Raw genomic sequence first — 55431 nt, forward strand, 5'->3', positions numbered from 1 at the left:
GAACAGGCATCTCCCAACCCGCAAAATCAACCATCTTGCCGCCAAGCTCGACGTGAAGGTCATACAAGGGCGTGCGCTTCGGTGTGGTCATGATCCGGTCAACTTCCGATTATCCAAAGGTCAAAATGCATAACCGTCAGTCTGCCCCAAGCCGCATAGAATGCAATGATTCCACCCGGTTTTTAGTGAAACACCGATCCGTAGAAGAGGCGGTATACAGACGCATGCACCATGAATGTTCCTATAGGAAACTTTTTTCCGTTAGGCAACAATCCTTGTTTCCATCGCGTGAATTCCCTGGCGTCCGACCGGATACCAGAGGGAAGGATTTCACCGTCGATACATACCTTCTTCGGGATTTCTCGGCGCAAAGTGACGTTCAGACAGAGAGGGACCGCACCGCACGCACCAGACCTTCGAGCCCGGCAATCAAATCGACCTCTGCCGTATCTTCTGCAAAATCATGGCTGATACCGTCGATCGAGGGCGTGAACAGCATCGCGACCGGCATCAGGCGAGACACATTGGTGGCATCGTGCAAGGCCCCCGAGGGCATCCTGCGCCACCGACCCGGTGCGACCTGTTCTGCACCGCGTTCAAGAGCGCAGCGCAAGGTCGGATCCATGGCAACGGGATCCAGCCCCAGCATGGGGCCGTAATCCAAGCTCATCCCCATTTGCTCAGCGGTTTCTTGTGCTGTCGCCCGAATGATCTCCTCCATCCGGGCCAAACGGTCTGCATCAGCATCGCGCCATTGCATCGAGAACCGAACCCGTCCCGGCACGATGGACGAAGCGTTTGGATGCAGGTTGACCCGCCCGATGGTCCAGACCGTCTGCGGCGTGACGACATTGCGAAACCTCTCATTGAGCCGGGTGTTGAACAGGGACAGGGCCTGAAAGGCGTCGCGGCGCAGGTGCATGGGGGTGGTGCCGGCGTGGTTCTGCTGACCTTCGAATGTGATCGACATATCGCGGATGCCAACGATATCGGTGACGACTCCGATTTGGTCTCCGGACGCGTCCAGTGAGGGGCCCTGTTCGATATGCATCTCTATGAAGCCATTGAAACGGGACGGGTCCACGAATCCCTGGGACAGATCTGCCATAGACGATCGGGCCTGGCCAAAGCTGACGCCCGCCCCATCGGTCAACACATCGGCTTTTTCCAGAGACAACCCGCCCGACCAGACAGCAGAACCTGTGGTCACGCCAAACCGCCCCTCTTCGTCCTGAAAGCTGACAACTGAAATGGGACGGTCGACGGAACGTGCAACTTCCAGTGCGGCGATGACGCCAAGGGCGCCGTCCAGCCAGCCGCCTTCGGGCTGACTGTCGGAATGTGATCCCATCAACAGCGAAGGGCCGGACGCCAATCCGAACAGGTTTCCCACCGGGTCAAACTGCGGAGTCAGGCCCGCTTCACGCATACGTCCGGCAAGCCACTGGCGCGCAGCGATATCCGCGTCGGAATAGGCAGGGCGGACAACCCCCTTGCCCACTCCCGCGGCACCGAATGTACGCAACTTATGCAGGTCGGTCAGAAAACGCGTGTGATCGACGGTCATATACCCCTCCGAAGGTTTGTTCGGGGCGAACCATAGCCAGAAACAGAAAAGGAGCGAGGTTTTTTTCGACAGGCGTGAAACCCCTCTGGCACCAGAGGGGAACCTGCCCTAAGACTTCGGCGCAAGAGGGACCGACATGTCACATATCACATTGGTGCGTCACGGGCAGGCAAACACAACGGCGCGGGACGAGGCAAGTTATGACAGGCTCAGCGACTTGGGGCATCAGCAGGCGCGTTGGCTGGGGGCGCATCTGCGCGACACCCGCAGCCACTATGCCCGGGTCTATTGCGGCACCCTGACCCGTCACGCCGAGACAGCGGACAGCATGGGATTGCACGATCCAATCCGTGACGCGCGACTGAACGAGATCGAGTATTTCACGCTGGCGCAACTGTTCGAGGACCAACACGGCGTCGCGATCCCCACCGACCGCGAAGGTTTCGTCGAACACCTGCCCAGAACATTTGCGGCCTGGGCCAATGGCGAAATCACGAACCCGCCGGAAACCTTCGAAGAATTCGAGACGCGCGTGCGCGACGCGCTGCACGAGATCGGGACCGAGGGCGGACCGGCCATCGTCGTGACCTCGGGCGGGTTGATTTCGATGGTGGTGCGGCAGGCGATGGGGTTGGATATCCCGTCAATGGCACGGGTGGCCCTTGCCATCATGAACACGTCGATGCATCGTCTGCATCCGATTGGCGCTCAGCTGAGCCCGGTTCTTTTCAATGCCGTTCCGCATCTGGAAGCCCCTGATCGGCAGTTCGCGCAGACCCACCTGTAACCAGATCGGAGACGCCTGATGCAGCTCTACTATGCACCCCGAACCATCTCGGTCGCTGTCGCGATCGCACTGGAAGAGGCCGGGCTGGAATACGAAGCGATCAAACTCGACTTCGCCGGGGGCGAACAGACGAAACCAGCTTACAAGCAAATAAACCCCAAAGGCCGCGTTCCGGCGCTGGTGGTGGATGGCGGCATCCTGACTGAAACCGGAGCCCTGCTGGAATTCGTTGCGGCCAAGGCCCCCGAGGCCGGGCTGGTGCTGGCTGATCCGGTGATGGCTGCCCGGATGCGCGAAGTGATGTTCTACCTTGCCTCGACCATGCATGTGAACCACGCGCACAAGCTGCGCGGGCACCGCTGGGCCGACAAGAAATCCAGCTGGAAAGACATGAAAGACAAGGTCGCGCAGACGATGACCGCGTCCTGCGATTATATCTCGTCGAACGGCCTGCGTGGTCCATTTGTGCTGGGCGAGGCGTTCTCGCTGGCCGATGCCTATCTGTATGTGGTGTGCAGCTGGCTGGAAGGCGATGGTGTGGACGTTTCGGCCTTTCCCAAAATCGTCGCCTTCCGTGAGGCGATGGAGGCACGCCCTTCGGTTCAGGCAGTGCGTGCTGCCGGAATGCTCTGACAAAAGGAAATAAGATGACACATCTCTGGGTCCGGGCAGAACAGCGCCCGAACGAAGAACGGGTTGGGCTGACGCCGGAAGGTGCCGCCGCGCTGATCGCGGCCGGCATCCGCGTGACGGTCGAGGAAAGCCATGCCCGCGCCATTCCACTGGACGGCTACAAGGAAGCAGGCTGCGAGATCGCGCCCGAGAATTCCTGGCCCGAGGCCCCGCTGGACGCGATCATCTTCGGCCTCAAGGAACTGCCCGAAGACGGTACACCCCTGCCCCACCGCCACATCATGTTCGGCCATGCCTTCAAGGGCCAGCATTCGGGCCGGGCTCTGCTGGAACGGTTCAAGGCGGGCGGCGGCACGCTATATGATCTGGAATACCTTGTGGATGAAGATGGTCGCCGGGTCGCCGCATTCGGCTATTGGGCAGGCTACGCGGGCGCGGCGGTGACGCTCAAGACCTGGGCGGCGCAGCAACGGGGCGAGATCTGCGGCCCTGTCGGCGTCTATCCCGGCAAGGACGCGCTGAACGCCGAACTTCTGGCAGAATTGGACGCCACAGGCGCGCCCCGGCCCCGCGCCATCGTCATCGGAGCTTTGGGCCGTGTAGGCACCGGCGCCGCAGACCTGTGTGAGGCGATGGGCGTCGCGGTCACCAAGTGGGACATGGCCGAAACCGCGCGCGGTGGGCCTTTCCCGGAAATCCTCGACCTTGATCTGTTCCTGAACTGCATCTTCGCGCGCCCCGGAACGCCTGTCTTCGTCCCGCGCGAGGCATTGACCGCCCCGCGCAAGCTGACCGCCATCGGTGACGTGGCCTGCGACCCGGACAGCGATTACAACCCGGTGCCCGTCTATGACCGCGCCACCACGTGGCAAGAACCCGCCCTGCGCGTGGCCACCGACCCGGTGATGGACGTGATGGCGATCGACAACCTGCCGTCGATGCTGCCGGTCGAAAGCTCGGAAGACTATGCCGCGCAACTGCTGCCGTCCTTGCTGACTCTGACCGATCTGGACAGTAGTGTCTGGGGTCGGGCAGAAGCAACTTACAAAACGCATATTGAAGGACTCTGAACGATGACCATTCATTGGTGTGGCACCGGCCTCTCGGCCATTCCCGGCCTGCGTCGCCTGATCGAAGGCGGCCACAAGGTCACCGTGTGGAACCGGACCGTCGACAAGGCCAGGGCCGAGGTCGGAGACCTGACCGACGACATCCGCGCCTTCGACATCGACGCGCTTGGCGCCGTACTGGAGAAGGGCGATGTGATCGTCTCGATGCTGCCGGGCGACTGGCATGTACCGCTTGCGGACCTGGCAATTTCGAAACAGGCCAATTTCGTCTCGTCCTCGTATATCGCGCCCGAGATGCGCGCGCTGGACGACAAGGCGCGCGACGCCGGCGTCGCACTGGTCAACGAGGTCGGGCTGGACCCGGGCATCGATCACCTGATGGCGCATGCGCTGGTGGACGACTACCGCGCCTCCGACGCCTTCGACCCGAAAAACCACCTGAGCTTCATTTCCTATTGCGGCGGCATTCCCAAGAACCCCAACCCGTTCCGCTATAAATTCAGCTGGTCGCCGCTGGGCGTGTTGAAAGCGCTGCGGTCGCCGTCGAAATCGATCCGCGATTACGCGCCGCTGGACGTTGCCCGCCCCTGGGATGCGATCAGCAGCTATATCGCGCCGCTGCCCACACCGGAGAGCTTCGAGGTCTACCCGAACCGCGATTCGATACCCTTCATGGCGCAATACCATTTCGAGGATCACTGGCCGGTCAAGGAATTCGTCCGCGGCACGCTGCGTCTGAACGGCTGGGCCGACGCGTGGTCGGATGTGTTCACCGAGATCGAAACCCTGTCCGGCCCGGAAGGGGATGCGCGTCTGAAAGAGATGTCGGACCAGTTCTGGGAGGAAAACGCCTATGACGAAGGCGAGCCTGATCGTGTTGTGTTGTGCGTGGGATTGAAGGCCGAGAAAGACGGCGTCGAAGTCTGGCACAAGACCTATGTCATGGATGCCTGGGGCGACGAGCGTGGCACGGCGATGGCGCGTCTGGTGTCGATTCCGGTCTCACTTGCGGTCGAGGCCGTATTGAACCGCGCCATCCCGGCCGGTGTTCACGCGGCCCCCAGCGATCCAAAGCTGGTGCAGGGATGGATGGGTGAAATCGAAAAGCTGGCCCAACATCTGCAAATCGTCGATCACACGGCCTGAATGCAAAAAAGCCATTCCAGACTGCCTGGAATGGCTTTCATTGTTCCACTTTACGCATGTTGTCCTCGTTCGGGTTTCCCTCACCCGGACTTCAGATATACCGCTGGATGGTATCTTCGATATCACTGCGGTTGATGCCCAGCTCGGACAACTGATGATCGGTCAAAGCATTCAGATGCTGGGCTGCGCGGACAATATCAGGGCTGATCGAACGGATTCGCATGGCACGATCGAACAGCAAAAGCGCAGTGGCGGCCGGAGCCGGTTGATTGGTGGGCGGTACGACGTCGAACATTCTGGTAACCTCGCTAACATGCTTTTGGGTATTGTCTCAGTTCACGCTGAATGCTTGATCACTGCCGGTATGGCTTGTTGTGATACACACTTTCATATGCGCGTCTTTTGATCTGATCCCGCTGGATGCCGATGTCGGCCAGTTGTACGTCATCAAGCTTTTCCAGATCCCGCACGGTTTTCGAAAAAATCCGGCGGCGGAAATGCTCGACCTTTGCTTCCGCATAGTTTGAAAACAGACCGTCAAGCAGGCCACCCCGGCCTTCGAATGTTTGTGTATGTGCCATGTCTTTCTCCTCCTGAACTCAATGTCTTTGTCTTCCTGACATCAGATTTGGGAAGGCTGCCTTAACGTTGCCAAACCGGTTCATTAAGGTTTGTTAAGACTGTATTGGAGGGAAAGTTCGGGCTGGACCGGCGCGTTGATTACAGTCTTCGATCCAGGCCCGCGACATGTCTTTTCAGTGGCGGATCAAGATAACGCGAATGTCGATCCGTCGCAGAAACCGCCCCTTTGCAGGCAGGTCACATCAGATCGTTTTCAACGTCCTCGGCTGATATCCCCAGCGCGTCCAGACCGTTCTCAAGGTGGTCTGACATGTGCGGAGTGCCGATCAGGTAGTCGGCACAGGGGGTCGAGGCCTCGGCCTTGGCAGTGGCAATCGCTTCAGCCAGATCCTCGGCGAAAAAGCTTTCGCGGCCGATCCACATGATGGCAACCAGTTCGGCTTGCTCGTCTTCGCTCATACGTTCGATGAAGGCGCGCATTTCACCTTCTGCCCGGTTCAGCTCGCGCCCCATCATGGCAATCTGAGCGACCTTTCTTGCCGATATTTCCAACATGCATCAGCTCCTCGTGTTCGCGGTTGTTGTGCCATCACAATCACCGAACGGGGGGCGAGTCTTTGATCTTACGCAAACAACGGCCCTCGTTCCGCGCACGCGAAATCGGCCGGTCCGGTACCGGTTGCCTACGAAACGGGCGAAAGGTGGCTTTTTTCAACCACAGCCTGAAAGCCTGCCAGACGATCAGTGCAAAGGTTCTCCGGGCGCCGAATGGCCGCCGCAGCAAGGACCACAGAATCACGCGGTTCGTCAGGGGTTGCCGCGGGCCGGTCAGCGTCGCGATCAGCCCACCATCAGCGCGCCCGTAATCAATCCAGACACCGACGCGATCCGCGCGATAGTCGAAGCGGAACGTGTAGCTGCCTTCGATTTTCTGAAACGGTGAAACATGCATCAGCTTGTCCGCCACCACCCTGTCAGTCGGTTCGATGACCGAGAAATCGGGTTTGTGACACAGGTAACTGTGACGGGTGCCATAGGTATTGGTGACCTCGGCCACCACCGCATAAAGGTGATCGCTGTCGTCAAAACAGAACCAAAAACTGACGGGATTAAAAACGTGCCCCAAAACGCGCGGTTGCGTCAGCAACTTGAAACGCGCCGGTTGTTGCACCGACATTTCATCAAATCGCGCGCGGAGCCACTGGGCCCCTTCCCCGTGACCCGGCTCTCCCCCATGGTCGGTGGTGCGCCAGTTCGTGACATTCGCGCGATCAACCGAAAACAGCAAAGGGGTGTCCAGCTCTGCTTCGGGGTCCAACAGGATGTAATCGACCGAGTATCGGAATGCGTTTTCAATCGCACCCTTGCGCCCGTGATAGGTATGACCCGCGATATGGTCTATTTCCTGCGTCATCCGCTGCTTTCTGGCCTTCCCGTAAACGCCTTGAACTGCACTGATTTCCCTCAGATGCTGGCAATTCTGATACGGCAACTTGCACAATTTGGATCATAATGTCCCGATAAAGTGATCCGGCTTGGGGAACGCGCCGTAATGAGGTTATGTTTACCGAGATCGATACCGTGACCTTGGACGAACCTGCGGCTGAACCGGCCGCCCTTCAGCCTCGGCGCGAAAAGAAACGCATCAAGGGTAGACGGGTGAACGGAAATAACGGCGGGCGCGAGACCAGAACCGAATGGGTGGATCACGTCAGGCGCATCCGCGACGCGCAGGACCAGGCGGCATTTGCCGAACTGTTCCAGCACTTCGCGCCACGGATCAAGGCGTTCCTGATGAAGTCAGGATCAGACGCCACGATGGCCGAGGAGTGTGCGCAGGAGGTGATGGCGACCTTGTGGCACAAAGCCCATCTGTTCGACCCGGCGCGGGCAACTGTGGCTACTTGGGTATTCACGATTGCTCGGAACAAGCGCATTGACGTTCTGCGAAAGCAACGCCGCCCCGAACCCGAAGAATTGTGGTGGGGTCCCGAGGCCGAGCCTGAGCAGGACGATGTCATCGCGCTGCAACAGGAAACCGCGCAGCTTCGCACCGCTTTGACAGCGTTGCCAGACGCGCAGAGAGAGCTGATCGAAAAGGCGTATTTCGGTGATCTGAGTCACCGCGAAATTGCGTCTCAGACCGGGTTGCCCCTGGGAACGATCAAATCACGAATCAGGCTGGCGCTGGACCGCTTGCGCCATGCAATGAACTGAGATGAGTATGATGAGTAAGTCGATCAAACATCACCTGACAGATGACCTGCTGATGGCATACGCAGCAGGCAGTCTGCCCGAGGCATTCGACCTGATGGTCGCGACGCATCTGTCGCTCTGCGACCATTGCCGTGCGCGGGCGGAAAGTTACGATGCCGTAGGTGGGCATGTTCTGGAGGAACAGACTGTATCCATCGCCATGAGTGATACATCTCTGGCCGCGACTATGGCGTTGATCTCCAAAGGTGCGCCAGCGGCCAAACCGGCGCGTCCGAACTGTCCGGTATTGCCGGCCCCGTTGCAGGATTATGTCGGCGGTACGGTTTCGGATATCCGATGGAAACCGATCGGCATGGGTGTGAAACAGGCCATTCTTCCAACCACAAGCGAGGCCTCGGCCCGGTTGCTGTTCATTCCAGCCGGAACGGCTGTACCAGATCATAGCCACAACGGTATAGAATTGACGATGGTGCTTCAGGGCGCATTCTCGGACGAAGTGGATCGCTTCGCCCGTGGCGATGTCGAGATCGCGGACGAGGATTTGGAACACACGCCTGTGGCGGACATTTCGGAAGATTGCATTTGTCTGGCGGTTACGGATGCACCGTTGAAATTCACCAAGCTGATGCCGCGCCTGTTCCAACCCTTCCTGCGCATCTGAAATTGCCCGCGAGGGCCGCGAGCGGCGTGTTTGAAAGGAATGATCATGTTCGCAAGACTTGCTGTGTGCGCCCTTCTCGTTGCTGTCGCGCCCGTCGTATCGGCCCAAATGTCGGCCGAGGTTCAGTTTCAGCCCGGCAATTTTGGCACCATGGTCAGCGGAACCATCTCAGGAGATGAGTACTTCGACTATTCGCTGGGCGCCAAAGCCGGGCAGGAGATGTTTGCCGATCTTCAGGTCAGCGACACCAATGGTAACGGCGTGATCTATTTCAACATCCTGCCGCCGGGCAGTGACGGTGTGGCGATTTATAACGGGTCGATTGACGGCAATACGGCTCGGATCACCCTGCCCGACGATGGAGACTATACGATCCGCGTCTATCTGATGGGCAATGACAGGGATACCGGAAAAACCGTGGGGTACAATCTGGACCTGTCCATCCAGTAGATTTCAACCTTCGTGACGAGCAAGGGGCACAACGCCGTTTTCGGCCTTGGTCTCGATTTCTTCAAAGTCGAAATTGTCCAAACGCTGCGCGCGGCGGCCAGCCTTTTCGGCGCTGATCTTGATTTCCGAGATATCCTTGGCCGCCTGCCCGAAATGACGATCCAGGTTCGAGACGCGATCACCCAGGCGGTCCACATCCTTATGCAGCAACCCCAGCTCTTTGCGGATCGCGCCGGCCTGTTCGCGCATACGCGCGTCTTTCAGGATCGCCCGCATGGTATTCAGCGTGGCCATGCACGTCGTCGGGGACACGATCCAGACCCGCGCGGCGAACCCTTCACGCACGACATCAGGCAGACGCGCGTGCAGTTCGGCGTAAATCGCCTCGGAAGGTACGAACATCAAGGCGCCGTCCGCGGTTTCCCCGTCCAGGATGTATTTTTCGGAAATCGCCTTGATATGCACTTTCACCGCAGCGCCGAAGGCCCGCAGGCATCTCTCGACATCCGCCTTCGTCTGCGCAGCGGCCAACGCCTCGAAATCCTCCAACGGGAACTTTGCGTCGATCACGATCGGTCCCGGCGGGTTCGGCAAGTGAATCAGGCAATCCGCCCGCCTGCCGTTCGACAAAGTGGCTTGCAACGAATAACTGTCAGCGGGCAGCGCCTTGGACACGATATCGTTCAGCTGGATTTCCCCGAACATCCCGCGCCTCTGCTTGTTTGACAGGATATCCTGCAAAGACAGCACATCGCCTGACAGTTTGGTGATATTGTCCTGTGCCTTGTCGATGGCGGCCAGACGTTCCTGCAATTGGGTCAGCGAGGTCGCCGTCTGTTTCGACGAGCCATGCAACGTTTCTTTCATCCGTTCCTGCATCTCGGCCAGCGCACGCGCCGATTTCATCGCATTATCCGCCAACCGGTCATTCATCTGTTGCTGGACCGAAGCCAAACGCGCCTCGACCGTCTGAATCACCTGCATCTGCGCGTTGGCCTGAGTGTCTGAGACATGCTGAAGCCCGCCGCGCAACTGTTCTTGCCCCTGGCCCAGTTGCTGAACATGCTGACCCAGATGCGCCATCTGCCGCGCCAGAGGTTCCGCCATCCGGGCCGAGCGGTTGGCCGCCCGCAACGAAAGGAACAGCAGCAGCAGAATCAACGCCACCACGCCACCCACGGTCAGTATCACGGGATCATTCAACGCCATCTCAGTGCCTGCAATCTGGATCATGGGGGTCAGTTTGTTCTCGTTTTGTTTCTATCTTGTTAAACCGTGTTTGAAACCAGATCAACTGCGTCCGAACAGGCGTTCGATATCGCTGAGTTTAAGTTCCACATAGGTTGGTCGCCCATGGTTGCACTGGCCGGAATGCGGCGTCGCCTCCATCTCGCGCAGCAGGGCATTCATTTCCTCGGCCCGCATTCGACGGCCGGATCGGATCGACCCATGGCAGGCCACCCGGCTGAGGATCGCCTCGATCCTTGCCTGCACCATCTGGCTTTCACCCTGATCGGCGAGTTCATCCAGGATGTCGAGGATCATGGCGCGCGCATCGACTTCGCCCAGAATGGCGGGGGTTTCGCGTACGGCAATGGCGCTTCCGCCGAAGGGCTCGATGGTCAGGCCAAGGCGCGTCAAGTCATCTGCGACGGCCATCAGGCGGGCGCAATCCCCTTCCGACAATTCCACGATTTCCGGAATCAGCAGGGCCTGCGCCGCGACGCCATTCTCGGCCATCTGCGTTTTCAGCTTTTCATAAACCAGCCGTTCATGTGCAGCATGCTGATCTACGATCACCATGCCATCGGCGGTCTGGGCTATGATGTAATTCTCGTGCACCTGCCCGCGGGCAGCACCAAGCGGCAGATCCTGCGCCTGAGGCTGCTCCTGCATCTCGGCGACCTGCGCAACCGGGGTCGGCTCGACAATGCTGCCGCTATAGTCATTGGCCAGCTCGGCAAAACCCGGAGCCTGCGCACGATACGCCGCCGTGCGCGCGGCAGGCGACGGACGATCCATCTGGTAAACCCGCGCCGGAGCAGGCTGTGCAGGTTCTGGCCGCATCGCGCCCAGCGTCGCATTCGCCACGGTCGAGGATGCCCTGTGCCCGGCTTCCGCCAAAGCATGACGCAGACTGGACACGATCAGCCCCCGCGCGACGCCGGGATCCCGGAACCGAACCTCGGATTTCGCGGGGTGGACGTTCACGTCAACCAGCGTGGGGTCGCAGTCGATGAACAACGCCGCAGCCGGGTGGCGGTCGCGGCTCAGGAAATCGAAATAGGCCGCCCGCAGCGCGCCGGTCAGCATCTTGTCGCGCACGGGGCGTCCATTGACGAAAAGATACTGTGTTACGGCAGCCCCACGCGAGTAGGTCGGCAGGGCGGCATAGCCGTACAGCCGGATGCCATCACGCGAGGCATCAATCTGCAAAGCGTTTTCTGCGAATTCGCGCCCGATCACGCGGGCCAGTCGGGCGTGGAGCGCATCAAACAGATCTCCGTTCTCGCGATCCGCGCGGAAGGTCACGCGACCCTCTCCGCCGCCGGATACATCCCGCAGAGCGAATGTCACGGAAGGTTCGGCCATGGCCAGCCGTTTCACAATATCGGTGATCGCCTGCCCCTCGGCCCGGTCCGTGCGCATAAATTTCAGGCGGGCCGGTGTGGCGTAGAACAGATCGCGCAGCTCGACCACAGTCCCCGCGCGCAGGGCGGCGGGTTTGACCGCATCCATCTTGCCACCCGCGACGTGCACCTGCGCCGCATCCGCGCCGGGAACACGGCTGGTGATGGTCAGACGCCCAACAGCACCCAAGGATGGCAGCGCCTCGCCCCGAAAGCCGAAAGTGTGGATGTTCAGCAGGTCCGAACCGTCAATCTTTGACGTGGCATGGCGGGACAAGGCCAGCGGCAGATCTTCCGCCGCGATACCGCAGCCATCATCCGTGACCCGGATCAGGGTCTTGCCGCCATCCGCGATATCGATGGCGATCCGCGTGGCCCCGGCATCGATTGCATTCTCGACCAGTTCCTTGACCGCCGAGGCCGGTCGTTCCACCACCTCACCAGCCGCGATGCGGTTGATTGCGGCATCGTCGAGCTGCCTAATTACGGGGCGTTTTTCGCCGATATTGGGGTTTGCCTGCGCCATACCCCTACACCTAGCATAGTCGCGCACGATTCTGCCACCGGTTTGAACCGCAGATTCTAAAAGAGAGGGGGCGCCCGGGTATCCGCGAACGAGAACTCATTCCGGATCACCCGGACGTGCCAAGTGAGTGGTGTGTTTCAGCTAATTTATGAGACCGCATGTATCACGCACCTGTCGGAAAATCTGCTTAAGATTCTCGGGCTCAGTTTCTTGGCAGAGATTGGCCGATGACGTGTGGGCCTGTGTGGCGGGAAGATGCCTGATCAGGCAGATATGCGCGCACCGATCCTGCCCCGGCAGGGTCCGAACATCGCTGCCGCCGCAAGAATCAGGCCTGACATCGTGGCGATCATACCCGCCGCGCTGACGGCATCCGCGCCGCCCAGCCACAGCGGGCCATAACCTGCCAGCACATAGCCCGACACCGCCGAGGCAATGGCGAACACAACGCTCCAGGCGATCTGCGCTTCCAGCCGGTTGGTCAACATCCGCGCCGCGGCAGGCGGGCAGATGAACATGGCGATCACGATGATCGAGCCCACCGCGTCAAAGGCCGCCACCGCCGCGATGGCCGCGGTGATGACCAATGCCATGCCCAGAACGCCGGTGCGAATGCCAATGGTCCGGGCAAAGCCTTCGTCGAAGGTAGAGATCTTCAGCGGCCGCCAGAACAGCCAGGTGAACAAAGACACACCGAGCAGTGTCAGCGCTATGCGGGGTAATTCCGGGGGCAGCCCGGACAGCGCCTCTGTGTCCAGCAAGGACGACCATCCGGTGGCGTCCAGCCAGATCAGGCTTTCGAGATTGCCGTAAAGCGCATGTTCCACATCCAGATGCACCGTCGACGTATCCGTCTGCTCAAGCAGCAGGACGCCCGCGGCGAACATGGTGGTAAAGACCACGCCCATGGCGGCCCCCGGTTCGATCTGACCCAATCGGCGAATGGCTTCGATCAGCACCACGGCCACAACGGCAGCGCCCGCCGCGCCCAGCATCATCGGCCAGGTCGATATCGCCCCTGTGATCAGAAACGCCACGACGATCCCCGGCAGCACCACATGGCTGATAGCGTCTCCGATCAATGCCTGTTTGCGCAACACCAGAAAATTGCCGGGCAACGCGCAGGCAATGGCCGCAAACGTACCGATCAGCAACGGTGTCAGAGACAGAGGGACAAATTCTTCACCACTCATACCGGCACCCCCATTGGCCCGCCGATGCGGCGGTCTATCTCGGCGATCTGGTCGCGGGTCAGGACGGTTTCGATGTCCCGTAACCCGTCATAAAGCGCGGCTGTTGCCTCATGCGCCTGATCTGCGCGCACGATTTCCCAGCGCTTTTCGTCCCGCAACGCCTTGGCCGCGCGGGCTTTGCCGATATCGGTCGCAACGCCGTCCGCGCGCACCAGCCCAGCGCGGCGCAGCAAGCGCAGGGTCAGGGGCTCGTAGATCTTTTGCCCCTGCGCCAAGGCCAAAAGACCCTGACGAATATGCACCCGGCGCTGAAAGCGTAAATGGCGCAGCACCGCCGCCAGAACGCCACGTATCGGTGCCAGAAACAAAGACACGACAAAAAAGGCAAAGCTGACCAGAACGATAATCGGCCCCGTCGGAAGGTTTGGCGCCGAGGCCGAAATGGCCGCGCCAATGTACCCCGCCAACCCGCCGGCCAATCCCGCAAGCAGAACCACATGGTCCGAGCGTTCGGACCAGAACCGCGCGGTCACGGCGGGAATGATCAGCAAAGCCACGATCAGAATCAGACCTACGATTTTCAGGCCGACCACGGTCACGGCCATGACCAAACCCATCATGGCCAGATCGATCCTGTGCACCGGCAACCCGCGTGCTGCGGCATATTCAGGATCGAAGGCCACAAGAATCATCGGGCGACGAATGATCATGACCAGCAGCAGCGTCGCAGCGCCGCCGACCGCAATGATCATCGCATCAGCCCAGAGCATCCCGGCAGTGGATCCCAAAAGGAAGCCTTCCAGCCCGGCCTGACGGCCTACGCCCATCGTCTGTATGACCGTCAGCAACACGATGCCAAAGCCGAAGAAGACCGACAGGACCGCTCCGATGGCGGCATCTTCGGCCAAACGCGTGTGACGCGTCAGCCAGTTCATGCAGAGAAGGCCGATCCAGGCCGAGATGGCCGATCCTGCCAACAGGCCCAGCAGGTTGCGCCCGTCTCCTCCCAGTGCGACCAATACCATGAAAGCCAGACAGACGCCCGGCAGGGTTGCGTGGCTGATTGCGTCACTGACCAAGGCGCGCTTGCGCAGAAACAGAAACGTCCCCGTCACACCGGCTGAAACACCCAGCAAGGTTGCACCGATGGCGACCAGCGTGGCGTTGTAGCCAAGTTGCAGGGTCAGAGCATCCCAAAGCATGCGTTACCCCAGCGCGCGCGATATCTGATCGATCTGCGCGGTTGCCAGTCGACCCCCATATGCTGATTGCAAGGTTTCCGCCGTGAAGGCCTCGGCCACTGGTCCCTCGGCCACCTTGCGGGTGTTGATCAGGAAGACATGGTCGAAATAATCGGTCACGGTCGCAAGGTCGTGATGCACCACGACAACCGTCTTGCCCGCCTCTTTCAGGGATTTCAGCACCGAGATGATGGCTTTCTCGGTGGCGGCATCGACACCTGCAAAAGGTTCGTCCAGAAGATACAGATCCGCGCCCTGCGCCAGCGCGCGCGCCAGAAAGACACGTTGTTGCTGCCCGCCGGATAGCTGCCCGATCTGGCGATCCGCGAAATCCCGCATTCCCACACGGTGCAAACAATCCATCGCGCACGCCTTGTGGCGGGCACGCACGCGGCCCAGCAAGCCAAGTTCGCGCGACAGGCCCATCAGAACCACGTCGATGACACGCGTTGGAAAATCCCAATCCACGCTGGCACGCTGAGGAACATAGGCAATGCGCGCGCGCTGCGTGTCCAATGGCTGGCCAAACGCGGTCACTTGACCTGACAAAGGGGAAACGATGCCAAGCGCCGCCTTGAGCAATGTGGATTTCCCGGCCCCGTTCGGCCCGATGATCGCCGTCATCGCCCCGGGCTGTACGGTCATGTCGACTGAAAACACCGCAGGTTTCTGCCCGTATGAAACCGTCAGGCCGCGCAGGGCAAGGGGGCTGTCGGCCAACCCCTTGTCACCCACGGTCACGCCTTCATTGCTGATCAGGCCCAGCATCGATCAAAACCCCGCCGACAGTTTTCCGTCCATGCCACGATCTGGCACATCGCCACCCAAAGCACTGGCAATGACCGTGATGTTATGGTCCAGCATACCAAGATAGGTACCTTCATAGGTTCCTTCTTCACCCATGGCGTCCGAGAACAACTCGCCCCCCACGTGCACTTCATGACCCTTGGCGGCCGCGCCCTCGATCAGCGCGCGGATCGAACGATCCGAGACCGAGCTTTCGACGAAAACAGCCGTGATCTTGCGGTCAACCAGCAGATCGACCAATTCGCCTATCCGGTTCAGTCCTGCCTCGGACTGGGTCGAGATGCCCTGAATTCCCAGAACCTCGAACCCGAAACTTTCACCAAAGTAACCAAAGGCATCATGGGCGGTTACAAGAACCTTGTTGTTGTCGGGAACGGACGCCAGAACTTGATCTGCATAGGCTGTCAGACGATCGATATCTGCCAGATGTGCCTGCGCATTCGCTGCAAAAACCTCGGCCGCTTCAGGACGCACCTCGGTGAGGGCTGCCTGCACTTCAAGTACCACGTCCCGCCACAACTCGGGCGTCATCCAAACATGCGGATCATATTTGTCGGCGTAATCGTCATGGGCGCGCAGCTTCGACGTGTCGATACCTTCGGCAACTGCAACTACGGTTCGCTTGCGTTCAAGGTCATGGAAGAAATCTTCCATCTGCGCCTCGAGGTACAAACCATGCCACAGGATCAGATCCGCACGCGTCATCGCCACGATATCGCTGCGGGTCTGACGATAGGCATGCGGGTCGACGCCCGGCCCCATCAGCCCCTTGACGTCTACCTGATCACCACCGACCTGACGTGCCGCGTCAGCAATCATGCCCGTCGTGGCCACAACCTTGAGGGGTGCATCGGCCCAGGCCGTGACCGGCAGGGAAAAGGCCAGCGCCAATACCGCAAGAAAATTCCGGCGAATCATCTTCTACCTCAGTTTTTGCTTCTCGTTCGAACTGAATATGAGAACCATTCGCAAGTAAGTCAACGCTAATGCGAATTATTCGCAAGAAAGCGGTTACATTTTGTCCATTTGGTCAAAAATTATCCAAACATTGCCCGCCTGCATCTTCCATTCCCCGGTCTCCCGTGCGATTTTGTCGCAAACCTCCCAAAGGACGTGACAATGGATACGCAGAGCTCAGAAAGCCCCGTGCGCACCGCGCATCTGCCGCAAGTGACCGAAGCCCGGAATCCCGGCATGGATCTGGACCTGGACTGGGTGCGCGCCGTGCAGGCCAACACCTCGGCCATTGAACGCCGGGCCGCGACCCTGCCCGGGCGCCGGTCGGTGAAAAAGGAACATCAGGCCGCGTGGCTGCTGAAGGCAATCACCATGATCGACCTGACCACCCTGTCAGGCGATGACACCGAGGGCCGCGTGCGCCGCCTGTGCTCCAAGGCCCGCCAGCCGGTGTCGCCCGCCCTGCTGAAGGCGCTGGACATGCCGCCGATCACCACCGGCGCGGTCTGCGTCTATCATGACATGATCGAAACGGCGGTGGATGCGCTGACAGGCACCGGCATTCCGGTCGCGGCCGTCTCCACCGGCTTTCCGGCGGGCCTGTCGCCCTTTCACCTGCGCGTGGCCGAGATCGACGAAAGCGTGAAGGCCGGGGCCGAAGAGATCGACATCGTGATCTCGCGCCGCCATGTCCTGAAAGGCGACTGGCAGGCGCTCTATGACGAGATGAAGGCATTCCGCGACGCCTGCGGCGAGGCGCATGTAAAGGCCATCCTGGCCACGGGCGAGCTGGGCAGCCTGCGTAACGTGGCGCGTGCCTCGCTGGTCTGCATGATGGCGGGGGCCGATTTCATCAAGACCTCGACCGGCAAGGAAAGCGTCAACGCCACCCTGCCCGTGTCGCTGGTGATGATCCGCGCGATCCGTGACTATTATGACCGCACCGGCTATCGCGTGGGCTACAAGCCCGCGGGCGGGATTTCCAAGGCCAAGGATGCGCTGGTCTACCTGTCGCTGATCAAGGACGAGCTGGGCGACCGCTGGCTGCAACCCGACCTGTTCCGGTTCGGCGCGTCGTCCCTGCTGGGCGATATCGAGCGGCAGTTGGAACATTTCGTCACCGGGGCATACTCGGCCGGCTACCGGCACCCGATGGGCTGAGGACAGGAAAAATGACAGTCAAAGAGATTTTCGAGACCATGGAATACGGACCCGCCCCGGAAAGCGCCGCCGAGGCCCTGGCATGGCTGGTCGATCAGGGCGACACGTTCGGCCATTTCATCGACGGCACCTTCACCAAACCGGGCAAAGGGCTTGAAAGCCGCAACCCGGCCACGGGCGAGGTTCTGGCCAAGCTGACCCAGGCCACACAGGCCGATGTGGACGCCGCCGTTGCCGCCGCCCGCAAGGCCCAGCCCAAATGGGAAAAGCTGGGCGGCCCCGCCCGCGCCCGATACCTCTATGCCATCGCGCGGCTGATACAGAAGCATGCCCGCCTGTTCGCAGTGCTGGAAGCGCTGGACAACGGCAAGCCGATCCGGGAATCGCGCGACATCGACATTCCGCTGGTGCAGCGGCATTTCTACTATCACGCGGGAATGGCCCAGCTGATGGAAACCGAGCTGCCCGACGCACAGGCGCTGGGGGTCTGCGGCCAGATCATCCCGTGGAACTTCCCGCTGCTGATGCTGGCGTGGAAAGTGGCCCCAGCGTTGGCCATGGGCAACACGGTGGTTCTGAAACCGGCCGAATACACCTCGCTGACAGCGCTGCTGTTTGCCGATATCTGCATGCAGGCTGGCCTGCCCAAGGGCGTGGTCAACATCGTCACCGGCGACGGCGCGGTGGGCGAGATGATCGTGGCCGCAGACGTGGACAAGATCGCCTTTACCGGCTCGACCGTAGTGGGTCGCCGCATCCGCGAGGCCACCGCCGGGTCGGGCAAGTCCCTCACGCTCGAGCTGGGCGGCAAGTCGCCCTATATCGTCTTTGACGACGCCGACATCGATTCGGCCATCGAAGGTCTGGTCGATGCGATCTGGTTCAATCAGGGCCAGGTCTGCTGCGCGGGCTCGCGCCTGTTGGTGCAAGAGGGCATTGCCGAGCGCTTCTATGCCAAGCTGCGCGCCCGCATGGACACGCTGCGCATCGGCAACCCGCTGGACAAATGCATCGACGTGGGTGCCGTGGTGGATCCGGTTCAGTTGCAGACGATCACCTCCATGGTCGACAGCAATACGGTGGGCCATGTGCATCAGGCTGCCTGCGAATTGCCCGCAAATGGCTGCTACTACCCGCCAACGCTGATCACCGGGCTCGAAACCTCGGACCCGTTGATGCAGGAGGAGATATTCGGCCCGGTTCTGGTCTCGTCGACCTTCCGCACCCCGGCCGAGGCGGTCGAGCTGGCCAACAACACCCGTTATGGATTGGCGGCCACGGTCTGGACCGAAAACGTCAACCTTGCGCTGGACATCGCACCCAAGCTGGTCGCGGGCGTGGTCTGGGTCAATGCCACCAACCTGTTCGACGCGGCCGCGGGCTTTGGCGGCGTGCGCGAAAGCGGCTTTGGCCGCGAAGGCGGCTGGGAAGGGCTGGCCGCGTATACCAGACCTAAGGGAAAGGCCAAGCCGCTGACAAAGGTCGAGGCAGCCATGGGCGAAGGGGCACCGATCGACCCGATTGATCGCACCGCCAAGATGTATGTCGGCGGCAAGCAGGCGCGACCCGATGGTGGATATTCGAAACCGGTCTGGGGCAAGGCGGGGTTGCTGGGCCATGTGGGACTGGCCAACCGTAAGGACGTGCGCAACGCGGTTGAGGCGGCGGCGGGTGCAAAAGGCTGGTCCAAGACCACCGGCCATCTGCGCGCGCAGATCCTGTACTATATCGGCGAGAACCTCTCGGCCCGTGCTGACGAGTTCGCCGCGCGTATCGACGCCATGACCGGTCGCAAGGACGGTGCGAAAGAGGTCGAAGCCTCGATCCAGCGCCTGTTCACCGCCGCCGCCTGGGCCGACAAGTATGATGGTCAGGTACATGGCGTTCCAATCCGCGGCGTGGCGATTGCGATGAAGGAACCGGTGGGCGTGATCGGCGCGCTTTGCGCCGACGAGGCGCCGCTGCTGGGTCTGGTCTCGGCCATGGCCCCGGCGATCGCGATGGGCAACCGGGTGGTTCTGGTGGCGTCCGAGCCCTACCCGCTGGCGGCGACCGATTTCTATCAGGTGCTGGACACCTCGGACGTGCCCGCAGGCGTGGTCAACATCCTGACGGGCAGCCACGCGGAACTGGCCAAACCGCTGGCCTCGCACCTGAACGTGGACGCGGTGTGGTCGTTCTCATCGACGGACCTGTCGGCGCAGATCGAGGTCGTCTCGGCCGGGAACCTGAAACGGACCTGGGTGAATAACGCGACGGCATTCGATTGGGGCATGGACCATTCCCGCCGCTTCCTTCAGGCTTCGACCGAAGTGAAGAACATCTGGGTGCCCTACGGCGAGTAGGGCTCCCGCCAAGGGAGGCCTACATGGATTTTTCGGGAAAAACCGTCATCGTCATCGGTGGCACCAGTGGCATCAACCGGGGCATCGCCGAGGCCTTCGCGGCCTCGGGCGCGAAACTGGCCGTGGCCAGCCGCTCGCAGGACAAGGTGGATGACACCGTCGCTGCGCTGAAGGCGGCAGGCGCGGCCGAGGCGATCGGCGCGGCCTTTGACGTGCGTGATGCCGAGGCGGTCGCGGAGGGGCTGAAACAGTTCCACGCGGCGCTCGGCGATTTCGACGTGCTGGTTTCGGGGGCGGCGGGCAACTTCCCGGCGCTGATGGCGGAAATGTCGGCCAACGCCTTCCGCACCGTGGTCGAAATCGACCTGATGGGCACCGTGCATGTGCTGAAAGGCGCCTATCCCTATCTGAAACGGCCCGGCGGCAACATCATCAACATCTCGGCGCCGCAATCCTACCTGCCCTACGAGGGCCAGGCCCATGTCTGTGCCGCCAAGGCGGGCGTCGATCAGATCACCCGCACCCTGTCGATGGAATGGGGTGTGGAAGGCATCCGGGTGAACTCGGTGGTGCCGGGCTTCATCGAGGGCACCGAAGGCGCGAAACGGCTGGCCCCCACCCCAGACGCGGGCGAGCAGCTGCGCCGGGACGTGCCGCTGGGCCGCTGGGGCACCCCGCAGGACGTAGCCAATGCCTGCCTGTTTCTGGCCTCGGACATGGCCAGCTATATCAGCGGTACGGTTCTGGCGGTGGACGGGGCGTTGTATCAGCGCGGCTCGGGCCAGTTCGGCCAGATGATGGGAGACATGCTGCGCAGCATGAAAAAGGGGTAAGCCGCAGCTTACCCCCGAAAGGTTCAGTTCGTTGTTTCCAGGCCCACCGGCTTGCCAACGACGACAAAGTGCAGACCGTCCGGGTCAAGCAGTTCGGCAGCAACGCGGTTGACATCTTCCAATGTCACCGCGTTCACCTTGTCATTGCGGGTGGCGATATAGTCGATCGGCAGGCCTTCCATCTGCATTCCGACCATGATCGAGGCAATCTGACCATTGCCATCGAACCGCAGCGGATAGGCGCCGGTCAGATAGGTCTTGGCGTCGTCAAGTTCCTCTTGCGTCACACCCTCAGTGGCCGCGCGCGCCCATTCATCGCGAATTACGTCGACGGCTTCGGCGATACGGTCATTGGCCGAGGACACGGACCCGAGATAGACCGAAGCCAGATCCTTGGGCACCAGATAGGTCCCGACCCCATAGGTCAGGCCGCGCTTTTCGCGCACCTCCTGCATCAGCCGGCTTTCAAACCCGCCCCCGCCAAGAATGTGGTTCAGAACGAAGGCCGCAAAGAAATCCGGGTCATCCCGATCAATCCCGGCCTGACCGAACAATGCCACGGACTGAGGCGTGTCGAATTCGACAACACTGACGCCGCCGGGAATGTTCACCTCGGCCTTGCCCGGGATGGGCTTGCCGATGTCCGGCAAGTCGCCAAGCAGGGTATCAAGCAGGGTACCCAGTTCCTCAGCCGTGATATCGCCGACGGCCCCCACGTACAGACGATCCTTGGCGAACACGCCTTCGTAAGCCGCGACCACGTCATCGCGGGTCAGGGCCGAGACGCTTTCGATGGTGCCTTTCCCCTCGGATCCGTAGGGGTGATCGCCGTAGGCCATCTGCGCAAAGGTGAGGCCTGCGAGTTCGTTCGGGTCAGTCTGGTCCGAGCGCAGGCCCGACAGAACCTGCGCGCGCACGCGGTCAACCGCATCCTGATCAAAACGCGGTTCGTGGATCGTCGTGCGCAGCAAATCGACCACTTCATCCCGGTTTTCGGACAGAAAACGCGCGGAAATCGAAACTGAATCGTCGCCGGCATTGTATCGGAACGAAGCCGCCAGAGCCTCCAGCTCGCGGGCATAGGTCCGCGCATCCATGTCGCCCGCGCCTTCTTCGATCAGCCCGCTCATCAGGTTGACCGCGCCGCGTTTGTCAGGGTCGTCCAGCGACGTGCCACCACGGAACCGCAACTCCAGCGCGGTGAATGGGATGGAATGATCCTCGACCAGCCAGGCTTTGATACCACCGGGCGAGGTCACTTCTTCGATCTCGATCTCGGCCAAAGCCGGCAGGGCGACCAGGCAGGCAATCAGCGTTGCAACAAACCGTTTCATTGCGTCACCTCGTCATCGCGCATCAGCCAACCTGTGACCGATGCCTCGGGTTGCAGAACTTCGCGGGCCGCGGCGATGATCTCATCCCCGGTCACGGCCTGAAGAATTTCGGGCCAGGCCTGAACATCTTCGACCGTCAGGCCGCTGGTCAGGGCCCGGCCATAGCGGTTGCCGATGCCGTCCACGTTGTCGCGCGCATAGGTCTGGGCGGCGCGCAGCTGCATCTTGATGCGCTCAAGATCGTCTTCGTTCACACCTTCGGCGATGAAGTCGGCCACGGCCTGGTCCATGGCGTCTTCAGCCTCTTGCAGGGAAACACCCTCGGCCGGAACGACGATCAGATCAAAGGTCGTGTCATCCAGCGAAACACCGCGATAGAACGCTCCGGCATAGACGGCCTTTTGCTGATCAAACTGCAACTTTTCGTTCAGGTAAGACGTCGTGCTGCCGCCCAGCAACTCGGCCAGCAGAAACAGAGCCGCCGCTTTTTCCTGTTCGCCCGGATCGCGTTCCGGGGCCAGATAGCTGCGCTGAACGTAAGGCTGGGCCACGCGCGGGTCTTTGAAGGTCAGGCGACGCTCGGCCGTTTGCGGCGGCTCTTGGGACCGAACCCGCTCGGGCAGGTCCGGGTTGGCGGGAATCACACCGTAATACTGATCGGCAAGCGAGCGGACTTCAGCGGGATCGACATCGCCCGTGACCACCAGAATGGCGTTGTTGGGCGCATAATGGGTCTGGTAGAACGACAGCGCGTCCTCCATGTCCAGATCCTCCATCTCGTGCATCCAGCCGATGATCGGCACGCCGTAGCGGTGGTTCAGATACTGGGCCGCGCTCATCTGTTCGCCGAACAGGGCGCGCGGGTTGTTTTCGGTGCGCTGGTTGCGTTCCTCGAGAATCACGTCGCGTTCGGTCAGAATGTCCTCTTCGCTCAGCCGGAGGTTCCGCATCCGGTCGGATTCCATCCGCATCATCAGCTCAAGCCTGTCGGCGGCGACACGCTGAAAATAGGCGGTGTAGTCATACGACGTGAAGGCGTTGTCATTGCCGCCATTGGCAGCAACGGTGGCAGAGAACTCTCCCGGGGCCAGCGTGTCGGTGCCTTTGAACAGCAGGTGTTCCAGGAAATGCGCCACGCCGGATGATCCGATCGGCTCATCAGCGGATCCGGCCCGGTACCAGACCATATGCTGCACGACCGGGGCACGGTGGTCTTCGACCACGACGACATCCATGCCGTTGTCCAATGTGAATGTGGTGACCGCTTCTTTCCCGTCCTCGGCAAATACCGGGGCGGCAGCGATCAGGGCAGCCGACAAGGCCAGGGCCCGAACCATAGGGCATCCTCCGTTTCGTTTCTGGTATTCAAACTACGGTGACGCGGCCCGGGTTCAAGCCCGATGACGGAAAGTTAAGAATTATTCACCCGGCGGCGAAGAAGGGGTTTCGATCCCGGCCCGACGGGCGGCTTCCGTTTCCGCGAACGGATCGATCGATTGTTTTTCGTAAACCTGACCATAGCGGTCGACCGGGAACAGACGCAGGCCGGTCCAGCGCCCCCGGCGTTTGCGGAACGCGGCGTCATCAGCCTCGACCACCTGCCGCGCATCGGGAGAAACACCATATCGACTGGAAGCCGTGACAAGCGCTGCATCCGAGGATGGCACAGACGCGTTCGGATTCAGCGCAGCAGCATTGCCGCCCAGCGCAGCCACCGCATCGGCATTTGGGTTCGGATCCGTCAGATTCGCGCCACCCGGCGTGGGTGCAGGCAAGAACGCATAGTCCTGAGGTTGGGTCAGCGGCTTGACCGGCAGCACCGAAAACTCATCCGGCCCCGGGCCCGGAGGCGCCAGATCCCGCAAACCGGGATTCGAACACGCCGCAACCGCAGCGGCAACAGTCAAAACAAATAGGGCGCGCGGCATCCGCATTGGTGTCTCCAGCCTGTTTCAGGCGCTTTTATCGCATATCATTCCGCGCGTCACGAGGCCTTTTTGCCGTCAAACAGCACCAGCCCGATGGCTCCTGCAAATATGAAGACATCTGCGAGGTTGAAAACAAACGGATTGTTGATGCCGCAACAGGACATGTTCAGGAAATCCAGAACAAAGCCGTAAAGAACCCGATCCACCACATTCGCCAGCGCACCGCCGATCAGCAGGCCGCCGCAAAACAGCATCAGCCCCGAATGGGCTGCGCGGCTGAGCCAGACAAGCACGCCGACACAGATCGCCACGGAAATACCGATCAGAACCCAGCGCGCAGCCTCCGAATTTCCTTGGAACAGGCCGAAATTGATTCCCCGGTTCTCGCCGTATTTGAACACCAGAAGCGGTGGCACAACATCAATGCCGCCGGGCTGATCGGCCACGCGCATGACATGAACGACCAGATATTTGCTGATCTGATCGATCGCAAAGGCGGCCAGGGCCGCCCAGAGAAGCAGGCGTGACCGCATCAGTGACGGAAATGGCGCATGCCGGTGAAGACCATGGCCAATCCGGCCTCATCCGCAGCGGCGATCACTTCGTCATCCCGCATGGATCCGCCCGGTTGAATGACGCAGGTTGCACCTGCCTCGGCCGCTTCCATCAGCCCGTCAGGGAAGGGGAAGAACGCGTCCGAGGCCACGGCAGAGCCGATGGTCAACGGTTGGGCCAAGCCCAGCGCGTCGGCCATGCGCTCGGCTTTCTTGGCGGCGATCAGGGCCGAGTCCACACGGCTCATCTGGCCCGCGCCGACGCCGACGGTGGCGCCGTCTTTGACATAGACGATGGCGTTGGATTTGACGTGTTTGGCCACTTTCCACGCGAACAAAAGGTCACGCATCTGTTCGTCGGTCGGGGCCTTCTTGGTCACAACCTTCAGATCATCCAAGCCGACAAAGCCGTTGTCCTTGTCCTGCACCAGCAACCCGCCAGCCACCTGACGCACGGTTTTCCCGCCGGCGGCCACATCCGGCAAAGCTTCGGTTGTCAGCAGGCGCAGGTTTTTCTTGGCGGCAAAGATTGCCTTGGCCTCATCCGATGCGCCGGGAGCGATCACGACTTCGGTGAAAATCCCGGTGATCTCCTGCGCGGTTTCGGCGTCCAGGGGCTGATTCAACGCCACGATCCCGCCAAAGGCCGAGGTGCGGTCGCAATCGAATGCCGCCTTGTAGGCCTCAAGCAGGGTTGCACCCTTGGCCACACCGCAGGGGTTGGCGTGCTTGATGATGGCACAGGCGGCGCCCTCAGGGGGGTCAAACTCGGCCACAAGTTCAAAGGCCGCATCCGTGTCATTGATGTTGTTGTAGCTCAGTTCCTTGCCCTGATGCTGGATCGCGGTCGCTACACCGGGCCGATTGGTGCCGTCGGTGTAGAACGCGGCCTGCTGATGGCTGTTCTCGCCATAGCGCAAGGTCTGTTTCAATTCACCGGCAAACGCGCGGCGCTTGGGGGCTTCAAGCTCCAGCGCATCGGCCAGCCAGTTGGACACTGCCGTGTCATAGGCGGCGGTACGGGCATAGGCTTTCTGCGCCAGCTTGCGGCGGAATTTCGGACAGGTCGCGCCGTCGTGCTGATCCATATCGCCCAGCAGTTTTTCGTAGTCTTCAACATCCACGACCACATTTACGAACGCATGGTTCTTGGCCGCCGCGCGGATCATCGCCGGACCGCCGATGTCGATATTCTCGACGCACTCATCGTAACCTGCGCCTTTGGCCACGGTTGCTTCAAACGGATACAGGTTCACAACCAACAGATCGATTGCACCGATGCCGTGTTCGTTCATGGCTGCAACATGGGTGTCGTTGTCGCGCAGGGCCAGCAGCCCGCCATGCACCATCGGGTGCAGGGTCTTGACCCGGCCATCCATCATCTCGGGGAAGCCGGTGATCTCGCTGACATCCTTCACCGCAAGCCCTGCATCGCGCAGCGCCTTGGCCGTGCCGCCGGTCGACAGCAGCTCGACCCCGCGTTCGGCCAGCGCCTTGCCCAGCTCGATCAGCCCGGTTTTGTCGGATACGGAAAGCAACGCGCGGCGCACGGGGTGAAGATCGGTCATGGGTCCAAAGGTCCTTTTGGCGTCAGTCTAACTCGGGCTCGTCCCGGTGCGTATCGCGCACGGCATAGGCTGTGTCCTGTGCCTTGCTCAGAGTCCACCGGGTGCGCGTCGCATACTCCATTGCGCGCCCGGATAGAACGATCTGTTTTGTCGCGCGTGGCTTCAAACGCCCTTTTTCAAGGTAAACGCTTGGCTCGACGGACAATTTTCCAACGCCGTCATGTCGGAAAACCCAGATTTCACCGCTTTTGAGCGCCATCGACACTGCCGCCCCGCCCAAATCCAGCGCCGCATCGACATCCGGATGCAGGTGAAACCGGATGTCATAGCCAATGCCTTTGAGGCCCGAAGCGTCCATCGCCTTGTCAAATTGACGCTTTGCCTTGTCGGTCGCCGTCAGCAGAATATCCTCGACCGTCAGCTCGCGCCCGTCAAATCGCAACTCAAAGGTCCGCGCATGGGTCAGACCAAAGACCTTTGCGTATCCATCGTGCCCCGCCATGAAGCGGATGCCCTCGAACGCATCCTCGAAATCAACGGGCACCTCCTGTGGTGCGTCCACCAGCGCCTGCGCTTCACGCCCCGGCACCGGTTTGGCCAGCCGGGCGCTTGAGAACCCATCCAGGCAAAGCGTCGAGTGCGACGGCGTCGCCCGTCCTGCGCGGCGCCATTCCAGCCCGAAACTGGCCCCCGACCCGCAATTCACGATCAGCGGCCGCCGCCCCGAGGTCAGCTCGAACGCCAGAGTAGAGGCATGCGCATTGTACGAGGCCGCCCCCGACGGCGGTATGCTGGCATCCACGATCACCGTGGTGCGCGCCGCAGACAAACGGGCATAGCCCATTGGCAGTTCGGTCGCTGCCTTGTGCTTGACGCCGCTTTGCGCAAGGGCCTGTTCCAGTCGCCCTTCGACACCGCGCCCACCGCCATGGAACCGCGCCAAGGCCCCATCCGCATGGCGCAGGCTGCGCAGGGTCGGCGCGATCCGTTTGATCGCATTGGCCTGAGCGGCAGGCGTCCCGCGACCAAGATCATTCAGCGCAGCCGAAGTCCAGCTGAGCAGCGTGAATACCTCGAGCAATTCTTCCGGATTGCGGGTTGGAATTCCGCCCTGCGCATCCACCTGACGGTCGCATTCCCCGGCCAGGGCGCGCAGGGCCGGGTCGGCCATTCGCTCCAGCCCCTCCAGCGCCAGCCCGGCCTGCACCAGTCCGGCCAGCGCCTCGAACCGGGGCAGTCCCGGGGTCGCGGCATGCCAGCGTTTGGACAGGAACCATGTTTGCTGGGCCAGCGAGCGGAAAAACAGTTTGCTTTGTTTTTCATCCGCCCCTCGCAGCAGAAAAAGCGCATGGTTGATCCAGCGCATCACCCGACGCCCGGTCAGATCAGGCGCCCAGCCGGGCCCTTGCCCGCGGCCATGAGATTCGATCCATCCCCACACCCAGCGCTGCGCCTTTTCCCGCGCACGCATGTCTCCGACCGCCGCCAGATCATCCAGCCACGCAAAGCCGTGACGTTCTTCGTCAAAGCCGGCACTGGGGGCGGTGACGTCCCAAAGCCCGGTATCTTCGGCCTCGACCAGATAGCCCGCGAACAACAGATTTCCGGCAACCAGTTGCCGGCCACGTGCGAACGAACCCACCGAGCGCGGATCCGGTTGCGCAACAAACCCTGTGACCGCCTTTTGCCGCTGGCTCAGGCGCGCATAGAAACGGTTCTTAAACCGCATCCACCGACTGGCCATGGTGTCTAAATTCGACATGACGCGTGTTACTCTGCCCCTTGCGCTCTGCTGGCGCTTGAGACCCAACGATAGACCGCGCCGATCGTCAAGTCACCGAAAAGCGTGCGTTCAGACGGATTTGGTCAGACACGCGATATAGAACCCGTCCATACCACCCCGATCCGGCCAATAATCCGGTCGCAATCGCAAGCCGCCTTCTTCGGTGATCCAATCCGTTTCGACACCGGGTACGTTCAGCGCGTCGCGATCCACGCTCATGTCCGAATACATGCCCAGCGCCTCTTCAACCTGAACTTCCCCCTCGTCCGGCAGCAGGGAACACGTGCAATAGACCAGACGCCCACCGGGTTTGAGCAAGCCCCACGCATGGGCTAACATGCGCGTCTGGAGCTCGATCAGGCCGCCGAATTCCGAACCGTCCTTGGCAAACGGCAAGTCAGGATGCCTGCGAATCGTACCCGTGGCCGAGCACGGCGCGTCCAGCAGGATCGCGTCGTACCGGTCTTCGTGTTCCAGCGCATCGCCCACGATGACCTTCGCCCTGAGGCCGGTCCTTGCAAGGTTCTCGCGCACCCGTTCCATCCGTGATTCCGACACGTCTAGCGCCGTGACATCAGCCCCTGCGGCCGCAAGCTGCATCGTTTTCCCACCCGGCGCCGCACACAGATCCAGCACTTTCTGGCCCGACTTCGGGGCCAGAACGCGAACCGGCAATGCGGCCGCCGCATCCTGCACCCACCAGTCTCCGGCCTTGTACCCCGGCAGGGTCGAGACCTGACCCGCATCGTGCAACCGCACCGACCCGGTCGGAAGGATCTCGCCTGAAGGGCCTTCCGCCCCGGGTTTCAAGGTAAGGTCCAGTGGCGCACCCGCGAAATGTGCCTGCTCCATTCCGGTAACGGCATCCGTGCCCCACGCTGCGATCAGCGGTTCACGCAACCAGTCCGGCAAACGCGGAACGCGCATCTTCGGCCACGCCTCGGGGCCTTCTGCCGCAACCTTGCGCAGAACGGCATTCACCAACCCCTTGAGGCGACCATGCTTGCGCGAACGGCTGACGATCTCGACCATGGAATTGACGACGCCATGGGCGGCTTCGCCGTTGCAAAGTTCGACCGCACCCAGTCTCAGCGCGTTGTGGACCGTCAGAGCGGGTGTTCGGTTCAGGTGGTTGGCCAGCAGGCGGTCGGCCCGTTCCATCCCACGCAGTGTTTCCAACGCCAGTCGCTGGGCACGCGCGCGATCCTCGGGTTCCAACCGATCCACTGCGCCCGCCGCCAGACACTCGGCCAGCAGGCGACCTTCGCCCAGAACCTGATCCAGAAGATAGATTGCGCTGCGCCGTGCTGCTGTCGCGCTGTTAGACATGGTACCGCCTTCATGTGACCTGCGCCCGCATTGCCAATAGCGGACGCGGGCGTATATCAAGACTGCGCAAGGAAAGGAACCCGATGTCATGAGTGACGACCGCAAAGACTTGCCCCCCGCCGCCCAGCGCGCCCTGGCCGAAGCGGAAGAACGCCGCCGCAAAGCCAAAGCCGAGGCCCGGGAATTGCCAAAAGAGCTGGGTGGCCGAGACGGACCGGACCCGGCCCGCTACGGTGACTGGGAAAAGAAGGGCATCGCCATCGATTTCTGAACGGTCAACCACGCAGCGCCTTGAGGAAATCCTCGATCAGCGCCCGTTGTTTTCTGGACTTCGCCCGGTCTTCAGGCCAGGTCAGCCAGTACCCGTCTTTGGTGTGCAATTCGGGTAAATCCAGCCGCCGCAACCGACCCTCTTGCAAGTCGGCAAGGGCCAAGGGCACCGATCCCAAAACCACACCCATGCCGCGCTGCGCAGCCGAAATCGCATGTTCCATCGAATCAAAACTGATTTTTGATTGCGGCAGGTCCTGCTGGCCGTTTTTCTGGCTCCACTCTCTCCAGCCGGGGCGTTCTCCGCGCAGGTCAATCAATTGGGCGCCCCAGTCGACACCCGGCGGCGCCATGGGGGCAAGGACCTCAGGCGCGATCAGGGCGGCATCACGCCCGGCCCAGATGCCCCGACCATATCGGATTTGCAGCCAGGTTCGTTCTTCGTCCAAAGACGACCGGCGCGCGACCGAGTCGGTCATCACCCGAACCCCTGGCTGCATCTCGTGAAACCGGGTCAGCGCCGGCAGAACCAGTGCGTGGATGTTCGACGACAAGCCGGCCACGCGCAACTCGCGCGGGGATTTGCCAAACAGGTCTTCGGTATTGCGCTCCAGCGCGCGAAGGCTGTCCTGCACCAAAGGCAGATAGCTTTCACCTTCGACCGTCAGCGACACGCCCCGCGCCTCGCGCACGAACAAGGATCGGCCCAGCCAGGCTTCGAGGTTGCCGATCCGCTGGCTGACAGCGGCCTGCGTCAGCCCGAATTCCTTGGCTGCTGCCGAGAACCCACCAAGACGCCCCGCGGCCTCGAACACGCGCAGCCAGTCCAGTGGCGGTAGCCCGATCTTTTTCTTAGCCATTAGATTTTCCAAGCCTCAGCCGAAATAAGGATTAATTGTCGTAATGCCATGAACGGCGTATCTGCTCAACCAAAGCTCGCGCCGAACAGGAGACCCCAAATGCTGCGCACCGCCACCCATGACACTTCGATCGTCACCGTCGCGTTCGACACAGGAACGCAAGCCCGCTTTCACGCCGTCTGGTTGCGCGACAACGCGCTGGACCCGGAAACCCGCGCCCCGGGCAACGGCCAGCGGCTGATCACCATCGGCGATATCCCTGCTGACATCTCGGTCAGTTCAGCCGAGGTTGTCGCGGGCGGCCTTCAGGTCACGTTCCAGCCCGAAGACAAAACCGTTACCTTCCCGGCCGAATGGCTGATCGAACACAACTATGATTGCAAACGGGACGATACGCTGGGCCGCACCGCCCCCGGCATCATCACCTGGGAAGGCGGGATCGCCGCACCCTCTGGCGATTGGAACGAGGTTCATGCCAGCCCTGCGGCCAAACGCAACTGGCTGGCGTCTGTGGCGAGTTACGGCTTTGCCAAGCTGACGGGCGGGCCTACCGAACCAGAATCGCTTTTGAAAGTGGCCGACCTGTTCGGCTATGTCCGCGAAACCAACTATGGCCCTTATTTCGAGGTTCGGACGGAAGTGAACCCGACCAACCTCGCCTATACCGGGCTTGGCTTGCAGGCCCACACCGACAACCCCTATCGCGACCCTGTGCCGACGCTGCAAATTCTCTATTGTCTGGAAAACAGCGCCGAAGGCGGCGACTCGATCGTGGTCGACGGCTTTCGCGCTGCCGAAAAACTGCGTGCGCAGAACCCCGAAGGTTTTGCGCTGCTGGCAGGCTACCCGGCGCGGTTTGAATATAAGGGGTCAGACGGTGTCTGCCTGCGGTCTCGCCGTCCGATGATCGAATTGTCGCCGGATGGAGAACTGGTTGGCATTCGCTTCAACAACCGTTCCTCAGCGCCATTCGTGGACGTGCCTTTCGACAGGATGGAAGCCTATTACGCGGCTTACCGCCAACTGGGCGAGATCATCGACGACCCGGCCATGGGCGTGTCGTTCAAACTGGAGCCGGGCGAAAGTTTCATCGTCGACAACACCCGTGTCCTGCATGCACGGCTGGGCTATTCCGGTGCCGGTTCGCGCTGGTTGCAGGGATGCTATGCCGACAAGGACGGGCTGCTGTCCACACTGGCGGCGATGAAGATGACGCAGCCGGAGGCAGCGGAATGAAGCCCGATTTCTCGACCCTGAACCGGGACAATATCGTCGCCTTCATCGGGGATATCTTCGAACGCCGCGGCGGTGAAGAATATCTTGGCGAACCCGTCACCATGGCCCAGCACATGCTGCAAGGCGCCACCATCGCCGAACAGAACGGCCAGCCTGAAGAGATCATCGTCGGCGCCTTGTTGCATGATATCGGCCATTTCACGTCCGAATTCGGAACCTACCACCCCGATGATACCGAAGACCGCCACCACGAGGATGCGGGTGCTGAGGTGCTGGAACAGTTCTTCCCTTCGGTCATCACCGATTGCTGCCGCTATCACGTGGCCGCCAAACGGTATCTCTGCGCCACCAAGCCCGAATATTTCAACCGCCTCTCTGCCGCCTCGGTCCATACCTTGGAACTGCAAGGCGGCCCGATGAGCGCCGAAGAAGTCGCCGCCTTCGAATCCAATCCAAACCTGAAAGAGATCATTCAAGTCCGGTACCTGGATGAGGCCGGCAAACGGGCGGACATGGAGACACCGGATTTCGCCCATTTCGCACCGATGGTGCAGCGCATGGTCGACAAGCACCTGGAGGCATCATGACTGCACCCGAGTACATCTTCGAGGCCAGTTCCAAGCCATCCCTGCCGTGGCACGAGGTTCCCCTGATCCGGGCGACGGACAACACGGTTAGGGGGTACGGCTGTTTGGTCGACGACCCCGAGACCTTTGAAATCGAGATCGTACGCTGGCCGCAGCAGGGCTGGCGACCGATTGACGACGGCACGGGTGACGAAGGCGGCTGGGTTGAAGGCACGTTCAAATGCGATTGGCAGGGTGACGTGCTTTACGGTGAGAACGAGGCGGTCAAAGGCCATTACGTGCTGGGTTGGTCCGCCGACCCTCAGCACGCGCAAACCGACCGGCAAACGGCCCCGCGGGATCAGGTGTTGCTGTGGCATATGAATTATCACCCCGATGGCGGGCAGATGTTCTGGCCGCTGGACAACAAGCCCTTCATCGTGCCCGCGGCCCTGCCTGGCGACAATCTGACCCCGGACAAGGTGGTGGCATTCTGGTGTGACGGGTCAAAGGGGCTCTATATCCATCCCGGCATCTGGCACGAGGGGATTTTCCCGGTCGAGGACAACCAGCGTTTTCTGGATCGTCAGGGCCGGGTCCACGCGCGGGTCAGCGCCGATATCGGCAAAGAGTTCGGCGTTTATCTGGCCTGCCCGCTGCGGGCGGACAAAGTCAGGGATTTGTGACCAACGCCCCCTGATGCCTCTGGCGCCGGCGCGCAATCCAGATCTGCACGGCCAGCAGATAAGGCACAAAGAACGCGAAATTCTGCACCAGATCAAAAGGGCCCGAGAAATCGGGCTCTGACCCCACCCCTCCGGTCAGCAGATACCAAAGCGTATAGTGGACTCGGTAAAGCCACGACCCCAACGCCAGCCAGAACAGCCGCAATCCCCATGCCCAATGGCCTGCGCGATCCCCTTCCAAAGCCCTGCGCGCCACCATCAGCGCAGCCGTGAAAAGACACAGCCCGTACAGAAAAAAGGCGGCAGACATCAGCGGCCCACCGATGGTTCCGCGCAGGGGAATATAGCTCATGCCCGCCAGCCCGGTGATCCATGCCAGCGCCACCAGACAGGCTCCCAACATGCGGTGAAATCGATTGTACTTGAGCCGCAGCCCCTTCAACAGTTGAAGCGGGACGAGTGCAACCAGAAAAGTACCAGCCAGAATGTGTACCAACATCGCGGCATTGCCGACATTCTCACCATCAGCGAACAAGTAACTGTGCCGGGCAGCGTCCTGCGACAGGCCTTTGCCGATCATTCCAACGCCATGCGCAACGAATGGCAACAGTGTCAGGTAGAACACCGCAAGCAAAATGCCGGTTGCCAGTCCAGAGCGCCGAATCCTCATGAATCAAAGCTTAGCGTCGGCGACCGCTTCGTCTATGGCTCACAACCCCAGCACATCCACCATGTCATATTGGCCGGGTGCCTTCCCCTGCCCCCACAGCGCCGCCTTCAGCGCGCCGCGGGCAAAAATCGCGCGGTCGCTGGCCAGATGGCGCAGAACGATGCGCTCGCCGGGCGCGGCGAACAGGACGTCATGTTCACCAACGATGTCTCCGCCGCGAATGGCGTGGAAGCCAATGTCACCACGCTTGCGCGCACCGGTGATGCCATCCCGCCCCCGGTCGGCCACATCCGACAGTTTGACGCCACGCCCCTCGGCGGCGGCCTCGCCCAGCATCAGCGCGGTGCCGGATGGTGCGTCCACCTTGTGATGGTGATGCCCTTCGATGATTTCGATATCAAAATCCTCATCCAGTGCAGCCGCGACTTTCTTGGTCAGTTGCACCAGCAGGTTGACGCCAAGGCTCATGTTCCCTGCCCGCACGATCACCGCGTGGCGCGAGGCCGGTTCCAGCGCGGCGATCTGCTCATCCGTCATGCCGGTCGTGCCGATCACATGCACGCAACGCGCCTGCGCGGCCAAAGCGGCAAAGTCCAGCGTCGCCTCGGGCGCGGTAAAGTCGATCACCGCCTGTGCCTGCGCAAAAGCTTCCAGCGGGTCATCGGTAACTTTGACGCCCAGCGCCTGGCCACCCATGGCTTCGCCCACATCCTGACCGACCCAGTCATGCCCCGTGCGCTCGACCACGCCGACCAGACGCGCCTGATCACTGTCGGTTACGGTCTTGATCAGCATCTGCCCCATACGGCCCGAAGCCCCTGTGATGACGATACCCGGAATATGGGTCATGGCGGTATTCCCTTGCTGCAAACTGCTCAAAGCCTCCTACCCCGTTCGCGCCCGCTTGGCAAAGCCCCGGTTTGCGCTTAGATCGGGGATTATGGCAAAGAACAAATTCCACGATGGCCCCGGCCCATCCCAACGACAGCTGCGCGTCGGCGAACTGATCCGCCGCACCCTGTCCGAGGTTCTGGCGCGCGGAGATGTCCACGACCCCGACCTGAACCGCATGTCGATCACAGTGGGTGAGGTGCGCACCTCGCCCGATCTGAAAATCGCCACCGCCTATGTGCTGCCCTTGGGCGGCAAAGGGCAGGAGGACGTGATCGATCTGCTCGCCCGCAACAAAAGTGAACTGCGGCGCATGGTCGGCAAAAAGGTCGGCCTGAAATTCTCGCCCGATCTTCGGTTCCGCCTGGATGACACGTTTGACCGTCTGGACGACACCCGCCGCATGTTCGAACAGGACGCGGTGCGCCGCGATCTGGACGAGTGATCCGGGCATTCGTCACATTGGGCGCGGTTGTCTGGGCCGCACAAGCCTCTGCGGTCACTTGCGAAAAGCTGACCCATGATGACAAGCGCTATACCGTCTGCGAGGTCGACGCGGAAAACGAAGACCTGCGCCTGTTTCTCAACGACGAAAACGGGGATCTGCTGGGGCATTTCTCGTCGGTGAACGAGGCGCTGGCCCCCGGCGGCAAGCGTCTGGCCTTTGCCATGAACGCGGGCATGTACCACGATGACCGTTCGCCCGTCGGCCATTATGTCGAGAACGGCAAAGAGGTCATGCGGGTGATCTCCAACCCCGGCCCCGGCAACTTCGGCCTGCTGCCCAACGGCGTGTTCTGCATCCGCGAGGGCCGCGCTGACGTGTTCGAGACGCTGGATTTCATCGACCGGGCCCCCGACTGCCGGTTCGCCAGCCAATCCGGCCCGATGCTGGTGATCGATGGTGACCTGCACCCCCGGTTCCTGCCCGATTCGACTTCGCTCTATGTGCGCAACGGGGTGGGCACCAGCGCCGATGGTACCCGCGCGGTGTTCGCGATTTCCGAAGATTACGTCACATTCCACGAATTCGGCCGTCTGTTCCGCGACGTGCTGGAAACTCCGAATGCGCTGTTCTTCGATGGCAATATCTCTCGCATGTATGACCGCGCGAACAATCGGTCCGATCTCGGGTTTTCGCTGGGGCCGATCGTGGGTGTGGTCGAAGACGCACCTTGAAATTGACAGGACGATGGCGATCCGCTAGGTCGCGCGCCTCAGCAAGATTGAAGGTGCTATATGGGACGCAAACGCAAGGGTCGCGACATTTCCGGCTGGCTGGTGGTGGACAAGCCCGCGGGCATGACGTCGACCGCTGTGGTCAACAAGGTGCGCTGGGCGATGGATGCCAAAAAGGCGGGCCATGCGGGTACGCTTGACCCCGAAGCGACCGGCGTTCTGGCCGTGGCTTTGGGTGAGGCGACCAAAACCGTTCCCTACATCACGGACGCTCTGAAAGCCTACACCTTCACTGTCCGTCTGGGCCAGGCCACCAACACTGACGATGCCGAGGGCGAAGTGATTGCCGAAAGCGATGCCCGCCCGTCGGATGAAGACATCAAACAAGCATTGACCCCGTTTCTGGGCGACATCATGCAGGTTCCGCCCAAGTTTTCCGCCGTGAAAATCGACGGCCAGCGCGCCTATAAACTGGCCCGCGACGGCGAAGACGTGGAACTGACAGCCCGGCCTCTTTGGGTCGAGGAACTGATCCTTGTCGACCGCCCCGACGCAGATCACGTGGTGTTGGAGATGACCTGCGGCAAGGGCGGTTATGTCCGCTCGATCGCCCGCGATCTGGGTGAAGCGCTGGGATGCCACGGCCACGTCCGGGAACTGCGCCGGATCTGGTCCGGACCCTTCGAGGCCGAAGACGGGTTGAGCATCGAACAGATCGACGAAATGGCAAAAACCACGGCGTTGGACGACTATCTGCACCCGCTGGAAGCCGGCCTGTCCGACCTGCCAGAGCTTAAATGCACCCCCGAAGGCGCAACCCGCCTGCGCAATGGCAACCCAGGCATGGTGTTGGCCTCGGATGTTGAATACGGCGACGAGGTATGGGCCTCGCTGGATGGCAAGGCCGTGGCCGTGGGGGTTTACAAATCGGGCGAATTGCATCCCAGCCGGGTGTTCGCCGCCTGAACCACGTGTTAGGCGAAAGGCATGATCACCCGAACGCACACCAAGGGCGATGCGCCCTCGACCGCCATTTACTCCGACTGCGAGAAATACCGCTATAGCCTGACCCGCGTGTGGGACCCGGCAGGGCGCAAGGCGCTGTTTGTCATGTTGAACCCGTCTACCGCGACCGAAGTGCAGAACGACCCGACGGTTGAACGCTGCGAACGTCGTGCCCGGGCGCTGGGGTTCGGCGCGTTTCAGGTGACCAACATCTTTGCCTGGCGCGACACCGATCCGCGCAAGATGCGCGCTGCTGCCGATCCGGTAGGCCCGGAAAATGACGCCGCCATTCTGGAAGGTGTTCGGTGGGCTGATCAGGTCATCGCCGCCTGGGGCACCCATGGTGCGCATCTGGACCGGGGCCCGGCGGTGGAAACCCTGCTGCGCCGGACCGGCCAGCCGCTGTTCCATCTGGGCTTGACCAAAGACGGTCACCCCAAGCACCCGCTTTATATCGCCTACAGCCAACAGCCCGAGCAATGGTGATAAAGTATTTACCATTTCAATAACTTGACTTTGACCCGATTGCCGATTGCATGGGATGTTCACCCTCGGAGCATTCTGCGATCGGAGAGGTGTCATGTTTCTGGCCGGATTGATCGGACTCGCCGCCATCGGCGGTGCCGCATACGCGATGAGCGATATGCTGATCGAAGACGAGGACGTTTCAGAGGACGGGCCCAACGAGGCCCCGGAAGCGGAACCCTACACCGGAGAGTTTCTTGAGATTGGCGAAAACGTCGAAGACCCGGTGAATCCCGACATCGAAACCCAGTCCACTGGCACCGTAATCTCTGAATTCGAAGGAGACCTGGTGATTGCCGGCAGCGATGGCCCTGACCAGATCACCGGTCAGGACGGTGTTGACCAGATCAACGGGTTTGGCGGCGATGATACCATCGACGGCGGCAAGGGCGATGACGTTCTGCACGGGGGCGAAGGTACGGACACGATTTCGGGCGGTCAGGGTGATGATGTTCTGCACGGAGAGGCGGATAACGACATTCTGTTCGGCAATGAGGGGGACGATGCCCTGTTCGGCCATTTCGGGGACGACACCCTGGATGGCGGCGAAGGCGAAGACGAGCTCTATGGCGGCCAGGGCGACGATACTCTGACGGGCGGGGCGGATGATGACGCGTTGCAGGGCGGGTTCGGAGACGATGCCCTGAACGGTGGCGCAGGTGAAGATACGGTCTTTGGCGGCGACGGCGATGACTTTGTCTTTGGCATCGAAGAGGGCGCAGCCGAAAAGGACTTCCTGAATGGCGGCGCCGGTGACGACACCATTGTGGCAGGCGGCGGGGATGTGGTAAACGGTGGTGAAGGCGCCGATGACATCGTGCTGAGCCCGGGTGACGAAGACGTGACCGTCATGGGATTCCAACCCGGTGAGGACAAGCTGCTTGTCACCTGGGAGGATGAGGCCGACCCGGAGATTGAGGTGGAACCTGACGCTGAAAACGCCAATCTGACCCGGGTGATGATCAACGGTCAGGAAGTGGCGCAGGTATACGGGGCTCAAGGCATGACGGTGGCCGACATTCAATTGATCACCGAAGCGCAACTGGCCCAGTACGGGCAGATGGTCTGAACCCGCAAATTCCCTTTGCCATTTGGTGAAAATACCCTTATACGCGCCCATCCGCATCGGAATCGGTGCGGTTTTCTCCATGGGCCTGTGCTGGACGACATCCCGGCCTGCGCCATCAACTCTAACCTTTGAAGGAGACCCCGATGTCGATCACTGCTGAAGAAAAAGCACGCGTCATGAAAGAATTCGCAACCAAAGAGGGCGACACCGGTTCGCCTGAAGTACAGGTTGCCATCCTGACCTCGCGCATCACCACTTTGACCGAGCACTTCAAGACCCACAAGAAAGACAACCACGGTCGTCGCGGTCTGCTGAAGATGGTTGCCCAGCGCCGCAAGCTGCTGGACTACCTGAAAGGCAAAGAAGAAGCACGTTACCAGGACCTGATCAAAAAGCTGGGCATCCGCCGCTAAGCGCTTTTTTGCAGATGACCTGAAACCGGGTTTTCCGGTTCAACGCCCGCCAACCGGCGGGCGTTTTCCGTTGGATCCGCCGCAAGCGATACATCCCCCTTAACTTGCCAGAACAGCAGAGCATTCCGTGGCGATCAGGGAATGCCGCGGCCGTCAGGGATTGTCCGTTGCGGCACTTGGTTCTAAGCTTTCTGCGTGTTTTCCCAGCGCGTGGCATAGTCGCTTTGCGACACACTTGCACTTGTCTTGGTGCCGGCAACAGGTTTTCGAACCACATAATCCAGAAGGACAGGCAATCCCGGACCAAAAGATCCCAGCGGTCGCGGACGTTTCTTTGTCTTGTTGGGATTCGTCATCTTCACCACGTCACGGGCGGCATATGGCCTTAACGGCTGCCACACACATTTCAGAGCCTCATAGTTCATGGCGTTGACCCAAAAGCCGTACACGATCTCTGGGCAAATCTGATAGAAGCCGTGATTGATCCAGTTGTTCGATGGCGAATGTGCGATAAACACACCCCCGGGCTTCAGCATCTTGTCGATGTTCCGGTATGCGGTCGGCAAGTCGAACACGTGCTCGCATGTTCCACCGTCATAGATAACGTCAAACCGACCAACCAGGTTTTCAGGCAAATCCCCCGCGAGATCCTGAACGATGCTCGCACCTTCGAAATCCGAAAAATCCAGCGAATCCACTTCCGAGAACCCAAGTTTCCGAAAGAATGTTTCCGAATATCCATCATCCGGGTTGCAAAGGTCAGCTTCGGCCACTCCGGGCAGGTATTTCTGCAAGGTTTCCCTGAACAATGCGGCGGACGCAGACCGGCGCGCACCGATCCAATCCTGCCGCCCAAGCATCAGAAAGCTACCTGACAGGTCATTGGATTTGACATCTTCGATCAGGCGCGCAGCCAGGACATCAACAATTGACACTCATTCCTCCGGGGTGGTCGACAGCAGATCGTTTTGCAGTACAAATCCTGTTCCGAGAGTTCAATGTCAACGCAATAGCAGCGCCGAAGAACACTCGACAAGGCGGGCAAGTTCCCTGTTTGGGCAAGGATGGAATCGTCCCTGCCTCAACAGTATCTTGCAGCCATGGTTATTGGCATCTGAAAACACTCGCTGCGCCAGCCACAAGCCTTGGCACATCATCAGAACCAGCGGCTTTACCGGTATCAATTCCACACCACAGCGCCCTGCAGGGAGGCTGGACTTTCTAGTATGAACCGGAACACAAAACCGACACCACCCAATGCCCAGCCTGATTGTTAAACGCAAATGAGCTTTGTGCTAACTCAGGCTTATACAAAATTCAGAAAATTAGATGACCAGCTTCAGCATATCAGACGGTAACAGTACCACATATACAGATACTTCTCCCGGTGGCGGTGTCGTTATCGATTTCGATACGCTCGACAACAGCTTCAGTGCTCAAATCAACGGTGTTGACCTGTTTGTTGGCGGACCCGGATCTTCGCCCAATGAACTTCAGTTCCAGATTTCTGGAACCTCGGGGCAAACAGTTCGGTTTGCCGACGGTCAGAGATATGAAGTCAACACGCCAGCTGTTTGGCAGTTGGGGAATACAAACGGTGATCCCGTGGTCCGCCTGATGATCAATCCGGATGGGACGGTCGAACTCTACGGTGTGAAGACAAACAATGGTCCGCTTGAACCTCTAGAGCTGTTCAACGGAATGACAGTCAATACCGATGCGATTGCAGCGGCCTGGAACGACAGCGGTACCAATACTATTGAAATTGACCAGATTTTAACCGGCCCGACCAACGCAAGCGGTGAGTTTGTGGACGTTCTGTGCTTTGCATCTGGGACAATGATTGAAACACGCCACGGATCAGTGGCGGTCGAAGACCTGCAGATTTCAGATCAGGTGTTGACCTTTGACAATGGCTACAAACCTATTCGATGGATCGGTACGCGACGCCTCAGCGCTGCCGAGCTTCATGCGCAGCAAAGGCTAAGACCCATTTTGATCCGCACCGGAGCTTTAGGCGACGGATTCCCCAAACAGGACCTTGTCGTCTCACCGCAGCATCGCGTTCTTGTGTCGTCGGCAGTTGCACTGCGGATGTTCGATTGCAAGGATGTGCTGATCCCCGCAAACAAGTTGTTGCCACTGGACGGCGTGGACATTGTGCAAGACACAACTGACGGTATTGAGTATTTCCACTTGCTGTTCGATACCCATGAAATCATCTGGTCCAATGGGACACCGACAGAAAGCCTGTTTACCGGCCCCGAAGCACTCAAATCAGTCTCGGCTGACGCGCGACAAGAAATCACGGACTTGTTTCCAGAGTGCTGCGCTCCGCAGTTTCAAGCAACTTCTGCGCGTTTTATTCCGCAACGGGGCAAGCTAATGCGAAAACTGGTTCAACGGCATCAAGCAAATCGCAAACCCCTCTTGGAAAATGTTCACAGGTAAACGCCCGTGCCCATCTTTACTTGGAGTTACGAGTAACGAAGGTCCAGGATTTCTTAAATCGACCCGAAAAAACGCCCACCATGCGGCAGGCGTTTTTCGGGGATTCGGTGTATAATCTACATCTTTGCCCGCTCAGATTTCAACGCCAGCCACAGGCAGTAGCACATTATCAGAACCACCAGCGTAAAGGGGATGCCGGTTGAAACCGCCGCGCCCTGCAATGCGGAAAGACCGCCTCCCAACAGCAATGCGATGGCAACCAGGCCTTCCAAAGTGCACCAGAACACGCGCTGAACCACGGGTGCGTCCATCTTGCCGCCTGCAGTGATCGTGTCGATCACCAAAGATCCGGAATCAGACGAGGTGACGAAGAAGATCACGATCAGGACAAGGGCGATCGGGGCTACGATGCTGTACAGCGGCAGCTCCTTCAGGAAACCGAACAACGCTCCCTCGGGGGCGTAGCTGTCGATCACGGTCGCGCGGACGCCTTCCGCTCCGCCTGCGTTCAACATGTCGATGGCAGCGCCGCCGAAGGTCGACATCCACAGGGCACAGACGGCAGTTGGCGCAAGCAGCGCACAGATTACGAACTCGCGCACAGTACGGCCCTTTGAAATGCGGGCAATGAACATCCCAACAAACGGTGACCATGCGATCCACCACGCCCAGTAGAAGGTCGTCCAACCGTGGAAATAGCTGGTGTCTTCCCGTCCGAACGGGTTCGACAGCGCGGGCAGGTGCAGCACGTAATCAGTCATCACGTTGAAATACCGTGCGATGGCGGTGCCAATGCCCGTTACAGCGATGACGAAAAGGAACAGCCCCACGGCCATGATCATATTGATCTCACTCAGCCGTTTGACGCCCGCATCCATGCCCAGCAAAACCGAGCCCAGCGCAATCAACGTAATGCCGATGATCAGCAGAACCACGACGGTGGGGCTGGGTTCGATGCCGAAGACCTCGTAAAGGCCAGCGGCAACCTGCTGAGCACCCAGACCGAGCGATGTGGTCAATCCGAACAACGTGGCAAAAACCGCCAACGTGTCGATGATATGGCCCCACCAGCCCCAGACCCGTTCACCCAGAATTGGATAGAAGGCCGAACGCAAAGTCAGGGGCAGGTTCAGATTGTAGCTGAAGATTGCCAGGCTCAGGCCGACTGCGGCGTAAACCGCCCAGCCTTCCAGCCCCCAATGGTGAATGGTACCGACGATGCCGATATACTCATTGCCAGGGACAGCGATATCGATTCCCAGTGGGCGCGCATTCCCGTCTTCGGCAAAGTTGTAGTAGACCGGCTCCATCACCCCAAAAAACAACAGGCCGATACCAATACCGGCGGCGAACATCATCGCGATCCATCCGGCGTAGGAATAATCAGGCGTGGCGTCCTTGCCGCCGATCCGCACACTACCGACGGGCAGGATGATCAGTACCAGACAAAACAGGGTGATTGCATCTACCGAAAGGACCAGAAACCAATCGAACGTGCTGGTTAGCCAAGGTCGGAGCCAGCCGAAAAACGTAGCTGCGGCCTCTTGGTTGGCCAATGCGATCAGAACGAACGCAAAGATCATGATACTCGAGATCAGAAAGACCGGGTTGTGAATGTCCAAGCCAAACGGCCGGACGTTATCCTGCCCCAGTTCATATTCCGTTTCGAAGTCGTAAATCCGGGGGTCCGGATCCAGCATCTTCTTTGTTTGTGCCATTCGATTGCCCTTCTGTTCGCTGTCTGCAAACGCCAAGGTATTCGGTCGGCGGACGGGAATGAGTTAGTTAACCCCCTTGGCGCGTTTCCGTCATTTCGACCGCAGGCTTAATGGTAAGAGCTTATACTGCCTTCATATTTTTACAAAATGCATTCGACTGCAGATATGTTAGCGCTACAGATTGATCTGTGTTCCCGTAATCCCGCTCGTGAAAAACGAACCGCGACTTGATAAGTTGATCGTTGTTCGGGCTTGAATCTTTTGCACCCGGTGGCAGCACAAGCCAGTCCCGGCATGAAACGGCCATCCGATGCAGTTTCTCTTTCCTTCCAACGCATTCTCATGTATGCGCGCGGTATCTGAGACGTTGTGCCCTGACCTCGGCACTCGAATGGAAGATAAATTGGGGTCGGCGGCAATGGGGCCGCCACGCAAAACGGGAGACCCGCAGGGGCGGGAGTGCTCCCATCTAGGATACGCATATGTTTGATGTAACGAAGAAATCGATGCAGTGGGGCGAGGAAACGCTTACACTGGAAACCGGCAAGGTTGCCCGTCAGGCTGACGGCAGCGTGATTGCCACCCTGGGCGAAACCAGCGTCATGGCCAACGTGACCTTCGCCAAGGAACAGAAGCCCGGTCAGGACTTTTTCCCACTGACCGTGCATTACCAAGAGAAATACTATGCCGCCGGCAAGGTTCCGGGTGGCTTCTTCAAGCGCGAAGCGCGCCCGACCGAAAAAGAGACGCTGACCGCGCGTCTGATCGACCGTCCGATCCGTCCGTTGTTCGTTGACGGCTTCAAAAACGAAGTCCTGGTGATGTGTACCGTGTTGAGCCACGATCTGGTCAACGATCCCGACATCGTTGCGATGATTGCTGCTTCGGCTGCTCTGACCATCTCGGGCGCACCGTTCATGGGCCCGATCGCGGGCTGCCGCGTGGGATACACCGACGGTGAATATGTCCTGAACCCGACCGTGGACGACATGCAGGACCTGCGCCTGAACCCCGAACAGCGTCTGGACCTGGTTGTGGCCGGCACCAAAGACGCCGTGATGATGGTGGAATCGGAAGCGTACGAACTGTCCGAAGCGGAAATGCTGGGTGCGGTAAACTTCGCGCATGAGCAGATCCAACCGGTCATCGACCTGATCATCTCGCTGGCGGAAGAAGCCGCGAAAGAGCCGTTTGACTTCCAGGCGCCGGATTACTCCGAGCTTTATGCCGCCGTTAAGGCCGCCGGTGAAGAGCAGATGCGCGCCGCCTTCGCGATCACCGACAAGCAAGAGCGCACCGCCGCTGTTGCCGCCGCCCGCGAAGCGATCAAAGAGGCGCTGACCGAAGAGCAGCTGGAAGACGGCAACCTCGGTTCCGCGATGAAAAAGCTGGAAGCCGGCATTCTGCGCGGCGACGTCGTCAGGGGCGGCAAGCGGATCGACGGTCGTTCGACCACCGATGTCCGCTCGATCGTTGCAGAAACCTCGATTCTGCCCCGGACCCACGGTTCTGCCCTGTTCACCCGCGGTGAAACACAGGCGCTGGCCGTGACCACGCTGGGCACCGGCGACGATGAGCAATTCATCGACGCGCTGCACGGCAACTTCAAATCGAACTTTCTGCTGCACTACAACTTCCCCCCGTATTCGGTGGGTGAAGTTGGTCGCGTTGGTTCGCCCGGCCGTCGCGAGATCGGCCACGGCAAACTGGCATGGCGCGCGCTTCAGGCGGTACTGCCTGCGCCGACCGATTTCCCCTACACCATTCGCGTGGTGTCCGAGATCACTGAATCCAACGGCTCAAGCTCGATGGCCTCTGTCTGCGGCGGTTCGCTGTCGATGATGGATGCGGGTGTTCCGCTGAAAGCGCCGGTTGCCGGTGTGGCCATGGGTCTGATCCTGGAAGATGACGGTGAATACGCTGTTCTGACCGACATCCTGGGTGACGAAGACCACCTGGGCGACATGGACTTCAAGGTTGCGGGCACCGAAAACGGCATCACCTCGCTCCAGATGGACATCAAGGTTGCCGGCATCACGCCTCAGATCATGGAAACCGCCCTGGCACAGGCCAAGGAAGGCCGGATGCACATTCTGGGCGAGATGGGCAAAGCCCTGTCCGAGACCAACGATTTCTCGGTCCACGCCCCGCGCATCGAGACCATGAACATCCCGACCGACAAGATCCGTGAAGTGATCGGTTCAGGCGGCAAGGTCATCCGCGAGATCGTCGAGGTTTCGGGCGCCAAGGTCGACATCAACGACGATGGCGTCATCAAGATCGCCTCGCCCGACGGGGAATCGATCAAGAAGGCCTATGACATGATCTATTCGATCGTGGCAGAGCCTGAAGAAGGTCAGGTTTACACCGGCAAGGTGGTCAAGATCGTCGATTTCGGCGCCTTCGTGAACTTCTTTGGCAAGCGTGACGGTCTGGTCCACGTGTCGCAGATCGAAAACCGCCGCCTGAACCATCCGTCGGATGTTCTGAAAGAAGGTCAGGAAGTCAAAGTCAAACTGCTGGGCTTTGACGATCGCGGCAAGGTGCGCCTGTCGATGAAAGTCGTCGATCAGGAAACCGGCGAAGAGATCGTTCCGGAAAAGAAAGAAAAGAAAGAGGAAAACGCAGAGTAATCTGCCCCTCTGACAGACAGCGGAAGGCCCCGGTTTCATCCGGGGCCTTTTTGTTTGCGCGGCACAGGACGGTTAACTGCGCCGCAACTTTGGTAAATCAATTATTAACACTTATTGCGTGTATTAGCTCAACCTTAAGGGGGATATTGCCGTTTTCAAGGAAGCTGTTCGACCGTGGCATCGATTACTGTTTACGAAATCAGCGCAGACCCGTTCAGCAACCGCAGTGTTGATATTACTGCTGCGTATTCGGTCGAAGTCACGGATAATGACGCCCTGCTGCAAGATCCCGACCCGGATGGCAGCTCGCAACTTGACCTCGGGTCTCTTCCCGGCTTTTCCGGCTCGACCCAGAATTTCAGTACTTTCGAAAACTACACAGGAACGGTCGATGGCGCGCCGGTCACGTTCATCCTGATCCAGTTTTCAAACCCGCGTTACATCATAGTCACTTCGGGTCAGGCCGAACTGAATGACACGATTTCAGATACCAGTTTTGCCGGCACCGCGCCGCCATCCGCGTATGACACTTTGCCTTCTTTCGTGTGTTTCACCACAGGATCTCTGATCCAGACACCGACTGGGCTGCGCAGGGTCGAGGCGCTGGAGCCCGGCGACCCGGTCATCACCGCCGGCGGCCATGCACGCCCGGTCCGCTGGATCGGCAAGCGCCGGTTGTCCGCGGCTGAGTTGCGGCGAAACACGCACCTGTCCCCTGTACGGATCAAGGCGGGCTGTTTCGGGCCGAACAGCCCAAGCCGCGATCTCGTCATTTCCCCACAGCACCGGATTGCCGTGACCTCGACCATGATGGAGCTTATGCATTGCGAGCCGGCGATGCTGGCCCCCGCAAAGGGGCTGATCAATGGGCATACCATCGTTCAGGAAACGCCCGCACATGGGGTGGAGTACATTCATATCCTCTTTGATCAGCATGAGTTGGTGAATGTCGAAGGACTCTGGTCCGAGTCCTTTTACCCCGGTGACACCAGCCTTAGGGCAATGGCACCCGCCACACGAAGCGAGCTGTTCGAACTGTTCCCGGAACTGGCCAATGGTGAAGGCTGTTACGGTTCGACCGCATTGCCGGTCCTCAAACCCTTCGAAGTCCGGGTGCTGTCGGCGGATCTGGCGGTTCCGGGCTGGAAGATCCGCCCCGATGAATCCGCGAAAGCCGCCTGACCGCAGGTCAGTGCGCGACGCCACCGGGGCCATGTTTCAACAGGTGCCACTGGCCGTAGCTGTCTTTCAGATCCAGTTTGATCGCCGCATAAGCTCGGGTCGAGGCGCTGCCGATCTCGGCAATGGTGAATTCGATCCCGCCGGGAATATCGATGCGTACACGGTGTTCGCCGCCACCATGCGGGGCCTGAATCGGGCGCCCGGTCGACTTTAGAACGTCGCCAACGGCAACGCTGGCCGTTCGTCCTTCGATATCCATCTTAAGCTCGATCGGCAGGTACAGCGTGTCGTGCACCGTCTCACACATGGCTCGGAACACGTACCAATGGGTTGCCATCTCTTCGGTTTCTTCGCCGTGAAAGACTTTTTCCAGCGCATCGCGCTGCGCCGGTGAGGCCGCGGGGTCGACGATCACCTGCATTTCACCGCCACCCTCGAATATTGGCCCGGGCCATGCATAGATCAACGCAGCCTTGGTTCCACTCAGATCCGTTTCGCCAAAATATCCGGTGGATATTTCAAGCACCTCGAAGCCGCGGCAATCGCCATGCGTCGGCAATTCCTCGAACTGGCAAGGGCAGGCATAGCCGCAGTTGCAGTTTCCGAAGCTTTCTCCCTCGACGTACCAATCTGTAAAAGCCATGGTTTTCTCCTGTTCAGGACAGTCAGAAAGCCCGACATCGTTGGTCCCATGCCCGTATGTTTCCGCAAAACAAACTAGCACAACTTGATTGCAATCTGAACCTGACGCGCGCAAACGGCTGCGAATGGCCTAAACCTTGGTTCTATTCACCCTGTTTCAACCAAAAACCAATCGCAGGGCGCCTCTGCCATCCCCAGTTCCACTGCATCGCCACAACGCAAAAAGGAGATGCGATATGGAAACCTTGAAACTGCTGACACTGACGGGATTGATCGCAACCGCACCAGTTCTTGCTTTGGCCAATGTCGGACTGGGCGACAAATTGGGCACAAGCGAAGCCGATATCCGCGCGGCGCTTGAAGCCCAGGGGTACCAGATCGAAGAGATCGAATTCGAAGGTGGGAAGATCGAGGTTGAACTCACCAAGGATGGCGTGGAAACTGAACTGGTTCTGTCTGACACGGACGGGGTGGTGACAGCCATCGAGCTCGAAGAGGACGACGACTGAACCCGCAACGTCCAAGGGGCCGCATGAAAGCACCTCAAACGTCTTTGCTCTGGCTTCTTCTGGTGGTGCAGGCCCTCTGCGCCGCCTTTTTCATGACGGATGCGCTGCTGGATTGGACAGGCGGCGACGGCGCGGGATTTCGTCACCTTCATTCGTTCGAGCTGTTTTTGTCGCTGGCGCTTGTCGGCGGCCTGAGCGCCACGATCGCCCTGATCCGTTCCCAGTCCAGACGGGTGCGCGACATGCAGCGGCAACTGCAAGTGGCGCAAGGGGCTTTTGCCCAGGTCATCGAAACCCAGTTCAGCGCGTGGCAGCTTAGTGAGGCTGAGCGTGACGTTGCCATGCTGACGATCAAGGGGCTTTCCATCGCGGAAATCGCCGGAATGCGACAGACGAAAGAAGGGACGATCAAGGCCCAAAGCGCTGCGGTCTATCGAAAGGCGGGCGTTTCCAGCAGGGTGCAGTTGCTCAGTTTCTTTGTCGACGAACTCCTGTCAGAACCGTTGGTCAGGGATGTGCCCTGAAACAGTGGCAGAGCCTCGTGCCTATTCACTCACACATTCCTAAAAACCTGTGAAACGAAGTGAAGGCCCGGCGCCTTTCTTTTTGGGCCAGCCTCGTCCACATCCATGGCATGCGGACTTTGGAACACTGGAGATGGTTATGTTCACGCGCCTCATTCTCGCCTCTTCGGCTCTGGCGATCAGCGCAACGGCGCTTGCCGCGCAGAGCCTGGGCGACGGCACCTATATTCACGGCTTCATCGGCTACAGCCAGCTACAGGACAGCGATTTCACCGGGACGATCGGTGGCGCGACGCAATCGGTCGATACCGAATTCGACGCAGGTTTCGGACTGGGCCTCGCGGTAGGCAAGGAAATCCCGCAATGGTCCAACGATATCATCGGAACGCGGATCGAGCTGGAACTGTCATATCGCGACAGTGACGTGGATGGTGTAAACTTTACCGGCAATGGTCCGGGGCCCGAGGGCAATATCTCGGGCGACGTCACGCAGACCTCGTTATTTGCCAATCTGCTGTTCGATTTCAAACAGGCCGGCGCGCTGACACCGTTTGCCGGGTTTGGGCTGGGTGCCACCTATTCGAATCTGGATTTTTCTTACGGGCCGGGTGTGGCGCTGGACGACACCGACACCACCTTGGCCGCCCAGCTGATCGCCGGTGTGGCATATGACATCAACCCGTCGACAGCGTTCACGATTGACGCCCGTTACGCCCGCGCCTTTGATGTTTCGTCGCAGCGCCTGGCCCCCAACGGAGCTTTGACCGGCAACGTAGAGAACGATCTGGATACTTTCAGCATCAATTTCGGACTTCGCCATAATTTCTGATTGCTTCGGGTGTCAGGTTTCTCTCCGGTTTCCTGCACCTCTTTGCCCTCGCGCCTCAGGCGCGGGGGCACCCGGAAAACCCCGAAAATGCAGTACGCGCAGGACATTTCGGTGGTTGCTCGACCTGCAACAACCGCCTGCTTCATCTGGCTAAAAATATCCTCGGGGGGAATCGTGCCTGCGGGCACGATGGGGGGCAGACAGCCCCCCTGACCCGGCAACCGGCTTACGACGGCGCTTTGGTCTTGCGCAGATAGGGGAAGATCGTTTCGAACTCGCCAAACTTGGCCTTGGCGTCTTCGTTCGACACGGTTGGCGGGATGATCACGTCTTCGCCCGGCACCCAGTTGGCAGGTGTCGCAACGCCCTTGGCCGACATCTGCAAACCGTCAAGCGCGCGCAGAATTTCGGCAAAGTTCCTGCCCACGGTCATCGGGTAGGTCATCGACAGCTTCAGCTGCTTGTCCGGTCCGATGATAAAGACGGAACGCACCGTGGCACTGTCAGCCGGTGTACGGCCGTCGGGCAGATATGCTTCGGCGGGCAGCATGTCGAAAGCCTTGGACACAGCCAGACCGTCGTCGGCGATGATCGGAAAGCCGGGTTCGGCCTTGCCATATTCCTCAATGTCCTTCTTCCACTTTTTGTGGTCTTCGACACCATCGACCGATACGCCGATCACCTTGGTGTTGCGCGCGGCCCATTCGTCATTCAACTGCGCAACGGCCGAAAACTCGGTGGTGCAAACAGGTGTAAAATCCTTTGGGTGCGAGAACAGAATGGCCCAGCTATCGCCAATCCAGTCGTGAAACTGAATGGTGCCCTGATCTGTTTCTGCCGTGAAATTCGGAACGGTGTCGTTGATACGCAAACCCATGGGGCATCTCCTTCTCTGTGAAAAACCTGAATCGGTTGTTTGGAACCTAATCACTTTGTGTGCAGGTTAAACCGTCCATCGCGCTTGAGGATACGGATTTCGTGGGCATTGCCAGAAAATAATTTGATCAAATTCACTATTGCTCAGCCTGTGCATGGGTGACAGAGTGGCCCCGAACAGCCGATTTCAGGCAGACCTTCAGGAGGGCTCAGGATGATCGAAAAGCGGGATTTCTATATTAATGGTCAGTGGGTGGCCCCATCGCAGCCCAATGACTTCGAGGTCATCAACCCGTCAACCGAAGACCCCTGCGCCGTGATCTCGCTTGGCGCCGAAGCCGACACGAATGCGGCCGTTGCCGCGGCCAAGACTGCCTTGCCGGGCTGGATGGCCACGCCAGTGGAAACCCGCATCGCGCTGGTGGAAAAACTGGTCGAACTCTATGCAGCCCGGGCAGAGGATCTGGCGCAGGCGATGTCGCTGGAAATGGGCGCCCCGATCGATCTGGCGCGCTCGGCGCAGGCGGGTGCCGGCATCTATCACCTGAAGAACTTCATCCGCGCCGCCAGGTCGTTTGAATTTGAACGCCCGCTGGGGGATCATGCGCCGAATGATCGCATCATTTACGAGGCGGTTGGCGTTGCCGCTTTGATCACGCCGTGGAACTGGCCGATGAACCAGATCACGCTCAAGGTTGGTGCTGCTGCGATTGCGGGCTGCACGATGGTGCTGAAACCGTCGGAACAAAGCCCGCTGAACGCGATGATCTTTGCCGAGATGATGGGCGAGGCAGGCTTCCCGCCCGGTGTGTTCAATCTGGTCAACGGCGACGGTGCGGGCGTTGGTTCGCAACTTTCGGGCCATCCGGATGTAGACATGGTCAGCTTCACCGGCTCGACCCGCGCAGGCACCGCGATTTCCAAAAATGCGGCTGATACCCTCAAGAAAGTACATCTTGAGCTAGGAGGCAAAGGGGCCAACGTCATCTTTAAGGACGCGGACGAAAAAGCGGTCAAGCGTGGGGTGCTGCACATGATGCAAAACACCGGCCAAAGCTGCAACGCCCCCAGTCGGATGCTGGTGCAGCGCCCGATCTATGACACGGCTGTGGAAACCGCGGCCGAGGTCGCAAACATGGTCAAGGTTGGCCCTGCCTCAGAGGAAGGCCGCCATATCGGACCGGTGGTGAATGAAGTTCAGTGGATCAAGATTCAGGACCTGATCCAGAAGGGCATCGATGAAGGGGCGCGGCTGGTCGCAGGCGGCACCGGACGGCCAGAGGGGCTGAACAAGGGCTACTATGTCCGCCCCACGGTCTTTGCAGATGCAAACAACCAGATGACCATCGCCCGCGAAGAAATCTTTGGCCCGGTTCTGACCATGATCCCCTTCGACACCGAAGAAGAGGCTGTCGAAATCGCCAATGATACACCCTATGGCCTGACCAACTATGTTCAGACGCAGGACGGCGCGCGTGCCAATCGCATGGCGCGGGCGCTGCGGTCGGGCATGGTCGAAATGAACGGACAATCGCGCAGCGCGGGCTCACCGTTCGGCGGCATGAAGCAATCCGGCAACGGGCGTGAAGGCGGCGTCTTTGGGCTTGAGGACTTCCTCGAGATCAAAGCTGTCGGCGGTTGGGCGGCAGAGTAACTTACCTGCAAAGCAGACAGATCGGGCGGGGCAACGCGGTTGGCCCCGCCCGCAACCCCCTATAGGGGACGCACCACAAGCTGGGGTACGCCATCGGACGTGCGGCGCTGGGATTGACCGTCCCACCCAATCTCGCCGGTGACGCGCTGTCGAAATGCAGAAAAGCTGTCAAAGCGCACCACATCGACCGGCGTATCGAAATGCAGGGTCACTCGGCGACGCGCGCCATCGCCAAGCATGGTCAGACCGCGAATTTCGGCCGTGAACGCCTGACCCAGATAGCGCCCTTCGACCCGATCACCCACGCGCAGATGCATCCGGTTTCCGGCCATTGCGTGCAAGGTGTTCCAGTCTCGAACGCCATGCTGATGGGCCAGCAGTTCCAATGCCGCACTGTGCGACAGCGAAACGCCCTTCGTTTTCAAGTCTTCCCGCAGGCGTTTCGCCTGCGCTTTCAGCTCTTCAACCGGAGCAACGGTTTGGGATCGTATCATCATGTGCCTCGTGTCCTTGAACGGGCGCGAAGTCAGGACGGGGCTCGCATTTCCATCGGCGCGCCGGGAAAGGGCAACAGATGCTTTTCAAACCGGGTTTCACCAAAGCCAATGGCCGCGAACGGCAGGGGACCCGAACCTGAGGTGCCTTTTGGCAGCGGCCGGGCCGTCTGTCAATCAAGCGTCTGCCTGCGCCGCCTCATAGGCCAGCATGGCACGCTTGACAGGCAAGCCCCAGTGATAGCCCCCCAGACCACCTGATTTGCGCAATGCCCGATGGCAGGGGATCAACCAACTGACCGGGTTGCGGCCAACTGCCGTTCCCACGGCGCGAACGGCTTGCGGCGAGCCGACTCGCTGGGCGATCTCGGAATAGGTCGTGACCTGCCCGGACGGGATATGCATCAGCGCTTCCCACACCTTGATTTGCAAAGGTGATCCGATCAGGAAAACCGGTGTCGGCTCCAACCGGTCGCTGGCAGCGCCAAAAGCACTCAGCGCCCAAGGACGCAGACGCATCGGATCCTCGACAAACGTCGCCTTGGGCCAGCGCGAGATCATGTCTTCCATCGCGGCCTCTTCGCCGGTCTCGGCGCCGAAGGCAATGCCGCAGATGCCCTTGTCGGTCCCCATGACCAGCGCAGGGCCAAAGGGGCATTCGAACCACCCCCAATAGATCGTTAGACCTTCGCCTTTGCGGGCATATTCGCCGGGGCTCATGGATTCCCACGTCAGGAACAGGTCATGCAGACGTCCGCTGCCGGACAGGCCCACATTGTGGGCCGTTTCCAATGTCGTAAACCGTTCACGCAACAATGCCTTCGCATGGCCCAGCGTCAGGTATTGTTGATACCGTTTCGGTGACACTCCGGTCCAACGCGAGAACAAACGCTGGAAATGGGCCGGGCTCATATCCATCTGGCGTGCCAGTTCATCAAGGCTCAGGCCTTCACCACCCTGATCGATCAACTCGATTGCCCGGCGCATGACGTTGTAATGATAACCGCTTTCTGGGGTCTGGACGTTCATGGTTCCACCTCATCATCTGACAAAACCATAGCGCGCTGGCCACGCTGTCGCGACCCGGAACTTGCGCATTGGCTTTGTGCTTGTGTCAGGGCGCGGTGGACGGCATTAAGGCCCGGATGGCAAAGCAACTCGACTATCATACGATCCGCGAGATTTTCACGCGCTTTCAAAAGGCCGACCCGGAACCCAAGGGCGAGCTGGAGCATGTGAACGTCTATACTCTGGTCGTCGCCGTGGCCCTTTCGGCGCAGGCCACGGATGCGGGTGTCAACAAAGCGACGCGCGACCTGTTCAAGATCGCCGACACGCCGCAAAAGATGCTGGATCTGGGCGAGGACGGCCTGATCGAGCACATCAAGACCATTGGCTTGTTCCGCCAGAAGGCCAAGAACGTCATCAAGCTCAGCCGTATCCTGGTTGACGAATATGGCGGCGAGGTTCCCAATTCCCGGGCTGCCCTGCAATCCCTTCCGGGTGTGGGCCGCAAGACGGCCAACGTGGTTTTGAACATGTGGTGGCGGCAACCGGCGCAGGCGGTGGACACCCATATCTTTCGCGTCGGCAACCGCACCGGTATTTGCCCCGGCAAGGATGTGGACACGGTCGAACGCGCCATCGAAGACAATATTCCCGCTGACTTTCAACTTCATGCGCATCACTGGCTGATCCTGCATGGCCGGTACCACTGCAAGGCGCGCAAGCCGCAATGCCCGACCTGCATCATCCGTGATCTCTGCCAATTCGAGGACAAAACCCTATGAAGACTTATCAACTGACCGGCATCGGAAATGCCGTTGTGGACGTGATTTCCCAGGCCGATGACAGCTTTCTGGAGCTGATGGGCATCGAAAAAGGCATCATGCAGTTGATCGAACAGGAACGCGGCGAGGTGCTGTACGCCTCGATGGAAAGCCGAGTTCAAACGCCGGGCGGCTCGGTGGCCAATACCATTGCGGGCGCAGGCGCGCTTGGGTTGGATGCAGCATTCATCGGCCGGGTACACGATGACGCTCTGGGCCGGTTCTATGCAGATGCGATGAATGAAGATGGCGTCGACTTCGTGAACCCGCCTGTTCCGGGTGGCGAATTGCCGACGTCACGCTCGATGATCTTTGTCTCGCCAGATGGTGAGCGGTCAATGAACACCTATCTGGGCATTTCCTCGGAACTGTCGTCTCAGGACGTTTCGGATGAGGTCGCTGGAAACAGCCAGATCATGTTCCTTGAGGGATATCTGTTCGACAAAGAGAAGGGCAAGGCGGCATTCCTTGAGGCCGCACGTGCCTGTCACAAGGGTGGCGGCAAGGCCGGGATCGCCATTTCCGACCCGTTCTGTGTGGAACGGCACCGGGTGGATTTCCTGCTGCTGATTGAAAACGAGCTGGATTTCGTGATCGGCAACGAGGCCGAGATCAAATCCCTGTTCGAAACCGACGACCTGGAAGAGGCGCTGCGGCGCACGTCGGCGATCTGCCCGCTGGTGGTCTGCACCCGGTCGGGCGACGGGGTGACGGTTATGAACGGCGACGCTCGCATTGACGTACCGGTCGAGAAGGTCGTCCCCGTTGATGCAACAGGTGCGGGCGACCAGTTTGCCGCCGGGTTCCTGTTTGGCATGGCAACCGGCCGCGATTTCGAGACCTGCGCCCGTATTGGCAATGTCTGCGCCCGCGAGGTCATCAGCCATATCGGCCCGAGACCCGAGGCGGATATGCTGGAATTGCTGCGGGAGGAAGGGCTGCTTTGAGCCCATTTTTCCGGATACTGCACGATGTTCCAATGACTGTTTTGGGCAGAAATCGGGCTTTGCAAAGCTCCGTGAATCGGCCCGTACTGGACCCTTGATGATGCTCCACCAAGCTTCAATTCGGCTCCAAGAAACGGAACTTGTTTGATAGTGCAGAGATTAGCGATTTTGTTTAAGGATTGCACCGTTTCGCATAATCAACGAAAGCTCTGACACGGGGCGGCATATTGCGCTTGGATAGATAGTTCAGGGAGAACCGGGGCAAATCAGCGGTCTGGCCTTCCAGAACCTGAACCAACCTGCCGTCTTCCAGCAAGCTCTCGACAGAGCTTGCAAAGATATAGGCCAGCCCAAGCCCCGCCTTTGCGCCTTCAAGGATGGAGGTCACGTCGTTGGTGACGATCTTGGGACGCGGCATGACCGAATAGGGGCCGTCTGTGCCTGCAAATACCCACGGGGCCAGCTTGTCAG

The 55431-nt window shown here is 60.1% G+C and carries 56 protein-coding genes and 1 pseudogene (1 of these 57 only partly in view); 29 read left to right on the forward strand and 28 right to left on the reverse strand.

The genetic code is table 11. The annotated features are described in order from the left end of the window. Positions 1–379 precede the first annotated feature (379 nt). Positions 380–1567, reverse strand: coding sequence for a Zn-dependent hydrolase (locus ACR0LI_RS15710; protein ID WP_480718819.1), 1188 nt, complete (start codon positions 1565–1567; stop codon positions 380–382). A 136-nt stretch (positions 1568–1703) separates the two neighbouring features. On the opposite strand from ACR0LI_RS15710, the gene ACR0LI_RS15715 reads away from it, so the two are divergent. Genes ACR0LI_RS15715 through ACR0LI_RS15730 form a run of 4 tightly spaced genes read left to right on the forward strand, consistent with a single transcriptional unit; the run spans position 1704 to position 5203 of the window. Then, a complete protein-coding gene (locus tag ACR0LI_RS15715; RefSeq protein ID WP_480718820.1) occupies positions 1704–2354 on the forward strand; it encodes a histidine phosphatase family protein in 651 nt (216 codons plus the stop codon). Positions 2355–2372: 18 nt separating this feature from the next. Beyond that, the gene (locus ACR0LI_RS15720) at positions 2373–2987 is read left to right on the forward strand and encodes a glutathione S-transferase family protein (RefSeq protein ID WP_480486423.1); all 615 of its coding nucleotides are present in this window, start codon (positions 2373–2375) and stop codon (positions 2985–2987) included. A 14-nt stretch (positions 2988–3001) separates the two neighbouring features. Further along, positions 3002–4057 (forward strand): saccharopine dehydrogenase, encoded by a 1056-nt coding sequence (locus ACR0LI_RS15725; RefSeq protein WP_480718821.1) that lies wholly within the window; start codon positions 3002–3004, stop codon positions 4055–4057. A gap of 3 nt (positions 4058–4060) precedes the next feature. Beyond that, positions 4061–5203: a saccharopine dehydrogenase family protein gene (locus tag ACR0LI_RS15730; RefSeq protein WP_480491953.1), complete on the forward strand. Its 1143-nt coding sequence runs from the start codon at positions 4061–4063 to the stop codon at positions 5201–5203. A gap of 91 nt (positions 5204–5294) precedes the next feature. On the opposite strand, the gene ACR0LI_RS15735 is transcribed toward ACR0LI_RS15730, so the two are convergent. The 4 genes from ACR0LI_RS15735 to ACR0LI_RS15750 form a co-directional block, all read right to left on the reverse strand. Further along, the gene (locus ACR0LI_RS15735) at positions 5295–5498 is read right to left on the reverse strand and encodes a DUF1127 domain-containing protein (protein ID WP_171724662.1); all 204 of its coding nucleotides are present in this window, start codon (positions 5496–5498) and stop codon (positions 5295–5297) included. Between the two features lie 58 nt (positions 5499–5556). Then, positions 5557–5784: a YjiS-like domain-containing protein gene (locus ACR0LI_RS15740; RefSeq protein ID WP_171637256.1), complete on the reverse strand. Its 228-nt coding sequence runs from the start codon at positions 5782–5784 to the stop codon at positions 5557–5559. Between the two features lie 238 nt (positions 5785–6022). Then, positions 6023–6340, reverse strand: a complete 318-nt coding sequence (locus ACR0LI_RS15745) for a DUF3775 domain-containing protein (protein ID WP_117871872.1) — start codon at positions 6338–6340, stop codon at positions 6023–6025. Positions 6341–6380: 40 nt separating this feature from the next. Further along, positions 6381–7199 carry a DUF1365 domain-containing protein gene (locus ACR0LI_RS15750; protein ID WP_171637258.1) on the reverse strand — a complete coding sequence of 273 codons (819 nt, stop codon included), beginning with the start codon at positions 7197–7199 and terminating at the stop codon, positions 6381–6383. 146 nt (positions 7200–7345) lie between these two features. On the opposite strand from ACR0LI_RS15750, the gene ACR0LI_RS15755 reads away from it, so the two are divergent. Genes ACR0LI_RS15755 through ACR0LI_RS15765 form a run of 3 tightly spaced genes read left to right on the forward strand, consistent with a single transcriptional unit; the run spans position 7346 to position 9113 of the window. Beyond that, entirely contained in the window at positions 7346–8002 is a 657-nt protein-coding gene (locus ACR0LI_RS15755; protein ID WP_480718822.1) for a sigma-70 family RNA polymerase sigma factor, read from the forward strand. 10 nt (positions 8003–8012) lie between these two features. Next, the gene (locus ACR0LI_RS15760; RefSeq protein WP_480718887.1) at positions 8013–8663 is read left to right on the forward strand and encodes a ChrR family anti-sigma-E factor; all 651 of its coding nucleotides are present in this window, start codon (positions 8013–8015) and stop codon (positions 8661–8663) included. Between the two features lie 45 nt (positions 8664–8708). Beyond that, the gene (locus ACR0LI_RS15765) at positions 8709–9113 is read left to right on the forward strand and encodes a hypothetical protein (RefSeq protein WP_171637262.1); all 405 of its coding nucleotides are present in this window, start codon (positions 8709–8711) and stop codon (positions 9111–9113) included. 3 nt (positions 9114–9116) lie between these two features. On the opposite strand, the gene ACR0LI_RS15770 is transcribed toward ACR0LI_RS15765, so the two are convergent. From ACR0LI_RS15770 to ACR0LI_RS15795, 6 genes are all read right to left on the reverse strand, one after another. Beyond that, positions 9117–10346 (reverse strand): DNA recombination protein RmuC, encoded by a 1230-nt coding sequence (locus ACR0LI_RS15770; protein ID WP_171637263.1) that lies wholly within the window; start codon positions 10344–10346, stop codon positions 9117–9119. A 57-nt stretch (positions 10347–10403) separates the two neighbouring features. After that, positions 10404–12269, reverse strand: a complete 1866-nt coding sequence (gene mutL, locus ACR0LI_RS15775) for a DNA mismatch repair endonuclease MutL (RefSeq protein WP_480718823.1) — start codon at positions 12267–12269, stop codon at positions 10404–10406. A 263-nt stretch (positions 12270–12532) separates the two neighbouring features. Next, positions 12533–13462 (reverse strand): metal ABC transporter permease, encoded by a 930-nt coding sequence (locus ACR0LI_RS15780; protein WP_171724665.1) that lies wholly within the window; start codon positions 13460–13462, stop codon positions 12533–12535. Beyond that, positions 13459–14664, reverse strand: a complete 1206-nt coding sequence (locus ACR0LI_RS15785) for a metal ABC transporter permease (protein WP_170346667.1) — start codon at positions 14662–14664, stop codon at positions 13459–13461. Before ACR0LI_RS15785 ends, ACR0LI_RS15780 begins: the two co-directional genes overlap by 4 nt. A gap of 3 nt (positions 14665–14667) precedes the next feature. Continuing rightward, positions 14668–15471 (reverse strand): metal ABC transporter ATP-binding protein, encoded by an 804-nt coding sequence (locus tag ACR0LI_RS15790; RefSeq protein ID WP_480718824.1) that lies wholly within the window; start codon positions 15469–15471, stop codon positions 14668–14670. A 3-nt stretch (positions 15472–15474) separates the two neighbouring features. Next, complete coding sequence (locus ACR0LI_RS15795) at positions 15475–16428, reverse strand: metal ABC transporter solute-binding protein, Zn/Mn family (RefSeq protein ID WP_171171957.1); 954 nt, start codon at positions 16426–16428, stop codon at positions 15475–15477. 201 nt (positions 16429–16629) lie between these two features. On the opposite strand from ACR0LI_RS15795, the gene deoC reads away from it, so the two are divergent. The 3 genes from deoC to ACR0LI_RS15810 are packed head-to-tail and all read left to right on the forward strand — an operon-like array spanning position 16630 to position 20806. Continuing rightward, complete coding sequence (deoC, locus tag ACR0LI_RS15800) at positions 16630–17628, forward strand: deoxyribose-phosphate aldolase (protein WP_480621499.1); 999 nt, start codon at positions 16630–16632, stop codon at positions 17626–17628. Positions 17629–17639: 11 nt separating this feature from the next. Then, positions 17640–19973: an aldehyde dehydrogenase family protein gene (locus ACR0LI_RS15805; protein WP_480718825.1), complete on the forward strand. Its 2334-nt coding sequence runs from the start codon at positions 17640–17642 to the stop codon at positions 19971–19973. Between the two features lie 23 nt (positions 19974–19996). Beyond that, a complete protein-coding gene (locus tag ACR0LI_RS15810) occupies positions 19997–20806 on the forward strand; it encodes an SDR family oxidoreductase (protein ID WP_171637275.1) in 810 nt (269 codons plus the stop codon). A 23-nt stretch (positions 20807–20829) separates the two neighbouring features. Here ACR0LI_RS15810 and ACR0LI_RS15815 read toward each other — a convergent pair whose 3' ends face one another. The 7 genes from ACR0LI_RS15815 to ACR0LI_RS15845 all read right to left on the reverse strand — a co-directional run bounded on the left by ACR0LI_RS15815 (position 20830) and on the right by ACR0LI_RS15845 (position 29302). Further along, positions 20830–22140, reverse strand: coding sequence for a M16 family metallopeptidase (locus tag ACR0LI_RS15815; RefSeq protein ID WP_480718826.1), 1311 nt, complete (start codon positions 22138–22140; stop codon positions 20830–20832). Further along, entirely contained in the window at positions 22137–23477 is a 1341-nt protein-coding gene (locus ACR0LI_RS15820) for a M16 family metallopeptidase (protein WP_480491963.1), read from the reverse strand. Before ACR0LI_RS15820 ends, ACR0LI_RS15815 begins: the two co-directional genes overlap by 4 nt. 81 nt (positions 23478–23558) lie before the next feature. Further along, a complete protein-coding gene (locus tag ACR0LI_RS15825; protein ID WP_171637281.1) occupies positions 23559–24074 on the reverse strand; it encodes a DUF3035 domain-containing protein in 516 nt (171 codons plus the stop codon). Positions 24075–24124: 50 nt separating this feature from the next. Next, positions 24125–24601, reverse strand: a complete 477-nt coding sequence (gene lspA, locus ACR0LI_RS15830) for a signal peptidase II (RefSeq protein WP_480718827.1) — start codon at positions 24599–24601, stop codon at positions 24125–24127. Then, positions 24601–26190, reverse strand: coding sequence for a bifunctional phosphoribosylaminoimidazolecarboxamide formyltransferase/IMP cyclohydrolase (gene purH, locus ACR0LI_RS15835; protein ID WP_480491966.1), 1590 nt, complete (start codon positions 26188–26190; stop codon positions 24601–24603). Before purH ends, lspA begins: the two co-directional genes overlap by 1 nt. A 22-nt stretch (positions 26191–26212) precedes the next feature. Further along, positions 26213–27952, reverse strand: coding sequence for a heparinase II/III family protein (locus ACR0LI_RS15840; RefSeq protein ID WP_480621496.1), 1740 nt, complete (start codon positions 27950–27952; stop codon positions 26213–26215). A 90-nt stretch (positions 27953–28042) separates the two neighbouring features. Continuing rightward, entirely contained in the window at positions 28043–29302 is a 1260-nt protein-coding gene (locus ACR0LI_RS15845; protein WP_480718828.1) for an RsmB/NOP family class I SAM-dependent RNA methyltransferase, read from the reverse strand. Positions 29303–29390: 88 nt separating this feature from the next. Here ACR0LI_RS15845 and ACR0LI_RS15850 point away from each other — a divergent pair, with 88 nt between their 5' ends. Beyond that, complete coding sequence (locus ACR0LI_RS15850; protein ID WP_152459369.1) at positions 29391–29573, forward strand: DUF1674 domain-containing protein; 183 nt, start codon at positions 29391–29393, stop codon at positions 29571–29573. Positions 29574–29577: 4 nt separating this feature from the next. Here ACR0LI_RS15850 and ACR0LI_RS15855 read toward each other — a convergent pair whose 3' ends face one another. After that, complete coding sequence (locus ACR0LI_RS15855) at positions 29578–30432, reverse strand: LysR family transcriptional regulator (RefSeq protein WP_171637293.1); 855 nt, start codon at positions 30430–30432, stop codon at positions 29578–29580. A 99-nt stretch (positions 30433–30531) separates the two neighbouring features. Between ACR0LI_RS15855 and tmpA the strand changes: the two genes are divergently transcribed. The 3 genes from tmpA to ACR0LI_RS15870 are packed head-to-tail and all read left to right on the forward strand — an operon-like array spanning position 30532 to position 32920. Then, complete coding sequence (gene tmpA, locus ACR0LI_RS15860) at positions 30532–31668, forward strand: 2-trimethylaminoethylphosphonate dioxygenase (protein WP_210093678.1); 1137 nt, start codon at positions 30532–30534, stop codon at positions 31666–31668. Further along, positions 31665–32255 carry a (R)-1-hydroxy-2-trimethylaminoethylphosphonate oxygenase gene (gene tmpB / locus ACR0LI_RS15865; protein ID WP_480718829.1) on the forward strand — a complete coding sequence of 197 codons (591 nt, stop codon included), beginning with the start codon at positions 31665–31667 and terminating at the stop codon, positions 32253–32255. The genes tmpA and tmpB overlap by 4 nt, the downstream gene beginning before the upstream one ends. Beyond that, positions 32252–32920, forward strand: a complete 669-nt coding sequence (locus ACR0LI_RS15870; RefSeq protein WP_171724678.1) for an ureidoglycolate lyase — start codon at positions 32252–32254, stop codon at positions 32918–32920. Before tmpB ends, ACR0LI_RS15870 begins: the two co-directional genes overlap by 4 nt. Here ACR0LI_RS15870 and ACR0LI_RS15875 read toward each other — a convergent pair. After that, positions 32907–33590, reverse strand: a complete 684-nt coding sequence (locus ACR0LI_RS15875; RefSeq protein ID WP_171724679.1) for a DUF2306 domain-containing protein — start codon at positions 33588–33590, stop codon at positions 32907–32909. The two genes, ACR0LI_RS15870 and ACR0LI_RS15875, sit on opposite strands and share 14 nt — an antisense overlap. 39 nt (positions 33591–33629) lie before the next feature. Beyond that, on the reverse strand, positions 33630–34439 hold the full coding sequence (gene dapB, locus ACR0LI_RS15880) for a 4-hydroxy-tetrahydrodipicolinate reductase (protein ID WP_171363421.1): 810 nt from the start codon (positions 34437–34439) through the stop codon (positions 33630–33632). A 91-nt stretch (positions 34440–34530) separates the two neighbouring features. Here dapB and rbfA point away from each other — a divergent pair, with 91 nt between their 5' ends. The 6 genes from rbfA (at position 34531) to rpsO (ending at position 38672) form a co-directional block, all read left to right on the forward strand. Then, the gene (gene rbfA / locus ACR0LI_RS15885; protein WP_152459376.1) at positions 34531–34926 is read left to right on the forward strand and encodes a 30S ribosome-binding factor RbfA; all 396 of its coding nucleotides are present in this window, start codon (positions 34531–34533) and stop codon (positions 34924–34926) included. Continuing rightward, positions 34923–35660: a phosphodiester glycosidase family protein gene (locus ACR0LI_RS15890; protein WP_480621493.1), complete on the forward strand. Its 738-nt coding sequence runs from the start codon at positions 34923–34925 to the stop codon at positions 35658–35660. The genes rbfA and ACR0LI_RS15890 overlap by 4 nt, the downstream gene beginning before the upstream one ends. A gap of 60 nt (positions 35661–35720) precedes the next feature. Next, positions 35721–36626, forward strand: coding sequence for a tRNA pseudouridine(55) synthase TruB (gene truB, locus ACR0LI_RS15895; RefSeq protein WP_480718830.1), 906 nt, complete (start codon positions 35721–35723; stop codon positions 36624–36626). A 21-nt stretch (positions 36627–36647) separates the two neighbouring features. Further along, positions 36648–37151 (forward strand): DUF1643 domain-containing protein, encoded by a 504-nt coding sequence (locus tag ACR0LI_RS15900; RefSeq protein ID WP_170346689.1) that lies wholly within the window; start codon positions 36648–36650, stop codon positions 37149–37151. Between the two features lie 94 nt (positions 37152–37245). Continuing rightward, positions 37246–38259: a calcium-binding protein gene (locus ACR0LI_RS15905; RefSeq protein ID WP_480718831.1), complete on the forward strand. Its 1014-nt coding sequence runs from the start codon at positions 37246–37248 to the stop codon at positions 38257–38259. Between the two features lie 143 nt (positions 38260–38402). Then, positions 38403–38672, forward strand: a complete 270-nt coding sequence (gene rpsO / locus ACR0LI_RS15910; protein WP_152459381.1) for a 30S ribosomal protein S15 — start codon at positions 38403–38405, stop codon at positions 38670–38672. Between the two features lie 182 nt (positions 38673–38854). Here rpsO and ACR0LI_RS15915 read toward each other — a convergent pair whose 3' ends face one another. Continuing rightward, positions 38855–39607: a class I SAM-dependent methyltransferase gene (locus ACR0LI_RS15915; RefSeq protein ID WP_171724682.1), complete on the reverse strand. Its 753-nt coding sequence runs from the start codon at positions 39605–39607 to the stop codon at positions 38855–38857. Between the two features lie 394 nt (positions 39608–40001). Here ACR0LI_RS15915 and ACR0LI_RS15920 point away from each other — a divergent pair, with 394 nt between their 5' ends. Continuing rightward, a complete protein-coding gene (locus ACR0LI_RS15920) occupies positions 40002–41123 on the forward strand; it encodes a Hint domain-containing protein (protein WP_480718832.1) in 1122 nt (373 codons plus the stop codon). A gap of 116 nt (positions 41124–41239) precedes the next feature. On the opposite strand, the gene ACR0LI_RS15925 is transcribed toward ACR0LI_RS15920, so the two are convergent. After that, complete coding sequence (locus ACR0LI_RS15925) at positions 41240–42841, reverse strand: BCCT family transporter (RefSeq protein WP_171637305.1); 1602 nt, start codon at positions 42839–42841, stop codon at positions 41240–41242. A 482-nt stretch (positions 42842–43323) separates the two neighbouring features. Here ACR0LI_RS15925 and pnp point away from each other — a divergent pair, with 482 nt between their 5' ends. Next, positions 43324–45474 (forward strand): polyribonucleotide nucleotidyltransferase, encoded by a 2151-nt coding sequence (pnp, locus tag ACR0LI_RS15930; protein ID WP_480718833.1) that lies wholly within the window; start codon positions 43324–43326, stop codon positions 45472–45474. A 543-nt stretch (positions 45475–46017) separates the two neighbouring features. Beyond that, positions 46018–46449 (forward strand): annotated as a pseudogene (locus ACR0LI_RS15935) (Hint domain-containing protein); the annotation flags it as partial. A 214-nt stretch (positions 46450–46663) separates the two neighbouring features. Here the strand turns inward: ACR0LI_RS15935 and ACR0LI_RS15940 are convergent. Beyond that, positions 46664–47299 (reverse strand): DUF1326 domain-containing protein, encoded by a 636-nt coding sequence (locus tag ACR0LI_RS15940; protein ID WP_171637310.1) that lies wholly within the window; start codon positions 47297–47299, stop codon positions 46664–46666. Positions 47300–47534: 235 nt separating this feature from the next. Here ACR0LI_RS15940 and ACR0LI_RS15945 point away from each other — a divergent pair, with 235 nt between their 5' ends. From ACR0LI_RS15945 to ACR0LI_RS15955, 3 genes are all read left to right on the forward strand, one after another. Then, the gene (locus ACR0LI_RS15945; protein ID WP_171233448.1) at positions 47535–47807 is read left to right on the forward strand and encodes a PepSY domain-containing protein; all 273 of its coding nucleotides are present in this window, start codon (positions 47535–47537) and stop codon (positions 47805–47807) included. A 23-nt stretch (positions 47808–47830) separates the two neighbouring features. Next, positions 47831–48331, forward strand: coding sequence for a helix-turn-helix transcriptional regulator (locus ACR0LI_RS15950; protein ID WP_480718834.1), 501 nt, complete (start codon positions 47831–47833; stop codon positions 48329–48331). Positions 48332–48470: 139 nt separating this feature from the next. Further along, a complete protein-coding gene (locus tag ACR0LI_RS15955; RefSeq protein ID WP_480621489.1) occupies positions 48471–49160 on the forward strand; it encodes an outer membrane protein in 690 nt (229 codons plus the stop codon). A gap of 226 nt (positions 49161–49386) precedes the next feature. Here ACR0LI_RS15955 and ACR0LI_RS15960 read toward each other — a convergent pair whose 3' ends face one another. Next, positions 49387–50037: a peroxiredoxin gene (locus ACR0LI_RS15960; RefSeq protein WP_171637316.1), complete on the reverse strand. Its 651-nt coding sequence runs from the start codon at positions 50035–50037 to the stop codon at positions 49387–49389. Between the two features lie 213 nt (positions 50038–50250). On the opposite strand from ACR0LI_RS15960, the gene ACR0LI_RS15965 reads away from it, so the two are divergent. Further along, positions 50251–51690 (forward strand): aldehyde dehydrogenase family protein, encoded by a 1440-nt coding sequence (locus ACR0LI_RS15965; RefSeq protein WP_480718835.1) that lies wholly within the window; start codon positions 50251–50253, stop codon positions 51688–51690. A 59-nt stretch (positions 51691–51749) separates the two neighbouring features. On the opposite strand, the gene ACR0LI_RS15970 is transcribed toward ACR0LI_RS15965, so the two are convergent. Continuing rightward, the gene (locus ACR0LI_RS15970) at positions 51750–52187 is read right to left on the reverse strand and encodes a glyoxalase superfamily protein (protein WP_371732282.1); all 438 of its coding nucleotides are present in this window, start codon (positions 52185–52187) and stop codon (positions 51750–51752) included. A gap of 174 nt (positions 52188–52361) precedes the next feature. Beyond that, positions 52362–53213: a bifunctional helix-turn-helix domain-containing protein/methylated-DNA--[protein]-cysteine S-methyltransferase gene (locus ACR0LI_RS15975; protein ID WP_209835215.1), complete on the reverse strand. Its 852-nt coding sequence runs from the start codon at positions 53211–53213 to the stop codon at positions 52362–52364. Positions 53214–53329: 116 nt separating this feature from the next. On the opposite strand from ACR0LI_RS15975, the gene nth reads away from it, so the two are divergent. Together nth and ACR0LI_RS15985 are read left to right on the forward strand one after the other, a co-directional pair. Beyond that, a complete protein-coding gene (gene nth, locus ACR0LI_RS15980) occupies positions 53330–53974 on the forward strand; it encodes an endonuclease III (RefSeq protein WP_171637323.1) in 645 nt (214 codons plus the stop codon). After that, positions 53971–54960 carry an adenosine kinase gene (locus ACR0LI_RS15985; protein ID WP_171724688.1) on the forward strand — a complete coding sequence of 330 codons (990 nt, stop codon included), beginning with the start codon at positions 53971–53973 and terminating at the stop codon, positions 54958–54960. The genes nth and ACR0LI_RS15985 overlap by 4 nt, the downstream gene beginning before the upstream one ends. A 172-nt stretch (positions 54961–55132) precedes the next feature. Here the strand turns inward: ACR0LI_RS15985 and ACR0LI_RS15990 are convergent, their stop codons facing one another. Next, positions 55133–55431 carry the end of a LysR family transcriptional regulator gene (locus tag ACR0LI_RS15990; protein WP_171329880.1) on the reverse strand. Its footprint extends 598 nt past the window's final position, so the window shows 299 of its 897 coding nt (coding positions 599–897); the start codon falls outside the window, past its right edge; the stop codon is at positions 55133–55135.

It is taken from the genome of Ruegeria sp. CL7, from assembly GCF_056536445.1.

What these genes read in the sequence shown, in the direction of transcription:
- ACR0LI_RS15710 (WP_480718819.1), bottom strand. Translation starts at nt 1,567, where the DNA reads ATGACCGTCGATCACACGCGTTTTCTGACCGACCTGCATAAGTTGCGT.
- ACR0LI_RS15715 (WP_480718820.1), top strand. Translation starts at nt 1,704, where the DNA reads ATGTCACATATCACATTGGTGCGTCACGGGCAGGCAAACACAACGGCG.
- ACR0LI_RS15720 (WP_480486423.1), top strand. Translation starts at nt 2,373, where the DNA reads ATGCAGCTCTACTATGCACCCCGAACCATCTCGGTCGCTGTCGCGATC.
- ACR0LI_RS15725 (WP_480718821.1), top strand. Translation starts at nt 3,002, where the DNA reads ATGACACATCTCTGGGTCCGGGCAGAACAGCGCCCGAACGAAGAACGG.
- ACR0LI_RS15730 (WP_480491953.1), top strand. Translation starts at nt 4,061, where the DNA reads ATGACCATTCATTGGTGTGGCACCGGCCTCTCGGCCATTCCCGGCCTG.
- ACR0LI_RS15735 (WP_171724662.1), bottom strand. Translation starts at nt 5,498, where the DNA reads ATGTTCGACGTCGTACCGCCCACCAATCAACCGGCTCCGGCCGCCACT.
- ACR0LI_RS15740 (WP_171637256.1), bottom strand. Translation starts at nt 5,784, where the DNA reads ATGGCACATACACAAACATTCGAAGGCCGGGGTGGCCTGCTTGACGGT.
- ACR0LI_RS15745 (WP_117871872.1), bottom strand. Translation starts at nt 6,340, where the DNA reads ATGTTGGAAATATCGGCAAGAAAGGTCGCTCAGATTGCCATGATGGGG.
- ACR0LI_RS15750 (WP_171637258.1), bottom strand. Translation starts at nt 7,199, where the DNA reads ATGACGCAGGAAATAGACCATATCGCGGGTCATACCTATCACGGGCGC.
- ACR0LI_RS15755 (WP_480718822.1), top strand. Translation starts at nt 7,346, where the DNA reads ATGTTTACCGAGATCGATACCGTGACCTTGGACGAACCTGCGGCTGAA.
- ACR0LI_RS15760 (WP_480718887.1), top strand. Translation starts at nt 8,013, where the DNA reads ATGAGTAAGTCGATCAAACATCACCTGACAGATGACCTGCTGATGGCA.
- ACR0LI_RS15765 (WP_171637262.1), top strand. Translation starts at nt 8,709, where the DNA reads ATGTTCGCAAGACTTGCTGTGTGCGCCCTTCTCGTTGCTGTCGCGCCC.
- ACR0LI_RS15770 (WP_171637263.1), bottom strand. Translation starts at nt 10,346, where the DNA reads ATGATCCAGATTGCAGGCACTGAGATGGCGTTGAATGATCCCGTGATA.
- mutL (WP_480718823.1), bottom strand. Translation starts at nt 12,269, where the DNA reads ATGGCGCAGGCAAACCCCAATATCGGCGAAAAACGCCCCGTAATTAGG.
- ACR0LI_RS15780 (WP_171724665.1), bottom strand. Translation starts at nt 13,462, where the DNA reads ATGAGTGGTGAAGAATTTGTCCCTCTGTCTCTGACACCGTTGCTGATC.
- ACR0LI_RS15785 (WP_170346667.1), bottom strand. Translation starts at nt 14,664, where the DNA reads ATGCTTTGGGATGCTCTGACCCTGCAACTTGGCTACAACGCCACGCTG.
- ACR0LI_RS15790 (WP_480718824.1), bottom strand. Translation starts at nt 15,471, where the DNA reads ATGCTGGGCCTGATCAGCAATGAAGGCGTGACCGTGGGTGACAAGGGG.
- ACR0LI_RS15795 (WP_171171957.1), bottom strand. Translation starts at nt 16,428, where the DNA reads ATGATTCGCCGGAATTTTCTTGCGGTATTGGCGCTGGCCTTTTCCCTG.
- deoC (WP_480621499.1), top strand. Translation starts at nt 16,630, where the DNA reads ATGGATACGCAGAGCTCAGAAAGCCCCGTGCGCACCGCGCATCTGCCG.
- ACR0LI_RS15805 (WP_480718825.1), top strand. Translation starts at nt 17,640, where the DNA reads ATGACAGTCAAAGAGATTTTCGAGACCATGGAATACGGACCCGCCCCG.
- ACR0LI_RS15810 (WP_171637275.1), top strand. Translation starts at nt 19,997, where the DNA reads ATGGATTTTTCGGGAAAAACCGTCATCGTCATCGGTGGCACCAGTGGC.
- ACR0LI_RS15815 (WP_480718826.1), bottom strand. Translation starts at nt 22,140, where the DNA reads ATGAAACGGTTTGTTGCAACGCTGATTGCCTGCCTGGTCGCCCTGCCG.
- ACR0LI_RS15820 (WP_480491963.1), bottom strand. Translation starts at nt 23,477, where the DNA reads ATGGTTCGGGCCCTGGCCTTGTCGGCTGCCCTGATCGCTGCCGCCCCG.
- ACR0LI_RS15825 (WP_171637281.1), bottom strand. Translation starts at nt 24,074, where the DNA reads ATGCGGATGCCGCGCGCCCTATTTGTTTTGACTGTTGCCGCTGCGGTT.
- lspA (WP_480718827.1), bottom strand. Translation starts at nt 24,601, where the DNA reads ATGCGGTCACGCCTGCTTCTCTGGGCGGCCCTGGCCGCCTTTGCGATC.
- purH (WP_480491966.1), bottom strand. Translation starts at nt 26,190, where the DNA reads ATGACCGATCTTCACCCCGTGCGCCGCGCGTTGCTTTCCGTATCCGAC.
- ACR0LI_RS15840 (WP_480621496.1), bottom strand. Translation starts at nt 27,952, where the DNA reads ATGTCGAATTTAGACACCATGGCCAGTCGGTGGATGCGGTTTAAGAAC.
- ACR0LI_RS15845 (WP_480718828.1), bottom strand. Translation starts at nt 29,302, where the DNA reads ATGTCTAACAGCGCGACAGCAGCACGGCGCAGCGCAATCTATCTTCTG.
- ACR0LI_RS15850 (WP_152459369.1), top strand. Translation starts at nt 29,391, where the DNA reads ATGAGTGACGACCGCAAAGACTTGCCCCCCGCCGCCCAGCGCGCCCTG.
- ACR0LI_RS15855 (WP_171637293.1), bottom strand. Translation starts at nt 30,432, where the DNA reads ATGGCTAAGAAAAAGATCGGGCTACCGCCACTGGACTGGCTGCGCGTG.
- tmpA (WP_210093678.1), top strand. Translation starts at nt 30,532, where the DNA reads ATGCTGCGCACCGCCACCCATGACACTTCGATCGTCACCGTCGCGTTC.
- tmpB (WP_480718829.1), top strand. Translation starts at nt 31,665, where the DNA reads ATGAAGCCCGATTTCTCGACCCTGAACCGGGACAATATCGTCGCCTTC.
- ACR0LI_RS15870 (WP_171724678.1), top strand. Translation starts at nt 32,252, where the DNA reads ATGACTGCACCCGAGTACATCTTCGAGGCCAGTTCCAAGCCATCCCTG.
- ACR0LI_RS15875 (WP_171724679.1), bottom strand. Translation starts at nt 33,590, where the DNA reads ATGAGGATTCGGCGCTCTGGACTGGCAACCGGCATTTTGCTTGCGGTG.
- dapB (WP_171363421.1), bottom strand. Translation starts at nt 34,439, where the DNA reads ATGACCCATATTCCGGGTATCGTCATCACAGGGGCTTCGGGCCGTATG.
- rbfA (WP_152459376.1), top strand. Translation starts at nt 34,531, where the DNA reads ATGGCAAAGAACAAATTCCACGATGGCCCCGGCCCATCCCAACGACAG.
- truB (WP_480718830.1), top strand. Translation starts at nt 35,721, where the DNA reads ATGGGACGCAAACGCAAGGGTCGCGACATTTCCGGCTGGCTGGTGGTG.
- ACR0LI_RS15900 (WP_170346689.1), top strand. Translation starts at nt 36,648, where the DNA reads ATGATCACCCGAACGCACACCAAGGGCGATGCGCCCTCGACCGCCATT.
- ACR0LI_RS15905 (WP_480718831.1), top strand. Translation starts at nt 37,246, where the DNA reads ATGTTTCTGGCCGGATTGATCGGACTCGCCGCCATCGGCGGTGCCGCA.
- rpsO (WP_152459381.1), top strand. Translation starts at nt 38,403, where the DNA reads ATGTCGATCACTGCTGAAGAAAAAGCACGCGTCATGAAAGAATTCGCA.
- ACR0LI_RS15920 (WP_480718832.1), top strand. Translation starts at nt 40,002, where the DNA reads ATGACCAGCTTCAGCATATCAGACGGTAACAGTACCACATATACAGAT.
- ACR0LI_RS15925 (WP_171637305.1), bottom strand. Translation starts at nt 42,841, where the DNA reads ATGGCACAAACAAAGAAGATGCTGGATCCGGACCCCCGGATTTACGAC.
- pnp (WP_480718833.1), top strand. Translation starts at nt 43,324, where the DNA reads ATGTTTGATGTAACGAAGAAATCGATGCAGTGGGGCGAGGAAACGCTT.
- ACR0LI_RS15940 (WP_171637310.1), bottom strand. Translation starts at nt 47,299, where the DNA reads ATGGCTTTTACAGATTGGTACGTCGAGGGAGAAAGCTTCGGAAACTGC.
- ACR0LI_RS15945 (WP_171233448.1), top strand. Translation starts at nt 47,535, where the DNA reads ATGGAAACCTTGAAACTGCTGACACTGACGGGATTGATCGCAACCGCA.
- ACR0LI_RS15950 (WP_480718834.1), top strand. Translation starts at nt 47,831, where the DNA reads ATGAAAGCACCTCAAACGTCTTTGCTCTGGCTTCTTCTGGTGGTGCAG.
- ACR0LI_RS15955 (WP_480621489.1), top strand. Translation starts at nt 48,471, where the DNA reads ATGTTCACGCGCCTCATTCTCGCCTCTTCGGCTCTGGCGATCAGCGCA.
- ACR0LI_RS15960 (WP_171637316.1), bottom strand. Translation starts at nt 50,037, where the DNA reads ATGGGTTTGCGTATCAACGACACCGTTCCGAATTTCACGGCAGAAACA.
- ACR0LI_RS15965 (WP_480718835.1), top strand. Translation starts at nt 50,251, where the DNA reads ATGATCGAAAAGCGGGATTTCTATATTAATGGTCAGTGGGTGGCCCCA.
- ACR0LI_RS15970 (WP_371732282.1), bottom strand. Translation starts at nt 52,187, where the DNA reads ATGATGATACGATCCCAAACCGTTGCTCCGGTTGAAGAGCTGAAAGCG.
- ACR0LI_RS15975 (WP_209835215.1), bottom strand. Translation starts at nt 53,213, where the DNA reads ATGAACGTCCAGACCCCAGAAAGCGGTTATCATTACAACGTCATGCGC.
- nth (WP_171637323.1), top strand. Translation starts at nt 53,330, where the DNA reads ATGGCAAAGCAACTCGACTATCATACGATCCGCGAGATTTTCACGCGC.
- ACR0LI_RS15985 (WP_171724688.1), top strand. Translation starts at nt 53,971, where the DNA reads ATGAAGACTTATCAACTGACCGGCATCGGAAATGCCGTTGTGGACGTG.